This is a genomic window from Aeromonas sp. INTO2 (genome assembly GCF_049860605.1).
In the GTDB taxonomy this organism is placed as follows: domain Bacteria; phylum Pseudomonadota; class Gammaproteobacteria; order Enterobacterales; family Aeromonadaceae; genus Aeromonas; species Aeromonas caviae.
Genome location: NZ_CP187588.1, coordinates 4,756,971 through 4,812,519, shown reverse-complemented (window position 1 = coordinate 4,812,519; position 55,549 = coordinate 4,756,971). Strand labels below are relative to the sequence as shown.

58 protein-coding genes and 7 tRNA genes (2 of these 65 only partly in view) are annotated in these 55,549 nt (G+C 62.1%); 41 read left to right on the top strand and 24 right to left on the bottom strand.

Annotated elements, in window-relative coordinates:
* From ACPW74_RS22960 to ACPW74_RS22850, 23 genes are all read left to right on the top strand, one after another.
* Positions 1–347, top strand: the 3' portion of a protein-coding gene (locus tag ACPW74_RS22960; protein WP_425858503.1) for a phage major capsid protein, P2 family. Its footprint begins 730 nt before the window's first position; 347 of the gene's 1,077 nt are visible here — the last part of the coding sequence; its start codon lies beyond the left edge, outside the window; the stop codon is at positions 345–347.
* A gap of 3 nt (positions 348–350) precedes the next feature.
* Complete coding sequence (locus tag ACPW74_RS22955; protein WP_425858502.1) at positions 351–1,076, top strand: terminase endonuclease subunit; 726 nt, start codon at positions 351–353, stop codon at positions 1,074–1,076.
* Positions 1,077–1,191: 115 nt separating this feature from the next.
* On the top strand, positions 1,192–1,653 hold the full coding sequence (locus ACPW74_RS22950; RefSeq protein ID WP_425858501.1) for a head completion/stabilization protein: 462 nt from the start codon (positions 1,192–1,194) through the stop codon (positions 1,651–1,653).
* An 8-nt stretch (positions 1,654–1,661) separates the two neighbouring features.
* On the top strand, positions 1,662–2,174 hold the full coding sequence (locus ACPW74_RS22945; RefSeq protein WP_425858500.1) for a phage tail protein: 513 nt from the start codon (positions 1,662–1,664) through the stop codon (positions 2,172–2,174).
* Positions 2,171–2,857, top strand: a complete 687-nt coding sequence (locus tag ACPW74_RS22940) for a phage virion morphogenesis protein (protein ID WP_425858499.1) — start codon at positions 2,171–2,173, stop codon at positions 2,855–2,857. Before ACPW74_RS22945 ends, ACPW74_RS22940 begins: the two co-directional genes overlap by 4 nt.
* A 4-nt stretch (positions 2,858–2,861) precedes the next feature.
* Positions 2,862–3,986: a DUF2586 domain-containing protein gene (locus ACPW74_RS22935; RefSeq protein ID WP_425858498.1), complete on the top strand. Its 1,125-nt coding sequence runs from the start codon at positions 2,862–2,864 to the stop codon at positions 3,984–3,986.
* Between the two features lie 3 nt (positions 3,987–3,989).
* Positions 3,990–4,445, top strand: coding sequence for a phage protein (locus ACPW74_RS22930; RefSeq protein ID WP_425858497.1), 456 nt, complete (start codon positions 3,990–3,992; stop codon positions 4,443–4,445).
* A 9-nt stretch (positions 4,446–4,454) separates the two neighbouring features.
* Positions 4,455–4,664 (top strand): TraR/DksA family transcriptional regulator, encoded by a 210-nt coding sequence (locus ACPW74_RS22925; RefSeq protein WP_425858496.1) that lies wholly within the window; start codon positions 4,455–4,457, stop codon positions 4,662–4,664.
* 23 nt (positions 4,665–4,687) lie between these two features.
* Complete coding sequence (locus ACPW74_RS22920) at positions 4,688–4,999, top strand: phage holin, lambda family (RefSeq protein ID WP_095593433.1); 312 nt, start codon at positions 4,688–4,690, stop codon at positions 4,997–4,999.
* A 1-nt stretch (position 5,000) separates the two neighbouring features.
* On the top strand, positions 5,001–5,480 hold the full coding sequence (locus ACPW74_RS22915) for a TIGR02594 family protein (RefSeq protein ID WP_425858495.1): 480 nt from the start codon (positions 5,001–5,003) through the stop codon (positions 5,478–5,480).
* Positions 5,477–5,911 carry a hypothetical protein gene (locus ACPW74_RS22910; RefSeq protein WP_425858494.1) on the top strand — a complete coding sequence of 145 codons (435 nt, stop codon included), beginning with the start codon at positions 5,477–5,479 and terminating at the stop codon, positions 5,909–5,911. The genes ACPW74_RS22915 and ACPW74_RS22910 overlap by 4 nt, the downstream gene beginning before the upstream one ends.
* Complete coding sequence (gene lysC, locus ACPW74_RS22905) at positions 5,844–6,038, top strand: Rz1-like lysis system protein LysC (RefSeq protein WP_425858493.1); 195 nt, start codon at positions 5,844–5,846, stop codon at positions 6,036–6,038. Before ACPW74_RS22910 ends, lysC begins: the two co-directional genes overlap by 68 nt.
* The gene (locus ACPW74_RS22900; protein ID WP_411646741.1) at positions 6,035–6,301 is read left to right on the top strand and encodes a putative phage tail assembly chaperone; all 267 of its coding nucleotides are present in this window, start codon (positions 6,035–6,037) and stop codon (positions 6,299–6,301) included. The genes lysC and ACPW74_RS22900 overlap by 4 nt, the downstream gene beginning before the upstream one ends.
* 41 nt (positions 6,302–6,342) lie before the next feature.
* On the top strand, positions 6,343–6,486 hold the full coding sequence (locus tag ACPW74_RS22895; RefSeq protein ID WP_015985417.1) for a DUF6890 family protein: 144 nt from the start codon (positions 6,343–6,345) through the stop codon (positions 6,484–6,486).
* Positions 6,487–6,495: 9 nt separating this feature from the next.
* The gene (locus tag ACPW74_RS22890; RefSeq protein ID WP_425858492.1) at positions 6,496–8,526 is read left to right on the top strand and encodes a phage tail tape measure protein; all 2,031 of its coding nucleotides are present in this window, start codon (positions 6,496–6,498) and stop codon (positions 8,524–8,526) included.
* The gene (locus ACPW74_RS22885; protein ID WP_425858491.1) at positions 8,526–8,864 is read left to right on the top strand and encodes a DUF2590 family protein; all 339 of its coding nucleotides are present in this window, start codon (positions 8,526–8,528) and stop codon (positions 8,862–8,864) included. Before ACPW74_RS22890 ends, ACPW74_RS22885 begins: the two co-directional genes overlap by 1 nt.
* Positions 8,861–10,048 (top strand): baseplate J/gp47 family protein, encoded by a 1,188-nt coding sequence (locus ACPW74_RS22880; RefSeq protein WP_425858490.1) that lies wholly within the window; start codon positions 8,861–8,863, stop codon positions 10,046–10,048. Before ACPW74_RS22885 ends, ACPW74_RS22880 begins: the two co-directional genes overlap by 4 nt.
* A complete protein-coding gene (locus ACPW74_RS22875; RefSeq protein WP_425858489.1) occupies positions 10,041–10,643 on the top strand; it encodes a phage tail protein in 603 nt (200 codons plus the stop codon). Before ACPW74_RS22880 ends, ACPW74_RS22875 begins: the two co-directional genes overlap by 8 nt.
* Positions 10,640–12,730, top strand: a complete 2,091-nt coding sequence (locus ACPW74_RS22870) for a phage tail protein (protein ID WP_425858488.1) — start codon at positions 10,640–10,642, stop codon at positions 12,728–12,730. Before ACPW74_RS22875 ends, ACPW74_RS22870 begins: the two co-directional genes overlap by 4 nt.
* 15 nt (positions 12,731–12,745) lie before the next feature.
* Positions 12,746–13,171, top strand: a complete 426-nt coding sequence (locus ACPW74_RS22865; RefSeq protein WP_168967726.1) for a tail fiber assembly protein — start codon at positions 12,746–12,748, stop codon at positions 13,169–13,171.
* Positions 13,168–14,049, top strand: a complete 882-nt coding sequence (locus ACPW74_RS22860; protein ID WP_425858487.1) for a hypothetical protein — start codon at positions 13,168–13,170, stop codon at positions 14,047–14,049. Before ACPW74_RS22865 ends, ACPW74_RS22860 begins: the two co-directional genes overlap by 4 nt.
* On the top strand, positions 14,046–14,594 hold the full coding sequence (locus ACPW74_RS22855) for a hypothetical protein (protein ID WP_425858486.1): 549 nt from the start codon (positions 14,046–14,048) through the stop codon (positions 14,592–14,594). Before ACPW74_RS22860 ends, ACPW74_RS22855 begins: the two co-directional genes overlap by 4 nt.
* The gene (locus tag ACPW74_RS22850; RefSeq protein ID WP_425858485.1) at positions 14,591–16,204 is read left to right on the top strand and encodes a hypothetical protein; all 1,614 of its coding nucleotides are present in this window, start codon (positions 14,591–14,593) and stop codon (positions 16,202–16,204) included. Before ACPW74_RS22855 ends, ACPW74_RS22850 begins: the two co-directional genes overlap by 4 nt.
* Positions 16,205–16,959: 755 nt before the next feature.
* On the opposite strand, the gene ACPW74_RS22845 is transcribed toward ACPW74_RS22850, so the two are convergent.
* Positions 16,960–17,044 (bottom strand) — tRNA-Leu (locus ACPW74_RS22845).
* A gap of 143 nt (positions 17,045–17,187) precedes the next feature.
* Between ACPW74_RS22845 and ACPW74_RS22840 the strand changes: the two genes are divergently transcribed.
* Entirely contained in the window at positions 17,188–17,700 is a 513-nt protein-coding gene (locus ACPW74_RS22840) for an RDD family protein (RefSeq protein ID WP_161470421.1), read from the top strand.
* 142 nt (positions 17,701–17,842) lie between these two features.
* Here ACPW74_RS22840 and lptG read toward each other — a convergent pair whose 3' ends face one another.
* The gene (gene lptG, locus ACPW74_RS22835; protein WP_408805603.1) at positions 17,843–18,913 is read right to left on the bottom strand and encodes an LPS export ABC transporter permease LptG; all 1,071 of its coding nucleotides are present in this window, start codon (positions 18,911–18,913) and stop codon (positions 17,843–17,845) included.
* Between the two features lie 25 nt (positions 18,914–18,938).
* Entirely contained in the window at positions 18,939–20,051 is a 1,113-nt protein-coding gene (gene lptF, locus ACPW74_RS22830) for an LPS export ABC transporter permease LptF (RefSeq protein ID WP_029313726.1), read from the bottom strand.
* A gap of 172 nt (positions 20,052–20,223) precedes the next feature.
* Here lptF and pepA point away from each other — a divergent pair, with 172 nt between their 5' ends.
* The 6 genes from pepA to pbpG all read left to right on the top strand — a co-directional run bounded on the left by pepA (position 20,224) and on the right by pbpG (position 28,426).
* Positions 20,224–21,735: a leucyl aminopeptidase gene (gene pepA / locus ACPW74_RS22825; RefSeq protein ID WP_010672960.1), complete on the top strand. Its 1,512-nt coding sequence runs from the start codon at positions 20,224–20,226 to the stop codon at positions 21,733–21,735.
* A gap of 169 nt (positions 21,736–21,904) precedes the next feature.
* Entirely contained in the window at positions 21,905–22,360 is a 456-nt protein-coding gene (locus ACPW74_RS22820; RefSeq protein ID WP_010672959.1) for a DNA polymerase III subunit chi, read from the top strand.
* 65 nt (positions 22,361–22,425) lie between these two features.
* A complete protein-coding gene (locus tag ACPW74_RS22815) occupies positions 22,426–25,278 on the top strand; it encodes a valine--tRNA ligase (protein WP_425858484.1) in 2,853 nt (950 codons plus the stop codon).
* A 207-nt stretch (positions 25,279–25,485) separates the two neighbouring features.
* On the top strand, positions 25,486–26,778 hold the full coding sequence (locus ACPW74_RS22810) for a hemolysin family protein (RefSeq protein WP_103858828.1): 1,293 nt from the start codon (positions 25,486–25,488) through the stop codon (positions 26,776–26,778).
* Between the two features lie 18 nt (positions 26,779–26,796).
* Positions 26,797–27,462, top strand: a complete 666-nt coding sequence (locus ACPW74_RS22805) for a DedA family protein (RefSeq protein WP_103858829.1) — start codon at positions 26,797–26,799, stop codon at positions 27,460–27,462.
* Positions 27,463–27,640: 178 nt separating this feature from the next.
* Complete coding sequence (gene pbpG, locus ACPW74_RS22800) at positions 27,641–28,426, top strand: D-alanyl-D-alanine endopeptidase (protein WP_372587724.1); 786 nt, start codon at positions 27,641–27,643, stop codon at positions 28,424–28,426.
* 327 nt (positions 28,427–28,753) lie between these two features.
* On the opposite strand, the gene ACPW74_RS22795 is transcribed toward pbpG, so the two are convergent.
* The 12 genes from ACPW74_RS22795 to pncC all read right to left on the bottom strand — a co-directional run bounded on the left by ACPW74_RS22795 (position 28,754) and on the right by pncC (position 36,255).
* Positions 28,754–28,830, bottom strand: a tRNA-Arg gene (locus ACPW74_RS22795).
* Between the two features lie 27 nt (positions 28,831–28,857).
* Positions 28,858–28,934: transfer RNA gene (locus tag ACPW74_RS22790), tRNA-Arg, on the bottom strand.
* 27 nt (positions 28,935–28,961) lie between these two features.
* Positions 28,962–29,038: transfer RNA gene (locus ACPW74_RS22785), tRNA-Arg, on the bottom strand.
* Between the two features lie 25 nt (positions 29,039–29,063).
* Positions 29,064–29,140 (bottom strand) — tRNA-Arg (locus tag ACPW74_RS22780).
* Positions 29,141–29,234: 94 nt separating this feature from the next.
* A tRNA-Arg gene (locus tag ACPW74_RS22775) sits at positions 29,235–29,311 on the bottom strand.
* A 4-nt stretch (positions 29,312–29,315) separates the two neighbouring features.
* Positions 29,316–29,408 (bottom strand) — tRNA-Ser (locus ACPW74_RS22770).
* Positions 29,409–29,620: 212 nt separating this feature from the next.
* On the bottom strand, positions 29,621–29,809 hold the full coding sequence (gene csrA / locus ACPW74_RS22765) for a carbon storage regulator CsrA (protein WP_005315760.1): 189 nt from the start codon (positions 29,807–29,809) through the stop codon (positions 29,621–29,623).
* Positions 29,810–29,902: 93 nt separating this feature from the next.
* Positions 29,903–31,150 carry an aspartate kinase gene (locus ACPW74_RS22760; protein ID WP_244073045.1) on the bottom strand — a complete coding sequence of 416 codons (1,248 nt, stop codon included), beginning with the start codon at positions 31,148–31,150 and terminating at the stop codon, positions 29,903–29,905.
* Between the two features lie 16 nt (positions 31,151–31,166).
* Positions 31,167–33,791, bottom strand: a complete 2,625-nt coding sequence (alaS, locus tag ACPW74_RS22755; RefSeq protein WP_244073044.1) for an alanine--tRNA ligase — start codon at positions 33,789–33,791, stop codon at positions 31,167–31,169.
* A gap of 279 nt (positions 33,792–34,070) precedes the next feature.
* Positions 34,071–34,577: a regulatory protein RecX gene (locus ACPW74_RS22750; RefSeq protein WP_279981062.1), complete on the bottom strand. Its 507-nt coding sequence runs from the start codon at positions 34,575–34,577 to the stop codon at positions 34,071–34,073.
* A gap of 41 nt (positions 34,578–34,618) precedes the next feature.
* Entirely contained in the window at positions 34,619–35,683 is a 1,065-nt protein-coding gene (gene recA, locus ACPW74_RS22745; protein WP_010672819.1) for a recombinase RecA, read from the bottom strand.
* An 80-nt stretch (positions 35,684–35,763) separates the two neighbouring features.
* Positions 35,764–36,255, bottom strand: a complete 492-nt coding sequence (pncC, locus tag ACPW74_RS22740) for a nicotinamide-nucleotide amidase (protein WP_029313644.1) — start codon at positions 36,253–36,255, stop codon at positions 35,764–35,766.
* Positions 36,256–36,454: 199 nt separating this feature from the next.
* Here pncC and ACPW74_RS22735 point away from each other — a divergent pair, with 199 nt between their 5' ends.
* Positions 36,455–36,862: a Spy/CpxP family protein refolding chaperone gene (locus ACPW74_RS22735; protein WP_052815400.1), complete on the top strand. Its 408-nt coding sequence runs from the start codon at positions 36,455–36,457 to the stop codon at positions 36,860–36,862.
* Between the two features lie 263 nt (positions 36,863–37,125).
* Positions 37,126–39,696, top strand: coding sequence for a DNA mismatch repair protein MutS (mutS, locus tag ACPW74_RS22730; RefSeq protein WP_425858483.1), 2,571 nt, complete (start codon positions 37,126–37,128; stop codon positions 39,694–39,696).
* A 75-nt stretch (positions 39,697–39,771) separates the two neighbouring features.
* Here mutS and ACPW74_RS22725 read toward each other — a convergent pair whose 3' ends face one another.
* Both ACPW74_RS22725 and ACPW74_RS22720 read right to left on the bottom strand, forming a co-directional pair.
* Positions 39,772–41,370 carry a BCCT family transporter gene (locus ACPW74_RS22725; protein ID WP_010672815.1) on the bottom strand — a complete coding sequence of 533 codons (1,599 nt, stop codon included), beginning with the start codon at positions 41,368–41,370 and terminating at the stop codon, positions 39,772–39,774.
* Positions 41,371–41,379: 9 nt separating this feature from the next.
* Positions 41,380–41,907, bottom strand: a complete 528-nt coding sequence (locus ACPW74_RS22720; RefSeq protein ID WP_010672814.1) for a hypothetical protein — start codon at positions 41,905–41,907, stop codon at positions 41,380–41,382.
* Between the two features lie 163 nt (positions 41,908–42,070).
* On the opposite strand from ACPW74_RS22720, the gene ACPW74_RS22715 reads away from it, so the two are divergent.
* The gene (locus ACPW74_RS22715; RefSeq protein WP_010672813.1) at positions 42,071–42,550 is read left to right on the top strand and encodes a MarR family winged helix-turn-helix transcriptional regulator; all 480 of its coding nucleotides are present in this window, start codon (positions 42,071–42,073) and stop codon (positions 42,548–42,550) included.
* 61 nt (positions 42,551–42,611) lie between these two features.
* On the opposite strand, the gene ACPW74_RS22710 is transcribed toward ACPW74_RS22715, so the two are convergent.
* Entirely contained in the window at positions 42,612–43,193 is a 582-nt protein-coding gene (locus tag ACPW74_RS22710; RefSeq protein WP_219596481.1) for a YjaG family protein, read from the bottom strand.
* A gap of 161 nt (positions 43,194–43,354) precedes the next feature.
* Here ACPW74_RS22710 and ACPW74_RS22705 point away from each other — a divergent pair, with 161 nt between their 5' ends.
* Positions 43,355–44,299: a D-2-hydroxyacid dehydrogenase gene (locus tag ACPW74_RS22705; RefSeq protein ID WP_219596480.1), complete on the top strand. Its 945-nt coding sequence runs from the start codon at positions 43,355–43,357 to the stop codon at positions 44,297–44,299.
* A 63-nt stretch (positions 44,300–44,362) separates the two neighbouring features.
* Here ACPW74_RS22705 and mepM read toward each other — a convergent pair whose 3' ends face one another.
* Entirely contained in the window at positions 44,363–45,700 is a 1,338-nt protein-coding gene (gene mepM, locus ACPW74_RS22700) for a murein DD-endopeptidase MepM (protein ID WP_041212320.1), read from the bottom strand.
* Positions 45,701–45,970: 270 nt separating this feature from the next.
* Between mepM and ACPW74_RS22695 the strand changes: the two genes are divergently transcribed.
* Both ACPW74_RS22695 and ACPW74_RS22690 read left to right on the top strand, forming a co-directional pair.
* Positions 45,971–47,272: a LapD/MoxY N-terminal periplasmic domain-containing protein gene (locus tag ACPW74_RS22695; protein WP_425858482.1), complete on the top strand. Its 1,302-nt coding sequence runs from the start codon at positions 45,971–45,973 to the stop codon at positions 47,270–47,272.
* On the top strand, positions 47,269–48,210 hold the full coding sequence (locus tag ACPW74_RS22690) for a TAXI family TRAP transporter solute-binding subunit (protein WP_042014953.1): 942 nt from the start codon (positions 47,269–47,271) through the stop codon (positions 48,208–48,210). The genes ACPW74_RS22695 and ACPW74_RS22690 overlap by 4 nt, the downstream gene beginning before the upstream one ends.
* On the opposite strand, the gene ACPW74_RS22685 is transcribed toward ACPW74_RS22690, so the two are convergent.
* Complete coding sequence (locus ACPW74_RS22685; protein ID WP_041212317.1) at positions 48,205–48,879, bottom strand: transglutaminase-like cysteine peptidase; 675 nt, start codon at positions 48,877–48,879, stop codon at positions 48,205–48,207. The genes ACPW74_RS22690 and ACPW74_RS22685 overlap by 6 nt on opposite strands.
* Positions 48,880–48,955: 76 nt before the next feature.
* Positions 48,956–49,894 (bottom strand): zinc ABC transporter substrate-binding protein ZnuA, encoded by a 939-nt coding sequence (gene znuA / locus ACPW74_RS22680; protein WP_279981052.1) that lies wholly within the window; start codon positions 49,892–49,894, stop codon positions 48,956–48,958.
* Between the two features lie 94 nt (positions 49,895–49,988).
* Between znuA and znuC the strand changes: the two genes are divergently transcribed.
* Both znuC and znuB read left to right on the top strand, forming a co-directional pair.
* Positions 49,989–50,753, top strand: a complete 765-nt coding sequence (znuC, locus tag ACPW74_RS22675; protein WP_010672804.1) for a zinc ABC transporter ATP-binding protein ZnuC — start codon at positions 49,989–49,991, stop codon at positions 50,751–50,753.
* Positions 50,754–50,762: 9 nt separating this feature from the next.
* Positions 50,763–51,542 (top strand): zinc ABC transporter permease subunit ZnuB, encoded by a 780-nt coding sequence (gene znuB / locus ACPW74_RS22670; protein ID WP_010672803.1) that lies wholly within the window; start codon positions 50,763–50,765, stop codon positions 51,540–51,542.
* Between the two features lie 104 nt (positions 51,543–51,646).
* On the opposite strand, the gene ACPW74_RS22665 is transcribed toward znuB, so the two are convergent.
* Positions 51,647–52,564 carry a LysR substrate-binding domain-containing protein gene (locus tag ACPW74_RS22665; RefSeq protein ID WP_042864490.1) on the bottom strand — a complete coding sequence of 306 codons (918 nt, stop codon included), beginning with the start codon at positions 52,562–52,564 and terminating at the stop codon, positions 51,647–51,649.
* Positions 52,565–52,655: 91 nt separating this feature from the next.
* On the opposite strand from ACPW74_RS22665, the gene ACPW74_RS22660 reads away from it, so the two are divergent.
* A complete protein-coding gene (locus ACPW74_RS22660) occupies positions 52,656–53,513 on the top strand; it encodes a DMT family transporter (RefSeq protein WP_010672801.1) in 858 nt (285 codons plus the stop codon).
* Here the strand turns inward: ACPW74_RS22660 and ACPW74_RS22655 are convergent.
* Positions 53,510–54,100: a uracil-DNA glycosylase family protein gene (locus tag ACPW74_RS22655; protein ID WP_041214394.1), complete on the bottom strand. Its 591-nt coding sequence runs from the start codon at positions 54,098–54,100 to the stop codon at positions 53,510–53,512. The genes ACPW74_RS22660 and ACPW74_RS22655 overlap by 4 nt on opposite strands.
* Before the next feature lie 102 nt (positions 54,101–54,202).
* Here ACPW74_RS22655 and rarD point away from each other — a divergent pair, with 102 nt between their 5' ends.
* Together rarD and ACPW74_RS22645 are read left to right on the top strand one after the other, a co-directional pair.
* Positions 54,203–55,096 (top strand): EamA family transporter RarD, encoded by an 894-nt coding sequence (gene rarD, locus ACPW74_RS22650; RefSeq protein ID WP_425858481.1) that lies wholly within the window; start codon positions 54,203–54,205, stop codon positions 55,094–55,096.
* A complete protein-coding gene (locus tag ACPW74_RS22645; protein ID WP_279981051.1) occupies positions 55,093–55,428 on the top strand; it encodes a GIY-YIG nuclease family protein in 336 nt (111 codons plus the stop codon). Before rarD ends, ACPW74_RS22645 begins: the two co-directional genes overlap by 4 nt.
* Positions 55,429–55,478: 50 nt before the next feature.
* Here the strand turns inward: ACPW74_RS22645 and pspG are convergent, their stop codons facing one another.
* A protein-coding gene (gene pspG, locus ACPW74_RS22640; protein ID WP_010672797.1) for an envelope stress response protein PspG crosses the window boundary here: on the bottom strand, positions 55,479–55,549 show its final stretch. Its footprint extends 148 nt past the window's final position; the window shows 71 of its 219 coding nt (coding positions 149–219); its start codon lies beyond the right edge, outside the window; the stop codon is at positions 55,479–55,481.

Genomic DNA, 55,549 nt, shown 5'->3' with positions numbered 1-55,549 from the left:
CCAAGCTCTACAGCGAAGCCACCAAGCCGAGCGAGCAGATCGCCGCCCAGCAGCTGGCCAAGTCCATCGCTGGTCGCAAGGCCTATATCCCGCCCTTCTTCCCGGGCAAGCGGATGGTGGTCACCACCCTGGACAACCTGCACTGCTACACCCAGCGCGGCACCCGCAAGCGCAAGGCGGACGACAACCAGGACGGCAAGTGTTTCGACAACCAGTACTGGCGCATGGAGGGCTATGCCCTCGGCGAGCACAAGGCCTATGGCGGCTTTGAAGAGGCCGACATCGAGATCGGCGCTGATCCGGCTGTTGTCGCTGCCGAAGCCGCCGCTCAAGCGGCCCAAGGCTAACCCATGAGCTCACCCGGTCAACGCCACAAGCAGCGTGTACTCGCCATGCAGGGGGCCGAACAGACCGCCTGCTCTGGCATGGCCACTGGCGCAGTGGCAGACAGCCTGCACCTGCAACTGGTTGCCCTGGAACAGGACATTGCCCGCTTGCGCAAGCTGGCCCGCATCGGGGATCGGGTGAACATGAAACGCGATGAGCTGATGCCCAAGTACCGCCCCTATGTGGAGCGCTATCTGGCCGCCGTCAGCGAGTCGGGCCAGCCCTATCAGAACGAGCTGTTTCAGCGCCTCATCATCTGGGCTTTCGATGTGGGCGACTTCGACGCCGGCATCGCCTGGGCGGATCTCGCCATTGCCCAGGGCCAGCGCACCCCGGCCAACATCAAGCGGGACTGGGCCCACTTCGTGGCCGACACCGTGTTGGAGTGGGCCGAGAAGCAGGCGGCCGAGGGGCACGCCGTCGAGCCCTGGTTCTCCCGGGTGTTCGACAAGGTGCGCAACGAGTGGCGCCTCAACGAACGGCTAACCGCCAAGTGGTTCAAGGCTGCGGGTTGCCTGCTGCTGCGCGACCACGACGGCCAGCCCCGCCCCAGCGCCGTGGGGGATAGCGCCACCCTGGAGCAGGCAGACCACTGGCTGGCCCAGGCCGACAAACTGCACGGTAAGGTGGGCGTCGGCACCTTGCGCCAGAAGATTGCCATGCGCCTGCGGGCGCTGAATCCGGAGTAACCGACTCTCCGCGCCGTCGCACCCCGGCGGGGAGGATAGGCCAGCCGCAAGGCTCGCGCCGAATCCTGCGATCCGTGGCTACAGGGGTGCACCTTTTCAACCAGCGAGGCAAGCCATGTTTGCAGGCAAGGACATCGACTACAGCGCCGCCACTATCCGCAATGACGGGTTCTGGCCGGATGTGGCCGTCGCCGACTTCGAGCGCCGCCGCGCCCTGCCTGCCGATCTGGACCAACAGACCACCGGCGCCGCTCTGCTGGCTGCCGTCTCTGAAATCAACCTGCAACTGGCCATGCGTCAGGCCGCGCTGATGGCCGAGGGCTACGCCAGCGCCGCCGATGTGCCGGGGCCGAGCCTTGAGGGCGGCACCAATGCCCTGACAGAGCAGTACCTGGCCGCCGTCTTTGCCAGGGCAAAGGCCGCCTTGCTGCCGGAGTTCGCCAGCGTCACCGAGCGGGCCACCGCCAACAACCAGGTGGAGCGATCCCCGGACCAGCGCGCCCAACTGCTGGCCGAGAGTCAGCAACGGGTGCGCAGCATCAAGGGCAAACACCGAGCGGGGGTCTCGCTGATATGAGCGCTGCCATGAACGAGCAGCAGGCCCAGGGCTACTTCCTGCAGGCGCTCCACGCCGAGCTGTTGCGGGTGCTGCCGGCCAAGTGCCACAAGCGCCTGGATAGCTGGATGGAGAACGGCACCATCAAGCTCGAACCCAGGAACATGGGGCCCACCGGGGTGGATGTGGCCTGGCTCACCTACCAGGCGGTGTTCACCATCGAGCTACTGCCATTTCGCGAGCTAGATCCGGCCATTCTGCTGGCGGCCGTCGCCGCCTGGGTGCAGGAACACGACCCCTTTCGCGAGCAGTTCGAGCTGCCCGATCCAGAGTACGCCGTCACCCCAAACGACGAGCAGACCGCGGACCTCGAGATCCAGCTCCCCTTCGCCGAACCGCTGCGCCTTATCGAGCACCTGCAAGGGCCCATCAACTGGCTCGGCAAACACTGGAACGTGGCCCCCTATGACATCTGGGTGGCCGAGCACATCGACCTGAACGTGGGTGATACCGGCCAGCATCAGGTCGGGGGCCCAGCATGATCACCATCACCCTGGACACCCGTCGCGGCAAAGACCAGCTCAACCTGCTGGCCCTGCCGCCCAAGAAGCGACAGCGGCTGGTGTGGCGAGCCGCCAACGAGATGAAAAAGCTGGCGGCCCGCAACGTGCGCCAGCAGCAAGATCCCAATGGCAATGCCTGGGCACCGCGCAAGCGGGGCAAGCGCAAGATGTTGCGCGGCCTGCCCAAGCTGCTGCAGATCCGAGAGCCAAGTCAGGATATGGCTGAACTCGGGTTCAAAAAGGGGGCGATGAACGTTCACGCCGGGGTGATCGCCAACACCCACCAGAAGGGGCACACCTACAAGATGACGGCCGCCAGTCGGCGCCGCATTGCCCCCAGCGATGGGGGCAAGAACAAGCAGGCCAGCAAGGCACAGGCCCGCAAGCTGCGCGAGCTCGGGTTCAAGCGTCCAGGCAAGCGCAAGCGGGCATACCGCTCTGCCTCGCTGGGCTGGATCACCGCCAACCTCAACTATGCGCAAGCGGGGTTGCTGATCAAGAAGCTCAAGGACGAACCGGTGAAAGAAAGCTGGGAAATCGAACTCCCTGCCCGTCCGTTCCTGGGCGCCAACAACAAGCAACGAGAACAAGCCTTTGCCCGCGCCCTGCAGAGCATCAACTACGGCTGGGACGTCAACAAGCAAGAGATGAAGGGGAAATAACGCCATGTGGCCTTATGTACAGATCAACAACTTGAACCAGATGCAGGGGCCCGTGACCGAGGTCGAGAGTCACCTGCTGTTCATCGGCACAGCGCCGACCAACACCGGCAAGCTGCTTTCGCTCAACACCCAGAGCGACTTCGACACCCTGCTGGGTGAAGACAACAGCGAGCTGAAAGCCAACCTGCAAGCCGCCATGGTCAACGCTGGTCAGAACTGGACGGCAGCCGCCTTTGTGCTGCCCACCGATATGGACTGGAAAGAGGCGGTGCGCGAGGCACAGCAAACCCAGTCGTTCGAAGGGGTCGTGGTGCTGGGTCAGGAGTGGGACCAGGCAGGCATCAACGCCGCCCATGCGCTCAACCAGGAGCTGATCGCCACACTGGGGCGCTGGCAGTTCATGCTGCTGGCGGTACCGGGCATCGTCTCCACTGCCGAGGGAGGCCAAGACTGGAGCGAATACGAAGCCACACTGGCTGCCCTGCAAGACAGTATCGCCGCGAGCTCGGTTTCTCTGGTGCCGCAACTGTGGCCCAACCTCGCCGGTGTCTATGCCGGTCGCCTGTGCAACCGGGCGGTGAGTATCGCAGACAGCCCCTGCCGGGTGAAGACTGGTGCCGTGGTGGGCCTTGGCAACAAGCCGAAGGACAAGGCCGGGATCCCGCTGCCGCTCGCCACCCTGCAGACCCTGGAGCAGAACCGCTACTCGGTACCGATGTGGTACCCGGACTATGACGGCACCTATTGGGCAGATGGCCGTACCCTGGACGCCGAGGGCGGCGACTACCAGGTGATCGAAAACCTGCGGGTGGCCTACAAAGTAGCTCGCCGGATGCGCCTGCGGGCCATCGCCCGCATCGGGGACCGCTCGTTCAACTCCACCCCGGGCAGCACTGCCGCCGCCATCACGTACTTCGGTAAAGACCTGCGCGAGATGGCCAAGGCCACCACCATCAACGGCCAGCCGTTCCCGGGCGACATTGCCTCCCCTCAGGATGGCGACATCAAGATCCAGTGGATCGCCAAGAACCTGGTCTCCGTCTACGTAGTGGTGCGCACCGTGGACTGCCCCAAGGGGATCACCGTCAACATCATGCTCGATTTGAGCCTCAATAACGGGGAGGGCTAACCCATGACCAGACGCATTTCAGGCCAGAGCTTTGACACCACGCTGATGGGCACCATGGTCCATGTCGAGAAGGCCAGCCTCTCCATCACTGACAACAGTGCCGTGGCCCAGACCCGCGGCATCCCTGACGGCTATGTGGATGGTGACGTGGCGGCCGAGTGCGAGTTCGAGCTCGATGCCAAGAACTTTACCCTGCTGAGCGATGCAGCCAAACGGGCTGGTAGCTGGCGCGGCATGGCACCGGACGACGTGCTGTTCTACGCCGACACCGGCGACGAAACCATGAAGGTGGAGGCCTTCGGCGTGAAGCTGCAGATCTCTGACCTGCTCGACGTCGATCCCAAGGGCGGCAGCAAGGGGGTTCACAAGGTCAAGGGGTTCGTCACCTCCCCCGACTTCGTCCATATCAACGGCGTGCCTTACCTCTCCCAGGAAGACACCCGCCACCTGCTGGGTTAAGGGGGACGATTGGACGCTATCGACCGCGCCAACCATCACGCCGCCAGCATGCTGGCGGCCCAACTGGCCAATCAGGTGGGCAAGGGGCACTACCAGGGAGAGAGCCGGCATCAGTGCGAAGAGTGCGATGCAGATATCCCCGAGGGGCGACGCCGCCATGTACCGGGGGTGCGCCTGTGCGTCCCCTGTCAGACCCGCCTTGAACGGTTGGCCCGCTAACCAGAGCCACGGACATGAACCACATGCCTCATAAAGACCCAACCCTCGCCACGGCCTTGCTGGCCTGGCTGATGGACAACTGGCCCGCCGTCTATGGGGCCCTGCTGGCGCTTGCCATCGCTTTCCTGCGCATCACCTACGCCGGTGGGCGGGGTCGCCGTCGGCTGATCGAATCCCTACTGTGCGGCCTCATCACCCTGGCGGCCGCCACCGGGACCCACCTGCTCGGGATCCCCCAGGAGGCCACCCCGTTCCTGGGCGGCGTGGTGGGTCTGCTTGGGATCGACATCATCCGGGACCGAGCGGCCCTGATATTCAACAAGAAGGAGGGCTGATATGGCTCTGCGCTGGCTTGACGAGGCTCGAAAGCACTTGGGCCTGAAAGAGATTAAGGGGCCCAAACATGCCCAGGCCATTCTCGACATGTGGAAGGCGATCAAGCGGGGCGGCATCCGTGATGATGAGACCCCGTGGTGTGCCGCCTTTGTCGGCGCTTGTCTGGAACGGGTCGGCATTCTGTCTACCCGCTTCGAGAGTGCCAAAAGCTATCTGAGCTGGGGTGAGAAGCTGGATCGCCCCGTGCTGGGCTGTGTGGTGGTGTTCACCCGTGACGGTGGTGGTCATGTGGGGTTCGTGGTGGGCAAGTCCACCTCCGGCAACCTGTTAGTGCTGGGCGGCAACCAGGGGGATGAAGTGAATATCCGCGAGTTCCCGTTGACCCGTGTCACCGGGTACCGCTGGCCCCTCAATGAGCCGCTGCCGGTGGGCGATCTGCCTGTTGGTACTCCGGCCCAGCTGTCGATGGGGGAAGCATGAGCGTCTTCCTTCGGCTGCTGCCGACCCTGATCGGGTTGGTAATCGGCACCCTGCTGTTTGCTCAGGGGGAGCGACTCACCCAGCGCACCAAAGAGCTGGCCAGCGCCAACGAGACCATTGCAACCCTGAGAGAGGCCAACGACCAGATGGACAGTGAGCTCAAGACGCGGCGGCGAGACGATGCTGCCATGCGCCAATTGCTCGCCAACCAGAACGCCGCCTTGGCCGAGCTCGACAACCAAAACAGGAAAACAGCCGATGAACTGCAACAAGCTCTGGCCACGCCGCCGGCAGGCCGCCCGGACTGCGCTCGCGAGCCTCTGCCTGCTGGCGCTCTGCGCCTGCTCCAGCCAACCCACGACCGTGGTGCAAACCCGCGTGGTGAAGCGGCTGCCACCGCCGGGGCTGGTACCCAACTGCCCGGCGCCTGATTTCACGGGGAGCACCTACGGCGACGCCGTGCGGTTTATCCCCACCTTGCAGACGGCGTTGCGCCGCTGCCAAACCCAGATCACCACCCTGACCAACTGGATTGAACAAGAGGAAGCCACCCCATGAGCAAGAAAATCATCCTGACCATCGCCGGTACCGACATCAGCTTCGAACCGACCATGACCGCCTACAACGGCTTCATCAACGACATGATGCCGAACGACAAGGTGGCGCCGGCCCACAACTACCTGAAGAAAATCGTCAGCCAGGACGAGGTCAGCAAGGCCGCACTGGACGAGCTGCTCAAACAGCCGGGTGCAGCCCTGCAGCTGGCGGGGGCCATCAACGAGCAGTTCGCCCCCACCCTGGAAATCACCGTAAAAAACTGACGGCGCGCGCCGAGGCCATCGAGCGCAATCAACTGGAGCAGGTGCTGGCGCTGCGGCGTTACTACCTGCCCCACGAAGAGGACGACCTCGACAGCCTGGCACGCGCCATCTGGTTAGACAAACAGCACCGAGAGTCCAACGCCGCCGCCGTGGCCGAGGGCATTGCCAAAGCACTGAACGGATAAGAGACCCCTATGGCCTGGATGGAAAAGTTGATGATGCAGGTGGCATTGGTTGACCAGGTCACCAAGCCCCTTGCCGGCATCAATGCCCAGATGGACAAGGTCACCAAGTCAGGCCGCCAGGGCTGGAGCAACATGGCGATGGGGGCCACCACCGTGGCCGGCGGCGTCATGGCGATCCAGGGTGCCCTGGGCCCGGCCATCGAGATGGACCGGGCCTTGGCCGAGGTGGCCTCACTCGATGTGCAAAAGGAGGTGCTCGGCGCGCTCGGTCGCGAGGCCCTGAAACTCTCCATCCAGTATGGTGCGTCGGCCACTGAGATCGTGCGCTCCTCCTACGATATCCAATCCGCGATCGCCGGGCTGGAGGGCAACGAACTGCCCGCCTTCACCCGCGCATCCACCACCCTGGCCAAAGCCACCAAGGCCGACACCGCCACCATCACCAACTACATGGGCACCATGTACGGCATTTTCGAGCAGCAGGCCAAGCAGATGGGCAAGGCCAACTGGGTCGAGGATGTGGCCGGCAAGACAGCACTGGCGGTACAGCTGTTCAAAACTACCGGTCAGGGCATGGCTGATGCCTTTGGGGCGATCGGGGCCAACGCCACCGCCGCCGGGATCTCGATGGATGAGCAGTTCGCCGTGCTCGGCCAGCTGCAGGCCACCATGAGCGGCGGCGAGGCGGGCACCAAGTTCAAGGCCTTCCTGGCCGGAGTCGGGGGTGCCCAGAAGGCGCTCGGCCTCCAGTTCACCGACGCCGCGGGCAACATGCTGCCGGTGCTCACCATCATGGACAAGCTCAAGGCCAAGTATGGCGAGACCATGAGCGTGGCCGAGGGGGATGAGCTCAAGAAGGCCTTCGGCTCGGACGAAGCGGTGGCCATGATCAAGCTGTTGATGACCAACACCAAGGGACTGGCCACCAATATCAACGCGCTGGCCAACACCCACGGCATGGGCAAGGCCGAACAGATGGCCGCCGCCATGACCGACCAGTGGCAGCGGGTCGAACAAGCCTGGTTTGCCATCCGCGCCGCCGCGTTCGGGGTAGTGCTGCCCGCCATCAATGCCGTGGTGGGCGCCTTTGCCGATGGTGCCAACGATGTGCTGCGATGGACGCACCTGTTCCCGAACCTGACCAAGGTGATCAGCTATGCCGCGCTGGCCATCGTGGGTTTGAGCATGGTTACAGGAACATGGATGCTGGTTGCCGGGATCGCCCGTCTGGCCACGCTGGGGCTGGGTATTGCCTGGTCGGTGATCATGTCTCCTCTCAAGTTGTTAAGAGCAGGATTTATTGCCTTACGAACCAGCACCATCCTCAGCATGTTTGCCAATGCTGCATGGGTGGCAATTTGCATGGTTGCCAAGGTAGTCGCCTTTGCATTCGCTGCGTCTCTGTGGGTTGTGAAGGCTGCCGTTACGATCCTGGGCGGTGCCTTTACCGTGCTAAGGGCAATCATGGTGACGCTATTTGCTGTGATGTCTGCCAACCCCATTGTGTTGATTGTGGCAGGCATCATCGCCTTGGTTGGCGCTGTCATTTACTACTGGGATGAAATCAAAGCTGTGCTGGCTGACTTAGGGGTATTCGACGCCATCGATAAAGCTATCGCGATGATCTCTGCTGGGTGGGCCGACTTCATGGCATTCATGAGTAACCTCAGCCCATTTCAACTGCTTGGCAAAGCAGTGGATTGGCTGATCGATAAGCTCAATATGATCCCGGGCGTCAACATAGAGCTCGGTAGTATGCCGGACCTCACCATGCCGGCCATGCCGGGGGCAATGAACCTTCAGGCGCCTGAGCGGCAACAAGAGGTAATCAATGCGCCCCTCGCCCGCTATCGCCAGCAGGACCAGAGCAAGGTGCCATCCGGTGGCCTTGGCCAGCAGCTGATCCAGGCCAACGCGGCGGCGACCACGGCCAACCAGAAACCCGCCAAGTCCCTGCACATCGGCGAGGTACATATCACCAACCAGAACCCGATGAGCCCGGAGCAGTTGGCCGAGAACGCCTGGCTGGAGACCCCGTAATGAGCGAACCCATTACCCATGACCCCAAATACATCGATCTCCTGGTGGTGAACGGCGCCTGGCAACTCGATGCCGGCGGCCAGCCCCGTTACACCCAGGACCGCCACAGCATCGGTCAGGACATCAAGCACCGCATCATGGAGTCGGGGCTGGCCCGCAAGCTCATCGGCGAGCGCAGCCCTACCCTGCGCGCCGATGTGATGACCGAGATTGAACTGCTGGTAGAAGACGACGAGCGGCTGGTACCCGGCACCATCGTGATCCGTGAAGAGGCCCCCGACCGGGTGCTGGTCACCGCTCGCACCTATGAATTCGGCGATCTGGAGGTAACCCTGTGAACCTGCGCCCGAACGTAGACTTTATGGCCCTGCTGGCCGAGGCCGGTGTGCCGACCACCGAGCAGGCCATGGAGGCTGAGCTCAAAAAGGAGGTGGTCGCCGCCGGCTCCCTCATCACCAACGACAGCGATGTGAGCCCCTTCTGGCGGCTGGTGCGCGGGGTGGTCATTACCCCGGCGCTCTGGCTTATCCGCACCCTGCTGGCGGGCCATGTGCTGCCCAACACCTTTGCGGCCACCGCCACCGATGCCTATCTCGATCTCAAGGCCTGGGATGTGGACCTGACCCGCAAGGCCGCCCAGAAGACCCGAGGGGTGATCCACTTCGTCAAGGTGAACCCTGGCGAGGCGGTCACCATCCCGGCCGATATCTGGGTCACCACCGAGCGCATCAACGGCACCATCTACCGGGTGAGGCCGCTGCTGGCGGTGGTCAGTCCCGCCGGCGAGGCGGTGGCCAAGGTGGTCTGCGAGGCCGAGTTCGCCGGCAGCGCCTGGAATCTGGCCCCGGGTTATTACAACCTGCTGAGTGAACCGGTGACCGGTATTCTCTCGGCCCGCAACGATGACAAGGAGTGGATCACCACCCAGGGCGCCGATGCCGAGGGCAACGACGCGCTCGGCCTGCGCATCCAGAACCAGTTCTCGGCGGTGGGGCGCTACCATATCGACGCGATTTACCGCTCCATGCTGGCGAGCGTGGCGGGGATCCGGGCCGATCACATCTTCTTTGAGCATGAGGGGCCCCGCGGCCCGGGGACCGCCAACGCTTACATACTGCTGGAAGTGGGCGCCACCCCGGCCAGCCTCATCAACCAGCTTAATGACTACGTGGGCCGCCAGGGCAACCATGGCCACGGCGATGACCTGTTCGTGATGAGCATCCCCGAGACCCAGCACAGCCTGACGCTGACGATCTGGCCTCAACCCAACCTCACCGACGAGCAGAAAACCGCGCTCAAGGCGGGCGCCGAAAGTCTGGTCAAGGCGGCGTTTCGCCAGTCGGCGGATTTCCCAAACGTCACCCGCACCTGGCCGCGCTCGCGCTTCTCGCTCTCCCAGCTGGCCCGCGAGCTGCACAGCCAGTTCCCACAGCTGCAGAGCCTCAAGTTTGCGCAAGATGACATCGTGTCGGGGCTCGCCATCCCGCGCCTGAGCACGCTGGAGGTGACCCTGCATGACTGACCCGACCCCGCTTGAACACGACCTGCAGGCGCCGGTGCTACCCGATGCCAGCGCCCCCTGGTGGGAAGACGGTTACACCATCAGCTCGGCCCACGCCGAGCCCGGGTTTCTGGCCAAGGGGATCAATGCCTTCTGGCAACGGGTCAAAGGTTGGCTGTTGCTGCCGCTGGCCCAGCAAGACCCGCTGACCTGCTCGGAGTCCCTGCTGGCGCTGCTGGCTTGGGAACGGGAAATCAGCCGTTTCAACGGCGAGCCGCTGCCGCTCTTTCGCAAACGGGTCAAGTTCGCCTTTGTGAACGCCCGGGACGCCGGCGAGGTGGCCGGCTTTAAGCGCATCTTTGAGCGCCTGGGCATCGGCTGGTGTGACATCCACGAACGCCAGGCCGGCGCCCCCTGGGACGTCATCACCATCGAGGTGACCGATGGCGCCATCGCGGCCAACCAGAAACTGATGGAAACCTTGATTCAACACTATGGCCGCACCTGCCGCCGCTATCGCTTTCAGGTGGTTTATCCGGTCACCGGCATCCTGCAGTTCGGCCGCATCGACATGAGCCAGCAGGTGTTTGGCGCATCACTTAAGAGGAACGCATGAGCCAGATCATTACCAACGCTTTCTCCCGCTACTGGCAGGAGTGCCTGACCAACCAGACGCCGGTGGTGCTCGATGAGTTCGTGCTGGCCAACGTGCCGGGGCTCGATCCCGATGCGGCCATCAACCCGGACAGCGGGCTGCCGCCGGCGGGCCAGATTGTGCACCGCCACGCGGTCGACCAGCGTGGGCGCATCAACAACGATGCGGTGGCTTACACCATCGTGATGGACACCACGGTCGGCGATTTCAGCTTCAACGCCATGTACCTCATCAACAAGGCCACCGGCGTGGTGGGGATGATTGTGCACAAGGGGCTGGAAACCAAACTCAAGACCAATGAGGCCACCGGCCAGACCGGTAACAGCTTGGTCAAATCCATGCTGATGGAGTACGACCGGGCGGCAGAGGCCACTGCCACCCACGTGGACGCCAGCACCTGGCAGATTGACTATGCCGCCCGCCTGCGCGGGATGGACGACGACCTGCGCCTGCAGGCGCTGCAGTTCTTCGGGCCGGCCACCTTCTACGGCGACGGCTTCAAGCTGGTCAACGAGTCCGGGGTCTACAAGGTGCAGCCCGGGGTGGCCTACGTGGGCGGCCTGCGGGCGGAACTGAACGAGGTCAAGAAGGTAACCCCGAGCGCCAAGCCAGTGGGGCTCTGGCTCGATATCTACCGGGCGGGCTCCCTGCTTGATGCCTGGGTGAATCACTTCACCCTGACCTTAAGCGTGCCGGAGCTCACCGACTACCTGGACAGCAACGGCCATCAGCACCATGTGGCCAAGGTGGCCATCGTCAATGCGGACGGCAGCGTCACCGACGTGCGCCGCAAGCGCACCATCGAGCTGACCGGGGACGTGGCCGGCAAGGGCATCCTGGAAGACGCCCAGGGCGTCACCATCGCAGTGGAGATCAAAGATGGCAGCCACCGCCACCAGTGGGGGGAGCTTGACCAGGTGCCGGCCACCGCCAGCCGCTGGCCCAGCTACGCCGAGGTGACCAACAAACCGGATCTGGCGCCGGCCAACCACAGCCACCAGGGCACCATGACCAACGCGATCCCGCTATCCAAGGAAGACCTGAACACAATTATCAGCCCCGGCGTGTATCGCCAGGACTCCGACGCCAATGCGGCCTTGGTGCTCAACTACCCAGAAGCGAAATCAGGTTCCCTCATTGTGACCGGCGGCGCCGGGGTGCAGCAGCGTTACCACGTCTACAACACCAGCCGGATTTACACCCGCGCCCAGTACAACACCGGGGCCTTTACTCCTTGGGCCCGGGATTACAACACCCAAAACAAGCCAAGCGCAGATGACGTCGGTCTGGGATTAGTTGTCAACAAAGGCTGGAACACTCAGGCGGTAGCAGATACTTACGCTGTGCGAGACCAATCCGGTGACCTTTATGCTCGCACCTTGCGCAGCAACCTGGTCGATGAACAGCGCATGGTCGGCGCCGTGGCCTTTCGGGTCGACTACGGCAACGACAGCTATCTGCGCTACTGCAGTAGCCAAGCAGCGTTTCGTCAGTGGCTCAACCAGGCAGCCACTGGCTGGGAGGTGGGCTGGCGTTTAGGGATCTATGATCATAACTACGCAATGACCGAATACAACATCCCGGGCAAGTGGGCAGTGATGACCTACCTTGCTAGCGATGGCGCGTTTCGAATTGCTTCCTCGAACGGTGTCGGAGGCGCGACCTTCACCCGCATGACCATCGACACCGGGGCCAATGTCACCTTTGCAGGCACGGTGAATGATGGCTCTGGCCGCTGCTACAGCCCGGGCAACCAACCCCACTACACCCACAACCACACTGCCGCCCAGGGCAACCAGGACATCGTCGCCAGCGGCTGGGGGCAGATCGGCACCTACATGATGGCCGCCGTGATCCCGGGCCACTCTGGCGCCATGAACCCCACCGCCACCATCGCCGGTTCATCCCTGCGCCCCGCCAACTGCTCGGAGTGGGGCCAGAACCGCGACTGGGCACTGCCGGGGACTTGGAAATGCCTGGGATTCGTCACGGATAACAGCGATGACCGTTGGGAAGACCGCACCACCTTGTGGCTGCGCATCGCATAAGCACAGGAGAATCGGATGGAACGAATTGAAGTACTCAGCGCGGCCCGCCCGCGCCATTATGCTGGCGACCCCGACAGCATCACCCTGGATGTGCGCTTTGCCCATCTGCCCGACTCAGTGCAGTTTGCAGCCCGCAAAGATGACCTGGAAGCACACGGCCGCGAGCTCTACAGCCGGGCGGTGTTCGGTGAGTTTGGCGATATCGAGGTGATCCCGTTGCCACCACCGACCGAGGCCGAGCAGCAGGCCCGCCTCGATGCGCTGCTCAAGCAGGCCGCCAACGCCATGGCCCCGCTGCTCGACGCCGAGGCGCTTGGCATCATCAGCGAGGCCGAGCGCGAACAGCTCACCGCCTGGCAGCGCTACCGGGTTGCCCTCTACCGTCTCCCGCAAGACGATGGCTGGCCGACCGAGGTCAGCTGGCCGGAGGCGCCGCGATGAGCTGGACACAGGGACCACTGCGCTGGCCCGCCAGTGCCGGCAGCCTGCACACCCGCGCCCAGGGCGTACTGGGTCAGCTCCCGGCCACCCAGGACAGCGCCATGGCGTGCCTGCAGGGCCTGGCAGAGCGGGCCCAGTACCGGCCCCATCCGCTCAGCGAGGCCGCCGCCGCGCTGGCAGGTCTGCGCAGCGAGCTCGACCGCCTGCTGGTCACCGGCCGCGGCCTGACGGTCACCCCCTACCAGCACGGAGTCGGCCAACAGCAGGGCCAGCAGTTCAGCCTGGCCGCCCCCAATGCGGTGGCCACCCTGGCCGCCAAGCTGCAGGACGGGGCCGATCCCCTGCTGCCCACCGGGCAACTGCATGCCCTCGCCTGGCTGGTCACCGGCAACAGCGGCGACGCACTGGCCCGCCAGCTGGCTATCCTCTGCGCCCTGCTGCCGTTGCCGGAGTGGTGCGCCACCCTGCGCCGGCTCACTGCCAGCAACGACCCCATGAACCAACCCACCGCGGCCAAGGTGCCGCGCTGGCGCGCCGATGAGCCGCTGAGCTGGGCACCGCTACGCCCTGCCCGCCAGGCGCTGGGGGCAGAGCTGGCCCAGTTGGAGAGCCTGGCCCGGGACAGCCAGACCCCGATCGCCAAGCTGCAGGGGCTGGCGACACGTCGTGCCGATCGTCTGACCACCCTAGCCGAGGCCTTGGCCGCGCTGGGTACCCTCTCCGGCACCCTCTGGCACTGGCAAGGCCAGGGGGATGTGGCCAGCCTCGCCACCCAGCTCGGACAGAGCGCGCCACCCGACCACAGCCAGAGCATGACGGTCGGCGCCCTGCTGCTCTCCCCGTCCCCGCTCACCTTCTGGCAGGAGTTAACCCCATGAGCCAAGCCATGCTGACCCTTGATGGCGAGCCCATCATCATGAAGTCGATGCGGGTGTCCGCATCGATGCAGTTTCAGGACAAGGACCAGAGCGGCCAGACCAGCTCGACCAGCAGCGCCGAACAGGGCGCCAAGGCCAAGGAGCTCGATGTCTCCGGCCTTATCCCATTCAAGGATGAGCAGATGCTGAGTCGGCTGTTTGAGCTGGCCGATGCCAAGGGCAACGGCGGCAAGCGCCACGTCTACCGGGTCGGGTCGCTGCTCGCTAAGTCGGTAAAGGTGCGCCAGGCCAAGTTTGCCGGCCGCATCACCGCCAGCGAACAGGAGGGGCTGCTGGCCTGGCAGGTGCAGTTCACCTTGAAGGAATTCAACTCGGTACCGGAGAAGCGCGAACAACGCTTGCCAAAGAACGCCCCCACCGTGGGCCAGAGTACCGCCAACACCAGCGCCGCCAAGCCAGGCAACAAGGGGAGCGGTGAAGAAGAACAGGACCTGAGCAGCTTCGAGCGTTACGTGCTCAAACCGATGAATGACATGCTGGCATGAAACTCTCCACCTCACTGACCATCGCCGGCCAGCCGGTGCACCTCATCGATCACGACCTGGTGCTGGATCTCAATGCTGGCGGGCGCGCCGCGCTCACCATCGAGGGAAGCGCCAACAAGGGGCAGACCTTTACCCTGGACACTGGCTACAGCGGCAATCTGCGCCGCTGGTTCACCGGCTACGTGTACGACGTACAGCCCGCCGCCAATGGCGCCAGTAAGCTATTGTGCCGGGAACTGGCCGGCGCCTTGGGTACTCGCCTACCGGTCAGCCAACAACACGCAACCTTGCGCGGTCTGCTGGCCTGGCTGACAGACCAGACCGGGCTGACCTTTCTGCTACCCAAGGGGGCAGACTATACCGACCGGCCGATCCCCAACTTCACCAGCGCCGGTACCGGGTACCAGTTGCTCGATAACGCCGGCCGTGCCTTTCAGGTGCCCGACTTTGTCTGGTACCAGCAACCCAATGGCGCCATCTTCGTGGGCAGCCATGCCGACAGCCGCTGGCATGACAAGGAGGTGACACTTGATCCCGCCTGGTCAGGTCGCCAGGCAGGCGACACCCTGACCCTGTCGCCGGTGCCGTCCATCCGGCCCGGCGCCATCATCAACGGTAAGCGGGTGATGCGGGTCCGCCTCAAGGGGGACGAGATGACCCTGACCACGGCCACCCCTGGCAAGGTCACCAAGTCGCCAGAACGGCGCAAGATAGAGGGGGAGTTCCCGGAGCTCGCCGACAACATGCACCTGCCCAAGTTCGGACGGGTCGAGGCCATCAGCGACAGCGCGACCGCTGGCCAGCTCAATGATCCTTTTCGCCCACGCTATGCGGTGGACGTGCAGCTGCTCGGCGAGGATGGCCAACCGGACAAGGCGGCCCCGCTCTATCGGGCCGTGCCGTTGCCGGTGCAGTTCGGCGGGCCTGAACAGGGCCTGCTGCAGTTCCCTATCGAGGGAACGCTGGTTGAACTGGGGTTCGCTTTCGGGCGGGCTGACCGGCCCTTTATCCGCACCGTGCTCGGCAGTGGCTGGCCCCTGCCGGACATCGCCCCGGGCGAGCAGCTGCAGCAGCAACGGGCCGAAGTGTTTAGCCGCACCGACACCGTGGGCAACCTCTCCCGCCACACCGACCGGCGCCAGCACGACCGTGCCTTGCAGATGCACCACCAAAGTGACGACTACCAGGGAGAACATGGCCAGCATCGGCTGCAGGTGGCCCAGCACAGCATCGAGGAGGTCGGCGGGCTCAAGCTCATCGAGGCGCTGGGCGCCGTCGAGCTGCTGGCCGGGGATGATCTCACCCTAGCAAGTCTGGGCAACATGAGTCAGACCACGGCGGGAGATCTGATCGAGGTGGTGGGGCAACTGCGCCGGGCAGTTGCCGGCGAGCTGCAACACCTGGAGGCGCCGCGTTCGTGGATGGGGACAGAGGATGTGAACATCTTCCGGCTGCTGCTGCAGTTGATGAACGTGGTGGAGCAGCTGGCCGCTGCCACTGCCAGCCACACCCACGACAGTGGGCCAGTGCCAGGTAACAGCGCAGCCATGACAGGACATGGCCAACAGGCCAAGCAGTTGGCCGGCCAGCTATCCCCCATCATCGAGTAAACCACCAAGCGAAGAAGGCCCCACAGTGTGGGGCCTTCTTCTATCTGCCTGACAGCGCCTGAGCATGGCCAGGGAATGGCGCCGCATGAAGAGGCAGCCATCGGGCAGCGCTGCATCATACGTGAAGCCTACGCACGCTCACAGCCTCCCAGCGCATGGCGGCAACGCCCACCGCCGCGTCTGCGTCACGGAATCCGCGCTCATCCGCTCCCGCCTGCGCGCCGCACCAATAAAATTTTTTGCAAAAGTGGATTACCGCAAAACCATATGCCCAGACCGCACCAGATAAAGGATCCCGGGCGAGGTGAGGATCTGAAAGGATCGAAAGAAATTGCAGGGCTTTACAGTTTTAAAGGGGTCTGACTAGCGGCGTCGAAAACGTAAGTCGTTGAATATATTGGGATGGTTGTGCTTTCCGTGGGGATTTTAATAATCAGGAAGGATCCGGTTTGCCGCGAGAGAACAGCTAGAAGGCGTTTTGTTTCAATCGGTTAGGTGTAATGAGAGCCGATTTGATAACTGAAACTTTGAAACGGCGCTGCGACCTTGGTGCGCTAGCAGGCCTGCCCCACGGAAAATAGGTTTTCTGTGAAGTGTGTCCGGTCACACCAGCCATTTCATAGAGGGAAGTGGACACAGCATTGAGCCGATCACCTAAACCTTGGTGGACACGATATGGACGCATGGCCTTTGTCAGGAGCCAGATAAACTTAAGGCCACCCGCGTGGGTGGCCTTAAGTCATTGAATTAGTTAATGGTGCCCGGGGTCGGACTCGAACCGACACGTATTGCTACGGCGGATTTTGAATCCGCTGCGTCTACCGATTTCGCCACCCGGGCAGCTGCGAGGGATTATACGAATGGCGCTTGGCCATGCAAGGTGTTTTTCTTGCGCCCACCGTTGTTTGCTCATTTATTCAACGCCTTGCCGATGCCAGGCCAGTTACATAGAATGCCCGCATCATATTAATGGAATAATCATCATGGCCAAGCGCAAGACCCCCTCCCCTCTCCAGCCTGCTCCCCGGCATCCGTCCGCCGGTCTGCTGCGCCGTCTCGGCGCCCTGCTCTATGACTATCTGGTGGTGATTGCCCTGCTGATCATCGCCGGCTTCATCGGGATGGGTGTGGCCCACCTGCTGCTGGCCACCGGCATGGCGCACGTCCCCGAGGGCAAGGATGCCGCCTGGCTGCTCACCAGCCCCCTCTACAGCGCCTGGCTGGCCTTCGTCATCTGCGGTTTCTACACCTGGTTCTGGGTCCGCGCCGGCCAGACCATCGGCATGCGGGCCTGGCGCCTGCGCATCCAGAACCTGGACGGCAGCAACATTCGCGTCACCCAGGCCCTGATCCGGCTCGCTACCTCGGCCTTTGGCCTGGGCAACCTGCTGTGTGTGTTCAATCGCGCCCGCCCCCGCGCCTTCCAGGACATCTGGGCCGAGTGCGAGGTGGTGGTACTCGGCAAGGCAGAAAACCTGGAGCAGCTCAATCGCTGATCCCAGGCGGCAACGCAAAAGGGCACCCCGAGGTGCCCTTTTTGTTGACCAGAACTGAGTGCTTGCAGCCCAGAACCTTGACGGAAACGGTGCATCGAGAGCAATGGCCGCCTTTTGTCAGCAGCCCGCCTCCTTCAGGCCGCTACTGCTTGCGGCTCAGGATATAGAAGGAGATGCCGCCAAACAGCAGGCTGGGTGCGATGGCCGCGAGGATGGGCGGGACCGCATAGACCAGGCTGACCGGGCCGAACACCCTGTCGCTCACATAGACCGCGAAGCCGGTCATGATCCCCATCAGCATCCGCGCCCCCATGCTCACCGAACGCAGCGGGCCGAAGATGAAGGAGGAGGCGAGCAGTATCATGGCCACCACGGAGAGCGGTGAGAGCAGCTTGCGCCACATCTCCAGCTTGTAGCGTCCAGCATCCTGCTTGTTGGCATCCAGATAACCGATGTAGTCCCGCAGCCCCGAGATGGGCAGGTTCTCGGGATCGATGCTGACCACCCCGAGCTGCTTGGGGGTCAGCTCGGATTGCCAGGCTATCTGGGCATGCTGTTCGTCCTGGATCCGGGTGGGATCGTCAAACCGGGTGATGTGCACCTGTTTCAGCAGCCAGTGGTGATCCTCGAACACCCCCTCCTTCGCCTGCACCACGTCGATCAGGTTGCGGGACGGAGTGAAGCGGTAGAGGGTGATGCCGGTCAGGGCGCCATCGTTGCGCACCCCGTTGATGTTGACGAAGTTGTTGCCATCCCGTGCCCAGACCCCGTAGGCCGAGACCGTGAGCCGCCCTTCCGACATGGCCCCCGCCTTGATGTCATCCGCCATCCGCTTGGCGGCCGGTGCGACGTACTCGCCCATCAGCCCCACCAGCAGCATCAGGGGAATGGCGGTCTTGAGCGCCGCCATGACGATGCTGATCTTGGAGCGTCCCGCCGCCTGCATCACCACCAGCTCGGAGCTGGTCGCGAGCTGGCCCAGGCCGATGAGGCCACCGAGCAGGGCCGCCAGGGGGAAGAAGAGCACCGCCTCCTTGGGCATGGAGAGCAGCACGTAGTAGAGGGCGTTGAGCATGTCGTAGTTGCCTTCCCCGACCGCCTTCAACTGCTCCACGTACTTGATGAGCGCGGCGAGCCCGACCAGGGTCAGCTCGCACAGCAGGATCGACATGAAGATGACCCTGCCTATGTATCTATCGAGAATGCCGAACATCAGCAGAGACTCCCAGGTTGCAGCATCATGCTGACTTTCTCTTGAACAATTGCCCTTTGACCCCGTTCCACCAGCTGGTGCCCTGCAGGTTGAGAGGCAACCCTATCAGAAGCAGATAGACCAGGGGCACCAGGAACATCCCGGGCCAGTGGGGCAGACGCCCGCTGTCGATGGCCGACCGGGCGGCGCTGAGCAGCAGGAAATAGGAGAGATAGAGCAGGATGGCCGGCAGCAGCTTGGCGTAACGCCCCTGACGGGGATTGACCCGCGCCATCGGCACCACCAGGAAGGTGAGCACCAGGATGGAGAGGGGCAGCGACAGGCGCCACTGCAATTCGGCCATCAGCTGATTGTCCTGGGTGCCGAGCAATGCCAGGGTCGGCTTGGCCGCCGCCTTGCGGTTGGATCGCTCCATCTCCTGCTGGCGGATCACCAGGCTGTATTCACGGAACTCCGAGACCTGGAACTGCTTGCCGGTGAAATGCCCCTCGTAGCGCGAGCCATCCTTCAGGGTCAGCCACTGCAAGCCGTTGCTGTCGGCGGTCACCTGCCCCTCGTTGGCCACCACCACTGACGGGGGTGAGCCCCCCTCGGCCCGTTGCAGCACGAAGATTTTCTGCAACTCCGACCCCTTGTCGTTCAGATCCTGGATGTAAGCCACCAGGCGCCCCTTGTCGAGCTCCATGAAGCGGCCGGCCTGCAGGAAAGAGATACCGGGATCGGCCTTGAACTCGTCGATCACCTGGTACTCCCGCTCCTTGGCCTGGGGGGCGACCCAGCCGGTGTTGAACGCCGCGACGGCGGCTGTCAGCAGGGCCAGCACCAGGGCGCTGCCCATGATGAAACGGTGACTGAAACCCACCGCATGCATCACCGTCATCTCGCTTTCCGCGTACAAACGGCCGTGAGCAAACAGAATGGCTAAAAACAGACTGATAGGCAGCATCAACAACGCCATATTCGGCAGGTTGAGCAGCAGGAGGGTGGATACCAGGCGCGTCGGCACCTCACCATCGGCGGCATCGCCAATGATCTGGATAAATTGCTGGCTGACGAAGATAAGCAGCAGCACGAACAGCACCGCCAGCTGGGTTTTCAGGGTCTCCCTGAACAAATATCGGAAAACGATCACAGTCATTCCCAAGTAAACTTGTGTTTTTAGTCGAATGCCTGAAAAATAGGGCCCTATATTGGATTTTTACCAGTTTGAACTGCGGAGCCTGTGACTGTTCGCTCCGCCTCTGATACCCCAACAAGCACCGCATTATTCAATAAATGGTGCCTTTTGTCTTTAGGATGTAGGAGATTCCATGGAGTTCAGTGTAAAGAGTGGCAGTCCTGAGAAGCAACGCAGTGCCTGCGTCGTGGTCGGCGTTTTTGAGCCCCGCCGCCTCTCTCCGGTTGCCGAACAGCTGGACAAGATCAGCGACGGCTACCTCAGCTCGCTGCTGCGCCGTGGCGACCTGGAAGGGAAACCGGGCCAGATGCTGCTGCTGCATCAAGTACCGGGCGTGCTCAGCGAGCGCGTACTGCTGGTCGGGTGCGGCAAGGAGCGCGAACTCGACGAGCGCCAGTACAAGCAGATCATCAACAAGACCATCACCACCCTGAACGAGACCGGCTCCATGGAAGCGGTCTGCTTCCTGACCGAGCTGCACGTCAAGGGTCGAGATACCTACTGGAAGGTGCGTCAGGCGGTGGAAACCACCAAGGCGGGCCTCTACAGCTTCGATCAGTTCAAGACCAACAAGGCCGAACCGCGCCGTCCGTTGCGCAAGCTGGTCTTCAACGTGCCGACGCGTCGGGAACTGACCATAGGCGAGCGCGCCATCAACCACGGCCTGGCCGTGGCGAAAGGGGTGCGCATCTGCCGCGACGTGGCGAACATGCCGCCCAACGTCTGCAATCCCGCCTACCTCGCCTCCCAGGCCCGCCGTCTGGCGGATGCCTATGACAACATCACCACCAGGGTGGTGGGGGAGCAGGAGATGGCCGAGCTCGGTATGAACTCCTACCTGGCAGTGGCCCGCGGCTCCGAGAACGAAGCCATGATGGCCATCATCGAGTACAAGGGCAACGCCGACGCCAAGCCCATCGTGCTGGTGGGCAAGGGGCTGACCTTCGACTCCGGCGGCATCTCCATCAAGCCGGCAGACGGCATGGACGAGATGAAGTACGACATGGGTGGCGCCGCCTCCGTGCTCGGCACCATGCACGCCCTGGCCCAGTTGCAGCTGCCCATCAACGTCATCGGCGTGCTGGCGGGCTGCGAGAACATGCCGGGGGGCAACGCCTACCGCCCCGGTGACATCCTCACTACCATGTCCGGCCAGACCGTCGAGGTACTCAACACCGACGCCGAAGGCCGCCTGGTGCTGTGCGATGCCCTCACCTATGTGGACCGCTACGATCCCGAGACCGTGATCGATGTGGCGACCCTGACCGGTGCCTGCATCATCGCCCTGGGCCACCATACCTCTGGCCTCTTGGCGAACCACAACCCCCTGGCCCACGAGCTGCTCAACGCCTCCGAACAGGCCGGCGATCGCGCCTGGCGCCTGCCCCTGTTCGACGAGTATCAGGAGCAGCTGGAAAGCCCGTTCGCGGACATGGCCAACATCGGTGGCCGTCCGGCCGGTACCATCACCGCCGCCGCCTTCCTGTCGCGCTTCACCAAGAAGTACAACTGGGCCCACCTGGATATCGCAGGAACCGCCTGGAAGAGCGGCAAGGAGAAGGGCTCCACCGGCCGTCCTGTGCCCCTGCTGACCCAGTTCCTGCTCAACCGGGCCGGCGTGGCGGACGTCGAAGACAAGGAGTGATCCCCTTCCCCATCGACTCGAAGAGCGATGCGAGAAGGCGTTACCCTGTATCACAAGGAAGAGGCCTGCCTCTTCCTTGTTTCATTGAGAGAATCCGGGAAGTCCGTGCCAGACGCGGCTCCCGAAGACGGCCAATCGCTGTCCGTCACAGCCAAACGGGACCGACCTGATGAGCCAAGTGACCTTTTACCTGATGAGCCAGCCCGATGATGCGGATGCCTCCGCCGTCGAGCGCCTCGCCTGCCAGCTTGCGGCCGATGGCTGGAGCGCAGGCCACCTCTATCTGCTGTGCGAGGACGAGGCCCAGGCCCTGCGTCTGGACGAGCTGTTGTGGCAGTTGCCGCCCGATCGCTTCGTGCCGCACCAGTTGCAGGGGGAGAGCGGTCAGGCTCCGGTGGAGATAGGCCATCAGCCGCCACGGCGGCGCTATGCCTGCCTCATCAACCTGGCCCGGCAGACACCTTTGTTTGCAGGACACTTCGCTCAAGTGGTAGATTTTGTCCCCACTGACGAAACGCAAAAGCAGCAAGCCCGCGAGCGCTACAAGCACTATCGCCAGGCGGGCCATACCCTCGAGATGAGGGATCAGCCCGTCCTTGCCGCACCGGATCCGGCGCAGCCCTGACTGTGCCACCCTCGATCCACGACGAATCAACACCAGAATCCATCCATCCAGAATACGGCGAGACCATGGAAAAGACTTTTAATCACAACGCCATCGAACAGGCGCTCTACCAGCACTGGGAAGCCCAGGGCTACTTCAAGCCCCACGGCGACACCAGCAAAGACTCCTTCTGCATCATGATCCCGCCGCCGAACGTCACCGGCAGCCTGCACATGGGTCACGCCTTCCAGCAGACCCTGATGGACACCCTGATCCGCTACAACCGCATGCAGGGCAAGAACACCCTGTGGCAGGCGGGTACCGACCACGCCGGTATCGCCACCCAGATGGTGGTTGAGCGCAAGATCGCCGCAGAAGAGGGCAAGACCCGCCACGATTACGGCCGGGAAGCCTTCATCGACAAGATCTGGCAGTGGAAGGAAGAGTCCGGTGGCACCATCACCCGTCAAATGCGCCGTCTGGGTGACTCCGTGGATTGGGAGCGCGAGCGCTTCACCATGGATGAGGGCCTCTCCGCCGCCGTCCAGGAAGTGTTCGTGCGCCTGTACGAAGACGGCCTGATGTACCGCGGCAAGCGTCTGGTGAACTGGGATCCCAAGCTCAACACCGCCATCTCCGACCTGGAAGTGGAAAACCGCGAGATCAAGGGCCACATGTGGCACCTTCGCTACCCGCTGGCCAACGGCGCCAAGACCGCCGAAGGCCAGGATCACCTGATCGTCGCCACCACCCGTCCGGAAACCATGCTGGGTGATACCGCCGTGGCCGTGAACCCGGAAGACCCCCGCTACAAGGCGCTGATCGGCCAGCACATCCTGCTGCCGCTGGTGAACCGTCTGATACCCATCGTTGCCGACGAACACGCCGACATGGAGAAGGGCACCGGCTGCGTGAAAATCACCCCGGCCCACGACTTCAACGACAACGAAGTGGGCAAGCGCCACAACCTGCCGATGATCAACATCTTCACCCTGGACGCCCACGTGCGTGCCGAGGCCGAAGTGGTCGATACCAATGGCAACCCGAGCACCGCCTATGACGCCGCCCTGCCGACCGAGTTCGCCGGGATGGAGCGCTTCGCCGCCCGCAAGGCCATCGTCGCCAAGCTGGACGAGCTGGGCCTCCTGGCCGAGATCAAGGATCACGTGCTGCAACAGCCTTACGGCGATCGCGGCGGCGTGCCCATCGAGCCCATGCTGACCGACCAGTGGTACGTGCGCGTGGCCCCCATGGCCAAGACCGCCATCGAGGCGGTGGAAGATGGCCGCATCCAGTTCGTACCGAAGCAGTACGAAAACATGTACTTCTCCTGGATGCGGGACATTCAGGACTGGTGCGTCTCCCGTCAGCTGTGGTGGGGTCACCGCATCCCGGCCTGGTATGACGATGCCGGCAACGTCTACGTGGGCCGCAACGAAGAGGAAGTGCGCGCCAAGCACAGCATCCCGTCCGTGACCCTGCTGCGTCAGGACGAAGACGTGCTCGACACCTGGTTCAGCTCCGCCCTGTGGACCTTCTCCACCCTGGGCTGGCCGAACAACACCGAGGCGCTCAAGACCTTCCACCCGACCGACGTACTGATGAGCGGCTTCGACATCATCTTCTTCTGGATTGCCCGGATGATCATGATGACCATGCACTTCATCAAGGACGAGAACGGCCAGCCGCAAGTCCCGTTCAAGACCGTCTACATCACCGGCCTCATCCGTGACGAAGAAGGCCAGAAGATGTCCAAGTCCAAGGGCAACGTGCTGGACCCCCTCGACATGATCGACGGCATCTCCCTGGAAGACCTGCTGGAGAAGCGCACCGGCAACATGATGCGGCCGCAGATGGCCGAGAAGATCGCCAAGCGCACCGCCAAGCAGTTCCCGGAAGGGATCGAGGCCCACGGCACCGACGCCATGCGCTTCACCCTGGCGGCGCTCGCCTCCACCGGTCGTGACATCAACTGGGACATGAAGCGCCTGGATGGCTACAACAACTTCTGCAACAAGCTGTGGAACGCCTCCCGCTATGTGCTGATGAACACCGAAGATCAGGATTGCGGCTTTGCCGGTGGCGAGATGCAGTTCAGCCTGGCGGATCGCTGGATCCAGTCCCAGCTGCAAGTGGCCATCCGTGACTTCCGTACCGCCCTCGATACCTACCGCTTCGACATCGCGGCAGGCGTCTTGTACGAATTTATCTGGAACCAATTCTGTGACTGGTATCTGGAGCTGACCAAGCCGGTGCTGACCAAGGGTTCCGAGGCCGAGCAGCGCGCTGCCCGCCACACCCTGGTGACCGTGCTGGAAACCCTGCTGCGCCTGGCTCACCCGATCATCCCGTTCATCACCGAGACCATCTGGAAATCGGTCGCCCCGCTGGCCGGCGTACACGCCGACACCATCATGATTCAGGCTTTCCCGGAATTCGACGCCGCCAAGGTGGACGACGCCGCGATGGCGGATCAGGAGTGGGTGAAGGAGTTCATCGTCAGCATCCGCAACATCCGCGCCGAGATGAACGTGGCCCCGAGCGTGCCCCTCAACGTGCTGCTCCAGTGCGATGCCAAGGATGCCCAGCGCGCCGCTGACAACGAGGCCTTCCTCAAGTCGCTGGCCCGTCTGGAATCCATTCGCGTGCTTGGCGCAGGTGAAACCGCCCCGCTGTCGGTCAAGAAATTGATCGGTGCCACCGAGCTGATGATCCCCATGGCCGGTCTCATCGACAAGGAAGCCGAGCTGGCCCGTCTGGCCAAAGAGGTGGCCCGTCTGGTGGGCGAGTGCGGCCGCATCGAAGGCAAGCTCGGCAACGAAGCCTTCGTCGCCAAGGCGCCGGAAGCGGTCATCATCAAGGAGCGCGAGAAGCTGGAAGATTACCGCCTCCAGTTGACCAAGCTGGAAGCCCAGCAGGCCGAGATCGCCGCGCTCTAAGCCACAGCGCAACATGACAAGCCCCCGTTTATCGGGGGCTTTTTCATGTCAGGGGCTCAGTGCCCCCTTTCCTGCCCCGCGGTTTTATCCCTCCCGCCGGGGCGATATTCAAAAATTCACGAGCCAAATCACCTCCTTTCACAAGCGCAGAGCCCGCAAATTCATTACACTGCCAGCGGTCTTTTCTATCGGGAGTGCTGCTGCAGTATGGAAATATTGATCCTGTTTGGATTGATTTTGCTCAATGGCGTCTTCGCCATGTCGGAAATCGCCATCGTGACGGCACGCAAGGCACGTCTCGCCAAAATGGCGAGCGAAGGGAGCCGCTCCGCCACCATCGCCCTCAAGCTCGGGGAAGATCCGACCCATTTCCTCTCCGCCGTGCAGATCGGCATCACCAGCATCGGTCTGCTCAACGGTATCTATGGCGAGTCCCTGCTGGCCCAGCCCTTCGCCCTCTGGCTGCAGGAGTGGGGGCTCTCCCCCAAGAGCAGCAGCCTGCTCGCCACCGTCATCGTGGTCGTGCTGGTCACCTATCTCTCTATCGTGGTAGGGGAGCTCGTGCCCAAACGCCTCGGACAGCTCAGCGCCGAGCGCATCGCCTGTCTGGTAGCCCGCCCCATGCTCTGGCTGGCGACCCTGACCCGTCCCTTCGTCTGGTTGCTCTCCGCCTCCACCAACGCCAGCCTGCGGCTGCTGCGGGTCGATCAGCGCAGCAGCAACAACGTCACTCAGGAGGAGATCCACGCCATGCTGGTGGAGGGCTCCGAAGCGGGGGTGATCGAGGACCATGAGCACACTATGTTGCGCAACGTGTTCCGCCTCGACGAACGCAGCCTGGCCTCCCTGATGGTGCCGCGCAGCGACATCCGCTATCTGGACCTGTCACTGCCGCTGGAAGTGAACCTCCAACGTCTGGTGGAGTATCGCCACAGCTTCTTCCCTGTCTGTGACGGCAGCCTGTCGGATCTCGTCGGCATCCTCAACGTCAGCAAGGTGCTGCACGCCTACATCAAGGGAGAGCCCATCGATCTGGCGGCGCTGACCCAGGACGGCAGCCTGCTGCCGGAGACCCTCAATGGCCTGGAGCTGCTCAACCACTTCCGTACCCACTCCGAGCACATGGTGCTGGTGGTGGACGAATATGGCGAGCTGCAGGGGCTGGTCACCCAGCAGGATCTGCTGGAAACCCTAGCCGGCGACTTCCAGCAGGAAGATGGGGAGGACAACTGGGCCTTCCAGCGTGCCGACGGCAGCTGGCTGCTCGACGGCCTCATTCCGCTGCCAGAATTGAAGGACTGTCTGGAGCTGGTTCGTCTGCCGGAAGAAGAAAAACATCACTATCACACCCTTGGAGGGCTTATCATGCTGCTCCTTGGCCGCCTTCCCCAGACCGGAGACCTGGTCACCCTGGAACAGTGGCAACTGGAAATCGTGGATATGGACGGCCTGCGCATCGACAAGGTACTTGCCATGCCCTTGACCGACCAACCCAGCTAACCTGCGGAGTTTGCATGTATGGAGCAGTTTTACCACCTGGCTCACGCCTTTATGCATCAGGATCTGGCGACACTCTCTGATCCCAAGATGGTCTTCATGGTCTATGTCGTCCTGCTGACCTTCCTGGTGCTCGAGAATGGTTTTATCCCCACCGCCTTCCTGCCAGGGGATACCCTGCTGATCCTGACCGGCGTGCTGATCTATCAGGGGGTGTTGCCGATGGCGGTGGTCCCGCTGCTGATCATGGCGACCTTCGTCGGTACCTGGCTTGGCTACATGCAGGGGCGTTTCCTCGGCCACACCCGGATGTATCACAGGCTGATGTCCCACCTCGATGACAAGCACAAGGAGAAGGTACACTACCTGCTCAACAAGTACGGCATCATCACCCTGATCACCGCCCGCTACATCGCCTTCGTGCGTACCGCCTACCCCTATATCGTCGGCGCCAACGAGATCCCCCAGGGGCGCTTCCTGGTGGTCAACCTGATCAGCTCCATCATGTGGATCTGCCCCCTGGTCGGGCTGGGTTACTACCTGAGCCACACCAAGCTGGCCGCGCAGTATGAGTCCCAATTTCTCAGCGTCATTATCTACCTGCCGGTCGTGCTGCTGGTGGGCGGCCTCATCGCTCTGGTCTGGCGCTGGTGGAGCAGACGCAAGCCCCGCATCTCCAGAGAGTGAGACAAACCATAGGGTCGCCCACAGGCGGCCCTTTTTTATGGAAAATAGTGGCGAATTCCCCCAGCTCGCTCTTGTAAAGCAGGGACAAAAATGAGTGAATCTAGCGCCTTTTTTCGCTGTGGATGGAGTTGGTTGTATGGGGTGTTGGATTCGCGCAATCGCGCTGGTAGGTGGATTGATGGGACTGCTGGGTTCGCAGACAGCCCTGGCGACCCCCGACCCGGCCAAGCTGCAGCTCAAATCGGGCAGTGCCCTGGTGATGGACGTCAACACCGGCAAGACCCTGTATCAGAAAAACCCCACCCGGGTGCGCCCCATCGCCTCCCTCACCAAGCTGATGACGGCGCTGGTGGTGCTGGATGCCCGCCAGAACCTCAATCAGACCCTGACCATCGATCAGAACGACAGAGACAACATCAAGCACACCTATTCACGGGTGCGCATGGGCACCCAGGTCAGCCGCCGCGACGCCCTGCATCTGGCGCTGATGTCCTCCGAGAACCGCATGGCCTCGGCGCTTGCCCGCCACTACCCGGGGGGTCGCCAGGCCTTCATCCGCGCCATGAACAACAAGGCCAGACAGCTCGGCATGCGCAACACCCGCTACTATGACTCCACCGGTCTCTCCACCCGCAACGTCTCCACCGCCCAGGATCTGGCCAAGCTTCTCTCTGCGGCCTATCGACAGCCGCTGATCCGTGAATTCACCCAGGACACCAGCAGGGAGATGCGCTTTCGCAAGCCGGCCTACAGCCTGATGTTCAACAATACCAACCCGCTGGTGAAGAACCCGGACTGGGATGTACGCCTCTCCAAGACAGGCTATACCGACGAAGCGGGCCGCTGCCTGCTGATGCGTGCCAAACCGGATCGTCAGGAGCTCGCCATCGTACTGCTCAACTCGGTGGGCAAACGCACCCCTGTCGGGGATGCCAACCGCATCCGCAAGTGGCTGAAAAGCTGATTCTCTCAACGAAGACATGAAAGGATGCCGCGGCATCCTTTTTTATTGCCCGCCAAACGCCTCAGCAGGCCGCCAGAGGGCGCCAGCCCCGCACAGCATAGTGCGTTATGGTAAGGGCACCCAGGTCCACAGGCACGGCCACGGGATGTGTCAGCAGCCTGCCAGACAAGATACGTCGAGAGTGGTTACCCGGGGGCACGTGCAGCCGGGGGGAACCGTCCCCCGTGGGGGCGTCAGGGAGAAGGACACGAGAGAGACAACCCCATGATGGGGAGGAGGAAATCGCCCATAAAAAAACAGCCCCGACTGACGTCGAGGCTGTCTGTATGGTGCGCCCGAGAGGATTCGAACCTCTGACCACCTGGTTCGTAGCCAGGTACTCTATCCAGCTGAGCTACGGGCGCTCACAACTTGTTGCACTGCTTGAAATATGGTGCGCCCGAGAGGATTCGAACCTCTGACCACCTGGTTCGTAGCCAGGTACTCTATCCAGCTGAGCTACGGGCGCTCATAAATTGTTGCACTGCTTGAAACATGGTGCGCCCGAGAGGATTCGAACCTCTGACCACCTGGTTCGTAGCCAGGTACTCTATCCAGCTGAGCTACGGGCGCTCATAAATCATTGTATTGCTTGAAATGGTGCGCCCGAGAGGATTCGAACCTCTGACCACCTGGTTCGTAGCCAGGTACTCTATCCAGCTGAGCTACGGGCGCCCTGTTTTCAAACGATAAAAAAAGCTTACTCAACAGTAAGCCTTCTTTAGTGCCGACTTACTGATGGTCAACACATGAATCCAAGAGTCAAATATGGTGCGCCCGAGAGGATTCGAACCTCTGACCACCTGGTTCGTAGCCAGGTACTCTATCCAGCTGAGCTACGGGCGCAAAATGGCGGAGAAGGGGGGATTCGAACCCCCGATGCGGGTATAAGCCGCATACTCCCTTAGCAGGGGAGCGCCTTCAGCCTCTCGGCCACCTCTCCGTTTGCGGGGCTGATAATACTTCACAGGGATTTTTAGTCAAACACTTTTTTGGAGAAAACAGAGCGTTCGCTCAGCATTTGGCCAAAGAGTGGAATATTCAAGCAATATCGACACTTACCCAGTAGTTTCGCGCTCTGCAGGCCGATTTGCAGGCCCCTGAAAAACAAAAGGCGACATCCGGGATGTCGCCTTCAGGCAGCCATGAAATGGCTTAGAAATTCGGTTGGCCCGGGACTTTCTCGGCCTGTATCCGCATGTAGATCTCTTCGCGGTGTACGGAAACCTCTTTCGGTGCATTCACACCGATACGAACCTGGTTCCCTTTTACGCCCAGTACGGTAACGGTTACTTCGTCACCAATCATCAGGGTTTCCCCTACACGACGAGTCAAAATAAGCATTCGCTTGCTCCTGTATCCTGTTTTGTATTTATATCGATATGCGCCATTATCTTACAAAGATACCGATATGGTAAATGGTTGAAACTAAATCAATCAGGGATTGTTTCCCAAGGGCTGCTCATGAGGCTCTTGATCCAACCCGAACGCCGAGTGCAACGAACGCACGGCCAGCTCCAGGTACTTCTCGTCAATCACCACGGATATCTTGATTTCAGAGGTGGAGATCAGCTGCATGTTGATCCCTTCCTCACCCAATACCTTGAACATGGTGCGCGCTACACCAGGATGATTCCACATGCCGACCCCGACGATGGAGACCTTGGCGATCTCTCCGTTGCCCTGCACGCAGGCGGCCCCCAGCTCGCTGGCGGTCTCCTCCAGCAAGGCGCGGGCCCGGCGATAATCATCGCGATTCACCGTGAAGGTGAAATCGGCGGTGCCATCCCCCATGGTGTTCTGCACTATCATGTCGACATCTATGTTGGCGTCGCTGATCGGATTCAGGATCTGCGCGGCCACGGTCGGCCTGTCCGGCACACCCAGAATGGTCAGGCTGGCCTCGTTGCGGTTGAACGCAATGCCGGATACCAGGGGTGCTTCCATCCTCTCACCTCCATATGTGATTAAGGTTCCCTCTCCGTCGACGAAACTCGACAGCACCCTTAGCGGCACGCGGTACTTGCCCGCGAACTCGACCGAACGGATCTGCAACACCTTGGCTCCGAGACTCGCCATCTCGAGCATCTCCTCGAAGGTGATGGTATCGAGGCGACGCGCCTTGGGCTCGATGCGCGGATCCGTGGTATACACCCCGTCCACATCGGTAAAGATCTGGCACTCATCGGCCTTGATGGCCGCAGCCACGGCCACCGCGGTGGTATCCGAACCCCCTCGGCCCAAGGTCGTGATGGCATTGTGCTCATCGCGCCCCTGGAAACCGGCAATCACCACCACCCTGCCCGCACCCAGCTCGGCCTGAACCTGCTCGGTGTCGATGTGGGTGATGCGCGCCTTGCCATGGGCGGAATCGGTGTGGATGCGAACCTGATCACCGGTCATCGAGACCGCCGGACAACCCCGTTTGTTCAACGCGATGGCCAGCAGCGCTATGGTGACCTGCTCACCGGTGGAGATCAGCACATCCATCTCGCGCCGGTTGGCATCCTGGTCCAGCTGCTGGGCCATGCCCAGCAACCGGTTGGTTTCGCCCGACATGGCGGAGACCACCACCACCACGTCATGTCCCTGGGCACGGGTCAGTTGAACCCGCTCAGCAACTGCCTCGATCCGCTCCAGCGTGCCGACCGAGGTGCCACCGTACTTCTGTACATAGAGTGCCACAGATCACCTCGCCCGCTTACAGGCGCTCTTCCAGCCAGGAGTGAACGGATTGCAGCGCCGCCGGCACCGCCTCAGGCTGGGTACCACCCGCCTGTGCCATGTCGGGACGACCACCGCCCTTGCCACCCACCTGCTGGGCCACCAGATTGACCAGCTCACCAGCTTTGACCTTGCCGGTCAGGTCATTGGTCACGCCCGCGATCAGGTTGACCTTGCCATCACTGCTGGTTGCCAGCAGCACGACACCGGATTTCATCTGGTTCTTCAGCTCGTCCAGCATGCCGCGCAGGGATTTGGGGTCAACCCCTTCCAGGGCGGCAACCAGCACCTTCTGGCCATTGATGTTGATGACCTGACTCAGCAGGTCGTTACCCGCCTGCGCCGCCAGCTTCGCCTTGAGCTGTTCCAGCTCGCGCTCCATCATCTTGGCCTTGTCCAGTACCTGGCGAACCTTGTCGGCGATGGAGAACTGATCGCCCTTCACCAGCGCGGCGGCCTCTTCGATCTGTTCACCCAGCTGGTGCATCAGATCGATGGCGCTCTTGCCGGTGACCGCTTCGATACGACGCACGCCAGCCGCAATGCCGCTCTCGGCAATGATCTTGAAGAAGCCGATATCACCGGTGCGCTTGGCGTGAGTACCGCCGCACAGCTCGGTGGAGTAGTCGCCCATGCGTACCACGCGCACATCGTCTTCATATTTCTCGCCAAACAGCGCCATGGCACCGGCTGACTTGGCCTCTTCCAGCCCCATCAGCTGGGTGGCCACCTCGTGGTTGGCACGGATCTGGGCGTTGACGAGCTCCTCGATCCGGCGAATGGTCGCCATGGTCAGCCCTTCGAAGTGGGAGAAGTCGAAGCGCATGCGCTCGGCGCCCACCAGGGATCCTTTCTGGGTCACGTGCTCACCCAGCGCCTGGCGCAAGGCCGCGTGCAGCAGGTGAGTCACGGAGTGGTTAAGAGCGATGGCCTGACGACGGTCGCCATCGACCACGGCCTCGACCTCGGCTCCCTTCTCCAGGGTACCCAGTTCCAGATAGCCCTTGTGGATGATCGCCTTGCCCGCTTTCTGGGTGTCGGTGACGGCGAAGATGCCGTCATCCACCTTGAGGATTCCGCTGTCACCCACCTGACCGCCGGACTCCGCATAGAAGGGGGTTTCCGCCAGCACGATCACGGCCTCTTCACCGGCGATGAGGCCATTGACCTCAACACCATCCTTGTAGATACCGACCACCTGGGTGTTCTGGCTCAGTTGCTTGTAACCGGTAAAGGGAGTCTCGAAATCGAGCTTCAGCACGTCGTTGTAGTTCACGCCGAAACTGGAAGCCTCTTTCGCGCGGGCGCGCTGCTTCTCCATCTCGGCCTTGAAGCCCTCTTCGTCGATGCCGATCTCGCGCTCGCGCACCACGTCGGCGGTCAGGTCGGCCGGGAAGCCGTATGTGTCATAGAGCTTGAACACCACTTCACCCGGGATCACCTTGGCATCACCGAGGTTGGCCAGGGCGTCTTCCAGCAGCAGCAGACCTCTGTCCAGCGTGCGGACGAACTGCTCCTCCTCGATACGCAACACTCGCTCGACCAGCGGCAACTGGGCGATCAGTTCCGCCGCCACATCCTTCATCTGCACGGCCAGCTCGGCAGCCAGCTTGTAGAAGAAGACGTCGGTAGCACCCAGCTTGCGGCCGTGACGCACGGCGCGGCGGATGATGCGGCGCAGCACGTAGCCGCGACCTTCATTGGAGGGCATGACTCCGTCAGCCACCAGGAAAGCGCAGGAACGGATGTGGTCCGCGATGACGCGCAGGGACTGGTTGCTCAGATCCGTGGTGCCGACGATCTCGGCCGCCTTCTTGATCAACGCCTGGAAGATGTCGATCTCATAGTTGGAGTGCACCCCCTGCATGATGGCGGAGATACGCTCCAGACCCATGCCGGTATCCACGGACGGACGGGGCAGCGGCTCCATGGTGCCGTCAGCCTGACGGTTGAACTGCATGAAGACCACGTTCCAGATCTCGATGAAGCGGTCGCCATCCTCTTCCGGTGAACCGGGAGGGCCACCCCAGATGTGATCGCCGTGGTCGTAGAAGATCTCGGTGCAGGGACCGCATGGGCCGGTATCGCCCATGGCCCAGAAGTTGTCGGATGCATAAGGAGCACCCTTGTTGTCACCGATGCGCACGATGCGATCGGCCGGCACGCCGACCTCTTTTTCCCAGATGTCGAAGGCTTCGTCATCAGTCGCGTAGACGGTCACCAGCAGGCGCTCTTTGGGCAGCTTGAGGGTACCGGTCAGGAATTCCCATGCAAACCGGATGGCGTCCTGTTTGAAGTAGTCACCGAAGCTGAAGTTGCCCAGCATCTCGAAGAAGGTATGGTGACGGGCGGTATAGCCGACGTTTTCCAGGTCATTGTGCTTGCCGCCAGCCCGCACGCAACGCTGGGCCGTGGTGGCACGGTGATAGGCACGCTTGTCGGCGCCAAGGAACACGTCCTTGAACTGGTTCATCCCTGCGTTGGTGAACAGCAGGGTCGGATCGTTGTGCGGTACCAGCGAGCTGGAAGAGACAACCTGGTGTCCCTGAGTGCGGAAATACTCGAGAAACGCAGCGCGAATCTCTGACGTGGACATGTACATGGAAAATCCTGCTTGATTCGAATACGGACTTTTAACCGCATTAATGTAAGTTTTCTGCAGGGTAAAGTAAAACGTGGGGACCCTTGACGGGTGAAATAGCCCGCAAGGGGCCAGCGTTTGACAGCAGCACCCACAAGCACGTCGCAACAGGGGGGCTTCGGGATGCCTCGCTCGACCACAGGGCCGCCATCGACAGACCTGGCGAAGGGCTGATATTCCCCACCAGCCGCACCGCACACCAAGGGGAATCCTGCCCATAGGTCCAGCCTCGGCGCGCCACTATTGCTCACCTTGCATGGCTGAGAGGGCGTAACGGGCTTGTTCCTGGGTAAAACCACGCCCCATCAGATATTTGAGCCACTTCATGCGCAGTTTGAAGTCGGCAAGGTCGGTCGCCTCTGCCCGACGCGACAACAACGCAAGCGCCAGTTCGAACCAGTCGAGCTCGGGTTGATCCAGGGCAGCCTCGATCTGGGTGTCATCCAGCCCCTTGCGGCGCAGGTCGAAGCGGATCCTGAGCGGACCATGGCCTTTGGCCGCACCGGCCCGCACCGCCATGGCACCGTAACGATCGTCATTGACCCAGCCATAGCCACGGCAATGGTCGAGTACAACGGCGACCACCTCCTCCTCGAATCCCTTCTGACGCAGGCGTCTGGCCAGCTCCGACTCGGCACTCTCGCGACGGGCCAGACTGCGCATGGCGTAGGCACGGGCGGCCGCCAGCTGCTCTTCAAAGGTCAATTCGACGGGCTCACCCGTTCCGTTCACAGATTCATCCGCCATAAACAACAAGGCCGGGTATCAACCCGGCCTTTCCTCATTCCTTATTCGAACTCTTGTTCGTTTTCAGCTTCAAACTCGTCGTATTCGGCAGCCGTGGCCTTCTCCTCCACCGGCGCGGCGCCGGAGAGCAGCAGCTCGCGCAGCTTCACTTCCACCTCGGCAGCCAGTGCCTTGTTTTCGGAGAAGAGCTTCATCACGTTGGCTTTGCCCTGACCGATCTTCTCGCCGTTGTAGCTGTACCAGGCCCCCGCCTTGTCGATCAGCTTGTGCTTGACGCCGAGATCCACCAGCTCGCCCTCCTTGGAGATGCCGGCACCATAGAAGATCTGGAATTCAGCCTGCTTGAAGGGTGGCGCCACCTTGTTCTTGACGACCTTGACGCGGGTCTCGTTACCGACCACTTCGTCACCTTCCTTGATGGCGCCGGTACGACGGATGTCCAGGCGCACAGAGGCGTAGAACTTCAGAGCGTTACCACCGGTAGTGGTCTCCGGGCTGCCGAACATGACACCGATCTTCATCCGGATCTGGTTGATGAAGATGCACAGGCAGTTGGCGTTCTTGATGTTGGCGGTCAATTTACGCAGCGCCTGGGACATCAGTCGGGCCTGCAGGCCGACGTGGGAGTCACCCATCTCCCCTTCGATTTCCGCTTTCGGAGTCAGGGCAGCCACGGAGTCGACGATGATGACGTCGACGGCATTGGAGCGCACCAGCATGTCGCAAATCTCCAGTGCCTGTTCACCGGTATCCGGCTGGGAGATGAGCAGGTCGTCGACGTTGACGCCCAGCTTGGCGGCATAGATAGGATCCAGTGCGTGCTCCGCATCGACGAAGGCACAGGTCTTGCCCTTCTTCTGGGCTTCGGCGATCACCTGCAGGGTCAGCGTAGTTTTACCGGACGATTCCGGACCGTAGATCTCGACGATACGACCGCACGGCAGACCACCGATCCCCAGCGCCACGTCCAGAGAGAGAGAGCCGGTGGAGATGGCTTCGATATCCATGGTCTTGCTGTCGCCCAGACGCATGATGGAGCCTTTGCCAAACTGCTTTTCGATCTGGCCCAGCGCAGCCGCCAGTGCCTTCTGTTTGTTCTGATCCATGCCAATCTCCGCTGGGAATCGTGAGTAAGAAGTGAAGTTGGGCTAAGTATACTGTTTATGCATACAGTATCAAGCCCAATTTATTTGAGCAGTGCCAGGAGTCCGGACAAGGCCTGTCTGACCGCCTGCTGGCGCACCTGATGGCGATCCCCATCGAAACGGGCGAGCAGGGAGTGGTGACGACCGGTACGATCTGCCCAGGCAAACCAGACAGTGCCGACCGGTTTCTCCTCGCTGCCACCACCAGGCCCGGCGATACCGCTGATGGCCACGCAGATACCCGCATCGGAGCGAGCCAGGCAGCCCCGGGTCATCTCCAGCACCACGGGTTCGCTGACGGCGCCGTGGCGCAACAGGCTGTCGATGCTGACGCCGAGCATCTGCTGTTTGGCTTCGTTGGTGTAGGTCACGAAACCGCGATCGAACCAGGCAGAGCTGCCGGCAGTATCCGTGATGGCAGTGGCAACCCCGCCGCCGGTACAGGATTCCGCCGTGGCGGCCAGCCAGCCTCTGGCCAGCAGTGCCTCGCCCAGTTCCCGGGATAAGCGGGAGATCTCTGCTTCAAGTCCCATCATCGCGTCCTCTTCCGGCCTCTTCCAGGCGAAATATGGCGCTCATTATGCAGTTGCCCCGCTCCTCGGGCAACCGACCCCAGGGCCACTGCGTCAGCAAGTTGTCGTCGCTTAAGCTCCAGTACATGGCTGCTCGTTATCATGTTCCAACACCGCCATGCATGCGGTTTCCATCCCATCAGACCAAGGAGAAAGCCGGATGATGCATCCGTTCAACGTCGCCATGACAGCCCTCGCAATGTGTATCGCCACCCATGCCTTTGCCACCGAGGGCACCGCCGAGCTGCAGAGCGAGACCACCCTGGCCCAGGAGCTGAACCTCTCCAGCGCCCAGGTGGAGCAGATCAAGGGGCTGCGCGAGCAGGCCACCAGGGAGCTGGGCTCAATCAAGCTCGATGCCATCGGCCAGGACGTCATCGTCAACATGATCAAGTCCGGCAAATGGGATGAAGTGGCGGCGAGGAAGCAGTTGCAGACCATCAGCGACGTACAGGCCGAGGCCCGCTACCATCGCGCCCACTACCTCTTCGAGGTGAGCCGGGTGCTGACGCCCGAGCAGAAAGCCAAGCTGCACGAGATGCTGAGTGGCGGCGAGGCCATGTACTAAGGGCGACACTCTCCCCGTCTCTCCCATCCCCGCATCCGTGCGGGGATGCTATTTCTCCTCCCCCATGCCTCTTTTCGGCCAGGCTCCCCCCAGGCCACTCTGGTCAGCATCATCCGGATGCACAGATCCGCGACGGGATGCCGGCTTTGCCCCCAAGACGGAGATTCCTCCTCACCATCTTGCCTCGAGCATGTAGAATGGCCCCCAGATTCAGACCCATGACGGCAGACGTTTGCCCGCAAGAGCACCTTCTGGAATAGCACATGACAGCACAATACCAAGCGCCAGGCGCCAACTTGAGCGCCCACACCCCCATGATGCAGCAGTATCTGACTCTCAAGGCCGAAAACCCGGAGATCCTGCTGTTCTATCGCATGGGTGACTTCTACGAGCTCTTCTACGACGACGCCCGCAAGGCCTCCCAGCTGCTCGACATCTCCCTGACCAAGCGCGGCCAGTCGGCCGGCAGCCCCATCCCGATGGCCGGGGTGCCCTATCACGCCATCGAGGGGTATCTCGCCAAGCTGGTACAGCTCGGCGAATCGGCCGCCATCTGCGAGCAGGTGGGGGATCCCGCCACCAGCAAGGGGCCGGTGGAGCGCAAGGTTATTCGCATCATCACCCCGGGTACCGTCTCCGACGAGGCGCTGCTCAGCGAGCGGCAGGACAACCTGATCGCCGCCGTCTACCACGATGGCCGCCGCTTCGGTTACGGCACCATGGACATCGGCTCCGGTCGCTTCTTCATCAACCAGTTCGAGAAAGAAGAGACCCTGCTGGCGGAGCTGCAACGCACCAATCCGGCGGAGCTGCTCTACCCCGAATCGTTCGCCTTCCTGCACCATATCGAGGGTCGCCGCGGTCTGCGCCGCCGCCCGGAGTGGGAGTTCGAGCTCGGCACCGCCCGCAAGCTCTTGTGCCAGCAGTTCGGCACCCAGGATCTGGTGGGCTTTGGGGTCGAGCAGAGCGAGACCGCCCTGTGCGCCGCCGGCTGCCTGATGCAGTACGTGAAAGACACCCAGCGCACCGCCCTGCCCCACATTCGCAGCGTGCGCCTGGAGCAGCCCGATCATGCGGTCATCATGGATGCCGCCACCCGCCGCAATCTGGAGCTGACCCAGAATCTGGCCGGCGGTCACGACAACACCCTCTCCGCCGTGCTCGATTGCACCGCCACGCCGATGGGCAGCCGCCTGCTCAAGCGCTGGATCCACCAGCCGATCCGCGATCGGGTGATCCTCAAAGGTCGCCAGAGCACCATCAAGGAGCTCATCGAGCAGAACCTTTACGACGAGCTGGGCGGATTGCTGCGCCAGGTCGGCGATGTGGAGCGGGTGCTGGCGCGCCTCGCCCTGCGCTCGGCCCGCCCGCGCGATCTGACCCGGCTGCGGCAGGCTTTCGCTCAGCTGCCCGAGTTGCAGCGTCTGCTGGCGGAGAGCGAGCACGAGGCGGTGCAGCAGCTGCGCGAGCGGGCAAGTACCTTCCCCGAGCTCTTCGACCTGCTGGAGCGAGCCGTGATGGAGGTGCCGCCGGTGCTGATCCGCGATGGTGGCGTCATCCGCGAAGGGTTCAATCAGGAGCTGGACGAGCTGCGGGATCTGGCCAATGGCGCCACCGCCAGCCTGGCCCGCATCGAGGAGCGGGAGAAGGCGCTCACCGGCATCAACACCCTCAAGGTGGGCTACAACAAGGTGCACGGCTTCTACATCGAGGTGAGCCGCGCCAACAGCCACCTGGTGCCGGCCCACTACATCCGCCGCCAGACGCTGAAAAACAACGAGCGCTACATCATCGACGAGCTGAAGAAGTACGAGGACAAGGTGCTCACCGCCCAGGCCCAGGCGCTGGCGCTGGAAAAACGTCTCTACGAAGAGCTGCTCGACGCCCTGCTGCCGCACCTCGGCGATCTGCAGGAGTCTGCTGCCGCACTGGCGGAGCTGGACGTGCTGGCCAACCTGGCGGAGCGGGCAGAGACCCTCGACTACCGCTGCCCGACGCTTATCGATGAGGATCAGATCCTCATCGAGGCGGGCCGCCATCCGGTGGTGGAGCAGGTGATGACCGACCCCTTTATCGCCAACCCCATCCGGCTGGAGCGGGAGCGGCGGATGCTGATCATCACCGGCCCCAACATGGGTGGTAAATCCACTTACATGCGCCAGACCGCGCTCATCGTGCTGCTGGCCCATATCGGCGCCTTCGTGCCCGCCGACAGCGCCCGCATCGGCCCCATCGACCGCATCTTCACCCGCATCGGGGCGTCGGATGATCTCGCCTCCGGCCGCTCCACCTTTATGGTGGAGATGACCGAGACTGCCAACATCCTCAACAACGCCACCGCCCGCAGTCTGGTGCTGATGGACGAGATTGGCCGCGGCACCAGCACCTACGACGGCCTCTCGCTGGCCTGGGCCTGCGCCGAGCAGCTGGCAAGCAAGATTGGCGCCTACACCCTGTTCGCCACCCACTACTTCGAGCTGACCCGCCTGCCCGAGCTGATGAGCGGGCTGGCCAACGTCCACCTTGATGCGGTGGAGCACGGCGACACCATCGCCTTCATGCACGCAGTACAGGAAGGTGCGGCCAGCCGCTCCTACGGCCTGCAGGTAGCGGCGCTGGCCGGGGTGCCGAAATCGGTGATCCACCAGGCCCGCCACAAGCTGCATGAGCTGGAGAGTGCCACTCCGGTGGCCGCCGGCGAAAGCCGTCCGGCTCCGGTCACTCTCGCCCCGCAACCCCATCCTGTGGTGGAGGAGCTGGCAGCAGTACGCCCGGACGAGCTGACCCCGCGACAGGCCCTTGACCTGCTCTATCGACTCAAGCAGATGCTGTAGCTAACGACCGCCGAACAGGCATGAAAAAGGGGAACCGCGAGGTTCCCCTTTCGTTTGACCGAACCTGTCATGTCATCAGCCCGGACCGATGCGATCCATCAGGCTCAGATTGACCGACCCCGGATGGCGCTTGAGCTTCTGCCTGTATTCGAACTGGTGCTGGCTCTCCTGTTTGAGCCCCTGCATCAGGGAATAGCACATGGCCAGCATGATGACCGAGAAGGGCAGCGCGGCGATGATGCTGGCGGCCTGCAGGGCGGCAAGCCCGCCGGAGACCAGCAGAATGGCCGCGACCAGCCCCTGGCCCAGCCCCCAGATGGCGCGGTGCAGCACCGGGGGATCCTGATCGCCGATGGAGAGCAGCGTCGTAATCACGAGCGTGCCCGAATCGCTGGAGGTGATGAAGTAGGTGCAGATAAGCAGGGTCAGCACCCCCTTGGCAATCCAGCCGAAGGTCTCCCAGTGCAGCAGTTCCACCGTCTTGTAGAGCGCCATGGTGACATCCTGATTGACCGCTTCCACTACGCCGCCGCCACCGAACAGCTCCAGGTTCATGGCTGTCCCGCCGAACACGGTGAGCCAGAGCATGCCGAGCAGGGAGGGCACCAGCAGGACACCGAGCACGAATTCACGAATCGTGCGGCCCTTGGAGATGCGGGCGATGAACATGCCGACAAAGGGTGCCCACGCAATCCACCAGCCCCAGTAGAACGCGGTCCAGCTAGACTGCCAGGCCGAGGTACCGTTGGCTTCGGTATTGGTCCAGAAGCTCAGCTTGACGATGTTCTGCAGGTAATCACCGATGTTCTGCACATAGGCGTTGAGGATGTAGGTGGTCGGCCCCAGCACCAGGAAGAGGCCCAGCACGAACACGCTTAACCAGATATTGAGTTCGGAGAGGATCTTCACCCCGCGCCCGACACCGGAGATGGCCGACAGGGTGGCAATCAGGCTGATGCCACCGATGAGCCAGAGCTGGTTCGCTTGTGACACGCCCATGCCGAACATCTGGTTGAGGCCGGTGTTCATCTGGGAGACGCCCAGCCCAAGGGAGGTCGCCACCCCGAACACGGTACCGAACACCGCCAGCACATCGGCGGCATGGCCCCAGAATCCGTAGATGCGATCGCCAAGAATGGGATAGAGCACGGAGCGGATGGCCAGCGGCAACTTGCGCCGGTAGCTGAAGAAGGCCAGCGACAGGCCGACGATCACATAGATGGCCCAGGGGTGCAGACCCCAGTGGAAGAAGGTGAGGCGCATGGCGATCTGGGCCGCTTCCGGCGTCATGCCTTCGGTGATGAAGGGGTTGCCCTGCAGGTGATACATGGGCTCGGCGATGCTCCAGAACACCAGGCCTATGCCCATGCCTGCGCTGAACAGCATGGAGAACCATGCAAAGTAGCCAAACTCCGGTACCTGGTCGTCGTCGCCCAGCCGGATGCTGCCAAAGCGGCTGAACATCAGGTAGACGGCGAAGAACAGGAACAGGGCGACCACCAGGATGTAATACCACTTGAAGCCAGCAATGATGGTGTCCTTGGCCCCGGTAAACCAGGTGCCTGCGGTATCCGGATCAAAGACGCCGAACAGCAGGAAGAGGGTCACGACGGTGAGGGCCGTCATGGCCATGGTGGGATTGAGGCCTTTCAAAAGCCCTTTGGTTGCTCGCATCGGGCCTCCTTAGTCGTTGTTGAAAAAGTCTTCACCCACGTGATCGCCGGCACCGCCGATGGCGCGATAGGCCAGACGACCAGCCACCTGCTCACGGTGATCCACCAGGGTCACCGACGGCTGGCCGTTCACTGCGTGGCGTTTGCCGAGGAAGATAGCCATGGGCACCCCCAGATTGGAGACACCGCTGGTGATCCAGAGGCGGTTGAAGTCATAGGAGCCACCGATGAACTCCAACTGTGCCAGCCCATTGTCCAGACCCGCCAGATAAAAGTTCATGGCACTCTCGTCGGGGAAGAGGTGAACCAGCACATAGGCATAGCGCAGCTCATTGACCAACTCCTTTAGACTGAAAGAACCTGTGTTACTGCAAGAGAGCGGCAGCTCGCCATCGTAGTGGTGTACCTTGAGGTTGTTGGGGTCCTCGTCATAAGCAGGTTGATAACGCACAAATGCCGCGGTATCAGGCAGTTCATAGCGAACTCTGACCACGCGCAGATCGGCAACCAGGGACTTGATATCCAGGTCGTCATGCATGATTTCACTCCTCAAATATCGGGTTGGAATGGGGCAATTGTCCGATAACCTAACACAATATTCATTAGAGCTAAAACCATTACATCAAAAACCATATTGACCTTGTTATGGATTAGGCGGAGAATTTCGCGCCTCTCCACAGCCCTGCGATGACCCAGACCCCATGGAAAAACATGATGAAGTGCTGATCGCCCTGCGCCAGATCATCCGTGCCATCGACATGCACTCCAAGCGCTTGATCAAGGAGGCCGGCCTGACCTCGCCCCAGCTCCTGCTGCTCAAGGGGATCGACGAGCTTGGCCAGATCTCCATGCGCCAGCTGGCGGATCACACCAACATGAGCCAGGCCACCGCGACCACCATCATGGACCGGCTGGAGAGCCGCCAGCTGGTGCAGCGCATTCGCAGCGAAACCGACAAACGCAAGGTGCATGCGACGCTCACTGACGCGGGACGCGCCCTGCTTGCCCAGGCTCCGACCCCCTTGCAGGAGAGTTTCATTCAACGCTTTCAGGCACTGGAGAACTGGGAGCAGGGGTTGTTGCTCTCATCCCTGCAACGCATCTCCGCCATGATGAATGCCGACGGCATCGATGCCGCCCCCGTGCTGAGTGTCAGCCCCCTGACCGAAGAGCGGGCCTGAACCGCAGCCATAAAAAAAGCTCCCGACCGGGAGCTTTTTTTATGGGCAGTACGCGATGGCGTTACGCCTCCAGGCTGATGCCGATGTTGGAGACGCCGTCCTGGGCCGCGAAGGCGCGGATGGCAAGGATGCGGTCGCTGTCCCGTTCATGGGCCACCCGTTTGAGCAGTTCGACCTGGAACTCCAGCTCCGCCTCCATGTACTCGTGCTCATAGAGCTCATCATCGCTGAGATCCCGCTCTTCCAGCATCTCGATGAAGCCGGCGACCGTGCCGACAGACGCATGGCTGGCGTCGGTGGCCTCTTCCCCCACCCGGCAGATCACCGAGTTGTAGGCACAACCCAGCGCCACGCAAGCGTCCAGTGCCGGATAGGCGCCGTAGGATTCAAACTTGCGGGGATCGGGAATGTAGACTTCAAACGCTTCCAGAATGGCACCAAGATTGACGCGGGATCCCTTGACCGTCAGGTAGTTCCACATCTGATCCAGCGCGTGACGGAATGCCCTCGCATCCCCGAAACCGGAAGCCTGGGTAAAGAGCACATAGTTGGGGTACATGCGCTCTGCCAGCGCCAGGGTATAGACGGTTTGCTGCCAGGGCTGCAGCTCGGCCAGTCGCTTATAAAACTTGTCACCAAACACTGGAGTCGGATCCTTTGCAAAATGTGGGGCAGATTGTAGCCCACGAGGGCCCCGTCTAAAAATGAAAAAGCGCCCTGCTCGACTATCTTGCCCGATCAACTGGGGTAAGATGGAGACAGCATCCCTCTCGCCTTGCCATAAACACGATAAGGAACAAGAGTATGAGCCAACGTACCCTGCTGCTGTTGAGTCAGGACAACAGCCACTATGAACGCCTGCTCAAGGCGGCCCACCTTCCCCATCTGCACATTCTTCGGGCCGACAATCAGGCCGAGGCCGAACAGCTTATCGGTGACGCTCATATCCTGATGGCCGAGCCTGCCCGGGCCAAGCCGCTGCTGGCCAAGGCCGGCAAGCTAAGCTGGCTCCAGTCGACTTATGCCGGAGTCGACGTGCTGCTGGACGCCAGTTGCCGCCGCGACTACCTGCTCACCAATGTCCGCGGCATCTTCGGCCCCTTGATGAGCGAGTATGTGTTCGGCCATCTGCTCAGCCTGACCCGCCAGTTGCCACTCTATCGCGAGCAGCAGCAACAGGGCGTCTGGCAGAGCCATCCCTACCAGGGCTTGAAGGGAAAGACGCTGCTGCTGCTCGGCACCGGCAGCATAGGGCAGCATATCGCCCACACCGGCAAGCATTTTGGCATGAGGGTGCTCGGCATCAGCCACAGTGGCCGTGAGCGCGCCGGGTTCGATCAGGTGTACCAGTTGCCGGCACTCAACAAGATGCTGGCCCAGGCCGATGTCATCGTCAGCGTGCTGCCCGCCACCCGCGAGACACGCCATCTCTTCACCGCCGAACGCTTCAGCCACTGCAAATCGGGCGCCATCTTCTTCAACGTCGGCAGGGGCAATGCCGTCCATGAGGGGGAGCTGCTGGCGGCACTGCAAGCCGGCAAGCCCGCCATGGCGGTGCTCGATGTGTTCGAGCAGGAACCCCTGCCCGCTGACAGCCCGCTCTGGCACCAACCCAATCTCATCGTGACGCCCCACAACAGCGCCTACAGCTTCCCGGAAGATGTAGCCCAGATCTTCATCCGCAACTACATCCGCTTCATCGATGGTCAGCAGCTGGACGGCCGGATCGACTTTGACAAGGGTTATTGAAGCCGTTCTGCAATGAAAAGGCCCCGCCAGTTGGCGGGGCCTTTTTCGTCAGGAGGGAGCCGTTCAGCCCGCCTCCATCTCTTTGCGGTAGCTCTTCACCTTGGCGAGGAACTGACGCTTGTCCTTGCCGGAGAGCGGCTCCGCCATCGGCAGCTTGATCTTCATGGGATCCACCGGCCGGTTGTTGATGCGTACTTCGTAGTGCAGGTGAGCACCGGTGGAACGGCCCGTATTGCCGGAGAGGGCTATCTTGTCGCCCATTTTCACCTTCTGCCCGGGTTTCACCAGCAGCTTGCTCAGGTGCAGGTAACGGGTCATCAGGGTACGACCGTGCTTGATCACGACATAGGTGCCTGCCAGCGGGTGGCTGGTTGCCTTGAGGACCACACCGTCACCGGTCGCCATGATGGGCGTGCCTACCGGCAGGGCAAAGTCGGTCCCCTCATGGGGCCGGACCTGCCCGGTAATGGGATGACGGCGATTCGGGTTGAAACTGGAGCTGACCCGGTAACGGCTGTGAGTCGGATAACGGCGGAAGCCGCGCTCCAGGCTGTTTGCCTGACCGTCATAATAGTTGCCATCTTCCGACAACCAGGCTGACACGGCCTTGCCCTGGCTGAACACCTCGACCCCCAGCAACTGGGTATTGCCCGTACTCTTGCCGTCGACCGTCTCCTGGCGGACCAGCACCTTGAACTTGTCACCCTTTTTCAAATCCTTGGCGAAGTTGAGGCGCCACTGGAACAGGTTGGCAATTTTCTGGATGTGGTTGGCCGGGATCCCGGCATTGCGGGCGCTGACGTAGAAGCTGCCGTTGATGACACCGTCATAGCTCTTCTGCTGCCACTCCACCTCTTCATTGAGCATGTTGGCGCTATAGGTGTCGTCGGTACGCTCCAGCACCAGGGTCTGCTTGATGTTCAGGCGGATCTTCAGCTGCTGCAGAATGTTGTCCTGATCGATCAGCAACTCGATGGTCTGACCGGGTTTGAGACGCGCCAGGTTGTTCTTGGCATCCGCATCCAGCACCTTGTAGAGGGTGGTGGTGGACAGCCCCAGGTTGTTGAAGATGGTGGTCAGGTTCTCGCCGTTGCGCACCCGGTAATCCTGCCATTGAGGCGTGGCATCCGCCGGGATGTCGTCTTCGGGAGCAGCTGACTCGACCAGCTCGTGATCCGGAATGTCGTTGAAGTCGGTGTTGTCTTCGTTGGTTGCGGTGCCCGTGGTGGCGATCGGCAACTCCAGACGCAGTGGCCGCTCCAGGATGTCACCGGGAGCTGGCAATACGGCTACCGCTGACAGCGTCATGGCCGTGAGCAATAGCATGGCATAGAAATGCTTGCGGGGAACCGGGGGTTCCCAATTGGCAGCCTGGGCTACCAAGGGACGGAGACGTTTCATCCGCTATCCTGTTATTAGATCTAAGGGTGGTGGTTGTGGGTCTGTTTTTATGAGTTTTTATTATGAAAACCGAATATCTGGCTTTTAGACCTAAATACTTACAAAAAGTTCATAGCTCCATGCACGAAACTCACATTTTATGCATAACCTTCCAGCATGGGCAGAAATGATCGTCATTTTCAGCCATTTTTTTCTATTTTTAAGAACCAAGTCCGGTTGTGGTGCTCTCCGGCCCAGAAAATGTTGCAAAAACATCTCCATGGAGTGGGTATGTTATTGGCAAAATTGTTAAATATAATCATTCTGATCCTCTTCACCATCGGCGCCGCGCTGCTGCTCGTGCTGGAGATCACCACGGTACGACAGTCTATTCTCGACCAGATGTCGGCCAACCTTGAAACCGCCATCACCGCGCTGGGGCTGGTGCTGCAGGGTACCTTGCTCAACGATGACAAGGTCCTTGCCGAGACCATAGTGAACGCCATGTTCGACGGAGGTTTCGTCAACTCCGTCGTCCTGCTGGATCCGGATGGCCAGGTGCTGTTCCAGAAGGTGTTCCACACCGCACAGCAAAATGTTCCAGGCTGGCTCCCCTCAGTTATCGACATGCCACCGGTCAAGATTGAGCAGGAGTTGACCGACGGCTGGCGCATTCTCGGTACCCTCACGCTCGAGGGACACAAGGGTTACGCCTACCAGCATCTGTGGAACGCCATCAGTCGTACCGGACTTGCGCTGCTCGCCGGCCTGCTGGTGTTCAGCCTGGTGATCACCTGGGTGTGCCGCCGCCTGCTGCGCCCCCTCGAACAGATCAGTCTGCAACTGGCCCGGATCCGCAAACGCCAGTTCAGCGGCAACCTGCCAACCCCGTGGCTTCGCGAATTGCAGGAAGTCGTTGTCTCCATCAACCAGCTGGTCTCTGAACGCAAGCGGGACCTGCTGCAACAGCGGCTCAAGATCACCCAGCTTGGCAAGCACGACGCTCTCCCGACCCACCAGAAGCTCGTTGGGCTGGTCGACACCGATGGCAACACCTATCAGCAGCATTTCTTCTCCACTCAGGGGAGTATCAGGCTCTACAGCCGCCTGCTACCCAAGCCCCCCCCCACCACGGACAGTTCGCCGGATGAAATTCGGGGGCTGCTCAACGACTGGCTGACTCAGAAGGCGGAAGGGCTCCAGCTGCCTCTCAGCCTGCTCGGCCACCCAGACTGGGCGCAGTTTGCCCCCGTGCTGACCAGCGCTCGTGGCAAGACGCTGGACTGGCGCTGGGATCTGGCGATCTTCCCCCCCCTGGCCGAGGAACGACTGACCGCACTCCAGTCCCAGGGGATTGAGCTGGCATTCAGCAACATCCCGATGAACAACGACAATCTGGCCAGGCTCGACCCCATCAGACCTGTCTTCATCAGTTGCCAGCTCACCCAGTCCCCCCTTTATTGGAACCTGCTCTCCCAATGCCTCCATGCTTCCGGCTACACCTTGCTGGCGGAAGCCGGCGACGTAAGCGATGTGGACATGCTGCGCAGTTGGGGCATCGATGGTTATGCCACTCAGGAGAATGCATCATGAGGATCCCGCTGCTGCTGCTCGCCCTGCTGTGGCAACCGACCCTGCACGCGACCACCATGACCATAGGCACAGGGGGGGAGCAAGGCATCTATTACCAGGTCATCAAGGAGTTCTGCAGACTGGCCAAAAAAAGTGACCCCACGATGCCTTGCAAACTACAGGCCAGCTCCGGGTCCATCGAAAATCTCCGCCAGCTGAAAACGGGAGAGGTACCCTATGCGCTCGTCCAGTCCGACTGGCTCTATCAGGCCAGCCAGGGCACCGGGCCTTTCGCTGCCCAGCCACAACCCGAGCTGAGGGCGCTCTTTGCCACCCACGCCGAACCTTTCACCATAGTGGTGCGAGCCGATGGGGATATCACCACCCTGGAGCAGCTCAAGCTGGCCCCCATCGACATGGGCCTGAAGAGTTCAGGGACTCGTCAAACGGCATTGGCCCTGTTCAATGTTCTGGGCGCAAAGGAGCAGGATCTCGATTTGAAGAGCGTCGCCAATCTCTCCGAAGCGTTGTGCAATAAACAGATCGATGCCTATGGCCTTGTCATGGGTCATCCCAACCGCATCGTGCTGGACACCGCCAAGCGCTGCGCCGTGCGCTTCCTGGCGATCGAGGGGCCCGTAAGGGACCAGCTGCTCAAAGGGGTCAGGTATTACCAGCGCAGCCAGGTGCCGGCACGCATCTACCCGGGCAACCTCAAGGCAACCCCCACCTTCGCCATCGCCGCCACCCTGGTGACCAATGCCGCCACTCCCGATGACGAGGTCTATCGGCTGACCCGGGCCATGCTGAGCCAGCAAACCAGTTTCAACGAACAGACCTATGGCTATGCGAACCTGTTTCACAAGGCGCGCAACAAAATAGGCCCGGTGCTGAGTGTCGAACAGCATCCGGGCGCGGGAAAATATTTCGAGGAGTTGAAGGCGGCGGGCAAGTTATAGCTGGCGACGGGGGGAGCGCAGATGCTCGCTGGAGAACCGGCTCTGCATCGAGGTCCACTGGGCCAGGCGATCGGCACTCCCCGCCAGGGTTCCCTCGCGGCGGGATTTCATGATCCAGATGCTTTTGGCATCGAAACTGTAAACCGGCTGCAGATCATTGCGCTTGCTCCCCGGCAGGATGCGGCCATTGATGTTGTCCAGCACCAAGGGATCTGACTTGATGGTCGGGAAGTACAACGTCACCATGTGGAACTGGTTGTAACGAATTGCCTTCACATAGGCCAGCCGCAGCTTCTTCTCGTCGACCCCCAGCTCCATCAGGGTATAGTACTTGGCGATGCTGTAGTCCTCGCAATCCCCTCCTCTCGCCCCGATGAACTCCAGCGGATTGGCCCAATAATCATCATCCCCCCACAGTCTGGGATCCTCGCTATAGGTCAGGTTGTTGAAGTAGTTATTCACCAGCTCCAGCTTCTGCTGGTCCGTCGTTCCGGCCCTTGGCGTCAGCAGACGAGAGAAGGCCTCGGACCGCTGGATCGCTCTGGCGCCATAGACCGCCTGCATTTTTGCCCTGAGTTCCGGGCTGGCGATGTGTTCGGAAAGACCGGATGCCTGTATGCCGGATCCCAGCAGGGTCAGCGTGCAGGCAGAGACGAGCAACCATTTCATGACTGACACTCCATATCAGATGCTGGAGGTCAGTATAGTTGGCCGCGCCGCCTCTATCGTCAATGTCGGGCAAGGCCTAGCGGCACTGGGCGAAGGCGTCCGCCAATTGCTGCATGAATTGCGGATAACCGTCCGGACCGAGCGCCACCTGCTCGCCGACTTCGTCCAGCAGCAGCACCTTGGCCCCGGTATTGCGGGCAACCGACTCGATCACCGCCGGGGAGAACTGCGGCTCGGCGTAGATGCAGCTCGCCTTTTTCTCTTCCAGCGCCTTGCGGATATCAATCAGCGTCTTGGCTCCCGGGCGACGCTCCGGGCTCACGGTGAAGTGTCCCTTGGAGCTCATGCCGTAGTGACGCTCCCAGTATCCATAGGCTTCGTGGAACACGAAGTAGCCCTTCTGATCCACCGCCTCCATCTGCACGGCGATCACCTTGTCCAGGGCGTTCACCTTGCCCTCGAAGGCCGCGAGATTGGCGGCATAGCGCGCCTGGTTGGCAGGGTCCAGCTTGCCCAGTTCGGTTGCAATCGCCTTGGCAATCACCTTGGCCTGGGTTGGACCCAGCCAGATGTGGGGATCCACCCCTTCGTGGTGGTGCCCTTCATGGCCCTCGTCGTGCGAGCCGTGGTCATGGGCGGCATGGTCATGATCCTTGTCATCATGGTGATGATCGTCATGCTCCCCCTGGGTCGCATAGTTGTACAGCGACATGCCGGGAACCTGGGTCAGGGTCAAAACATGAGGATGCCGGGCAAGGGGTTTGGCCATGAAGCCTTCCAGCTCCGGACCGACCCACACCACCAGATCGGCCTCGTTGATGCTGCGAATATCGGAAGGGCGCAGGGAAAAATCGTGGGGCGACGCGCCGGTGGGCAGCAGCACCCCGGGCTCGCTCACGCCATCGGTGATCGCCGCCGCGATGAAGCCCAGGGGTTTGATGGTGGTCAGCACCTCAAGGGCACGGACAGGCAGACTCACCGCCATCAGGGCAGTGATCAGAGCAAGAATTCGCATAGAGGTCTCGTCAGGGAGTATGTGTGTGATAATATAACAAACCAACATCGCTGTTATATTATAACTCTCACAGGCTGTAAACCCCGGAGCTGTCATGACCCAACTGGTGGAGCTGAAAGAGGTCTGTCTCTCATTTGACGGACGACTCGTGCTCGACAAGGTCTCCTTTACCCTGAATAAAGGCAAAATCACCACCCTGGTCGGCCCCAACGGGGCGGGCAAGAGCACCCTGAGCAAGCTGGTGCTGGGTTTGCTCCGCCCAGATTCGGGGGACATCGTCCGCCGCCGCGATCTGCGGGTCGGCTATGTACCCCAGCGCCTCTATCTGGACCCCACCCTCCCCCTGACGGTGCGCCGCTTCCTGCAGCTTGGCAAGAACAGCCGCCTCTCCATCGAGGAGGCGCTCAATCGGGTCGGCGCCCAGGATCTGCTGGACAACCGGATGCAGAAGCTCTCCGGTGGCGAGATGCAGCGGGTACTGCTGGCCCGCGCCCTGCTGGTCAAGCCCGAGCTGCTGGTGCTGGACGAACCGGTGCAAGGGGTAGATATCACGGGCCAGATCGAGCTCTATGCCCTCATCAGCCAGCTGGCCGCCGAGTTCCACTGCGCCGTGCTGATGGTCTCCCACGATCTGCACCTGGTGATGGCCAGCACTCACGAGGTGATCTGCCTCAATCGCCACGTCTGCTGCCACGGCGAGCCACAGAGCGTGGCCCGCCACCCGGAATTTGCCCGCCTGTTCGGGCGACCGGAGCGGGAGGTGCTGGCGGTCTATACCCACCATCACCACTGCGATGGCGAACACCATCATCATGAACCGCAGGCTCCCGTCATCCGCCTGCCCTCTCGCAACAACTAGGATCTTCACGTGGACAGCTTTCTGTTATACGCCCTCGCGGCCGGACTCGGCATCGCCCTGCTGGCCGGGCCGCTTGGCAGCTTCGTGGTGTGGCGCAAGATGGCCTATTTTGGCGACACCCTCTCCCATGCCTGCCTCTTCGGCATCGCCCTCGGCATCCTGCTGCAGGTGGACCTCACCCTGGCGGTCGTGGTCTGCTGCCTCGCCATGGCGATGCTGCTGGTCATCATGAGCCGCAACCAGCAGGTGGCCACCGACACCCTGCTCGGCATTCTGGCCCACAGCGCCCTGTCGCTGGGTCTGGTCACCCTGAGCTTCATGGACAACGTGCGGGTGGATCTGATGGCCTACCTGTTTGGAGACCTGCTCTCGGTGCAGCCCATGGACCTGCTCTGGATCTACGGCGGCGGCGCCCTGGTGCTGCTCACCCTGTGGCGGCTCTGGGATCCCCTGCTCTCCATGACCATCTCGGAAGAGCTGGCCCGGGTGGAAGGGGTGCGGGTGGATGTGCTGCGCTGCGTGCTGATGCTGCTGATAGGCCTGGTCATCGCCGTGGCCATGAAGTTCGTCGGGGCGCTCATCATCACCTCCTTGCTGATCATTCCCGCCGCCACCGCCCGCCGCTTCAGCCAGACCCCGGAGCAGATGGCCGGCTTTGCCGCCCTGACAGGCTGTCTCGCCGTGCTGGGGGGCCTTGCCCTCTCCTGGTATCAAGACACCCCGGCCGGTCCCTCGGTCGTAGTCTGCGCCACCACCCTCTTTGTACTGAGCCAGTTCAAGCGCACCTGACCCGCTCCTGATGGCCCTGGTCTCGCCAGTGCCATCAGGCCTCTCGAATCAGACTCCTCCGTCGTGGGCTGCGCCATCCATTCTGCATAGGGCATCCAGCCCGTTCAGACGCGCCTGAGAGGCTCGTTTTCCCCGGGTCTCAGGCTCGCCTGCGACTCCTGCCACAGCCACTGACGCAACCGGCTGATGGCGGGTTCATGGGCGCGCGAGCGCTTGAAGACGAAATAGAAGTTGTCGCCGGTCTCGAGGGCGTGCAGGGGCAACCGCACCAGACGCGGATCCTCCGGCTGCAACATGTAGTCATTGATGAGCGCCATTCCCTGATCCCAGTTCGCCGCCTCCAGCGCGAGCAGAATATGGCTGAAATGGTGCACCCTCGCCTCGGGGGGAATGGTCAGCCCCCCCATTTCGGCCCAGCGCCGCCAATCTTCCCCCTTCTCGCGGTAGATAGCCTGGATGGAGAGCAGCGGCAGCTGCCACAGGGTGGCGGGCCACTCCCCTTCCACCTGCTGCCACATCCGGCGACTGCACACCGGCATCAGCCGCTCCCGATAGAGCAGATCGTGCATGTAACCCGGCCCTTCGGGGGAGACGGTGATGAAACCGTCCGCCACCCTGTCGGAGAGCTCGGGATCTTCCGCCACCATCTCCAGGCTGAGATCCAGCTCGGGATAGAGCTGGCGCAGCCCGGCCAGGCGCGGGATCAGCCACTTCACCGCAAAGGAGCTGTAGACCGCGAGCCGCACCCGCAGCTCGCCGCCGCCGCGCAACTGCTCGCTGCTCTGGGCAATCTGGACCAGCCCGGCGGCGATCCCCTCGAAATAGATCTCCCCCTGGGGCGTCAGGGAGAGCAGCCGCCCCTGGCGCAGCAGCAGCCGCTCCCCCAGAAAATCCTCCAGCAGACGGATCTGGTGACTGACCGCACTCTGGCTGACATTGAGCTCCAGGGCGGCGCGGGAAAAACTCAGCAGGCGGGCAACCACCTCGAAATATTGAACGGCGCGCAGGGGGGGTAGCTTCATTATCCAAATTTCTCATGCGTGATGATTTTTTATCATTTTACTGGATAACAGACCGCGGGCTACCCTCCCCTCATCTGAATCTGGAGGTGGTATGAATGCAGTCGGGATAGGCATCCTCTATCTGGTGCTCGGCAACATGGTGGCGGTCTTCTCCGATGCCCTGGTCAAGGTGCTGGAGCCGGACCAGCCCATTTTCCAGTTTGTCTTTTTCCGCCAGCTCTCCGCGGCCCTGCTGCTCGCCCCCTGGCTGCTCTGGTCCTGGCGGCGCAACCCGCCGGTAGCCCTCAAGTGGCACCTGCTGCGGGCCCACATCTGGGCCGTCGGCGTCTGCCTGATGGTGGTCGCCCTCACCCGGCTGCCGCTCGCCACCGCCAACGCCCTCTTCTATGCCGCCCCGCTGCTGATGGTGCCGCTCGCGGTCTGGCTGGCGGGGGAGGCACTCTCGCGCCAGAAGGTGCTGACGGCGCTGCTCGGCTTCGTCGGGGTGCTCATCGTGCTGCGCCCGACCGAGGTAAACTGGGCCGCCCTGGCGGCGCTCGGGGTGGCGCTCTCCCTGGCGGTCAACAACCTGCTGATCAAGCGCATCCCGCTCCAGCAGCCCATCGCCCAGACCCTGTTTTTCACCAATGTGCTGAGCATGCCCTTCATCCTGGCGCTGGCCTGGTGGGAAGGGGGCGAGTGGCAATGGCAGATGTGGTGGCCCGCCTTCGGCTCCTCGGCGCTCATCATGGTCTACGCGGGGCTGTGCGTGATGGCCTATCGCAAGGCGGAGGCGAGCAAGATCGCCTCGGCGGAGTACACCGGGCTGCTGATGGCGGTCGCCATCGGGGTCTGGCTGTTTGACGAACAGCCGGGGCTGCCGCTGCTGCTGGGGTGCCTGTGCATCATACTGCCGCTGGTCGCCATGGCCCGCAGCAAGCCCAAACCCCAGGCCGAGCCGGCGCTCTAGCCTGCCGGGTCAAGCAGGGGGGCGACCCGCTGCTGCAGATGGGGGATCACCCCCTGCTCGAACCAGGGGTTCTTCCTGAGCCAGAGGGTGTTGCGCGGGGACGGATGCGGAAGCGGCAACCAGGCCGGGCCATAGTCCGCCCAGTGTCGCACCGTCTCGGTGAGCGATCCTTTCGCCGCCGCCCTCAGGTAGTAAGCCTGCGCATACTGGCCGATGAGCAGGGTCAGCTCGATGTTGGGCAGCAGCATCAGAACCTTGTCGTGCCAGGTGGGGGCACATTCCGGGCGCGGCGGCAGATCCCCCGACTTGCCCCTGCCGGGGTAACAGAGCCCCATGGGCATGATGGCGATGCGGGATTCATCGTAAAAGGTGGCCTTGTCCACCCCGAGCCACAAGCGCAGCCGATCGCCGGAGGGATCGTCCCAGGGGATGCCGCTGGCGTGTACCCGGGTGCCGGGGGCCTGGCCGATGATGAGCAGACGGGCGCGCTCGTTGCCGCGGATCACCGGCCTTGGGCCGAGCGGCAGGTGGGCCTCGCACAGGCGGCAGGCCCGGATCTGTTCAAACAGGGGATCGAGTCGGTTCATGGGCCCGATAGTACCAGAGTTTTCTCCCCGCTCCCGCTTGTGAAAGGAGCGGCGGATACTTATCATGCAGCCGCCATTGTTTAGTTTAATAAACGGAGAGAGATGAAGAACTGGATGGGCACCGGCAGCGCGGCCCTCTCATTCGTGCTGTGGGGCATGCTGCCCCTCTATTACCAGTTCATGCCCGAGATCAACATGTGGGAACTGCTCTCCCACCGGGTGCTCTGGTCCGTGGTGCTGCTGGGAGGCCTGCTTCTGCTCCTCGGCCATCGGGTACCCTGGGGGGCCCTGCGCGGCGATCCCCGGCAGCTCGGCCTTGTGCTGCTGGCGGGCCCCGTGATGTCCATCAGCTGGTGCATGTTCACCTGGTGCCTGACCACGGGCCAGGTGCTGGCCACCAGCCTCGCCTTCTTCATGACCCCGCTGTTCAACATCGCCTTTGCGGTGCTCTTCCTCAAAGAGAAGCTCACCCCGCAAAAACACCTGGCGGTGGCGCTCGCCCTGGCGGGGCTCGCCTATATGCTCTTCTCCTACGGCCAGCTGCCCTGGTTCTCCCTCGTGATGGGGGCCAACTTCGCCCTCTACGGCCTCATCAAGAAAAAGGTGAGACTGGACGCCGGAACCAGCCTCTATCTGGAGTCCCTGGTGCAGTTGCCCGTCGCCCTTCTCATCATCGGCTGGCTGACCTTGCAGGGCACCAGCCAGTTTATGGCCGGTGACTGGACCGATCGCCTGCTGCTGATGGGCAGTGCCCCCGCCACCCTGCTGCCGGTGGGGCTGTTCTGCTATGCGGTGGCGCGCACGCCCATGAGCACGGTGGGGCTGTTGCAATACATAGAGCCGAGCCTCGCCTTCCTGCTCGCCCTCTTCTGGTTTGGCGAGATCCCGGATCCGGTGAAATCCGTGGGCTTTGCTTTCGTCTGGGCCGGCCTGCTGGTGAGCCTGCTGCCCCTGCTCCGGCTTGGGCGCCAGCGGGCCAGGTGGCGAACCTCGTGACCCTCGCCACCACCACTCCCTCCCGCTGGTTTGTCTATCTGGTGCGCACCAGAACCGGGGCACTCTATGCGGGGATCAGCACGGATCCCGAGCGGCGACTGCGTCAGCACCAGAGCGGCAAGGGGGCCAGAGCCCTGCGCGGCAAGGGGCTCCTCTCCCTGGTATGGCAGCAGGAGGTCCCCGGCAAACGCGAGGCGCTGCGCCTCGAGTACCGCCTCAAGCAGCAGAGCAAGGCGTTCAAGGAGCGCCTGGTGCACGAGCCGGCGCTGTGGCACGGCTGGAGCCTTTCCTGGCTTGCCACCCCGCACACCGACCCAGTGTCGCCCCCATAAAAAGGGCCACTGCAAGCAGTGGCCAAGGAAGGATGCGAAATCAGGGAGGCTTAACGGTAGGTGTTCGACTGCTTGCGCCTGTTGCTGAGTAGCCAGCACACCACCAACACCACCAGCAACC

Bases quoted from the DNA above. Each gene is read 5' to 3' on its own strand.
- ACPW74_RS22945 (WP_425858500.1), top strand. From the start codon at position 1,662: ATGAACGAGCAGCAGGCCCAGGGCTACTTCCTGCAGGCGCTCCACGCC.
- ACPW74_RS22885 (WP_425858491.1), top strand. From the start codon at position 8,526: ATGAGCGAACCCATTACCCATGACCCCAAATACATCGATCTCCTGGTG.
- ACPW74_RS22920 (WP_095593433.1), top strand. From the start codon at position 4,688: ATGCCTCATAAAGACCCAACCCTCGCCACGGCCTTGCTGGCCTGGCTG.
- recA (WP_010672819.1), bottom strand. From the start codon at position 35,683: ATGGATCAGAACAAACAGAAGGCACTGGCGGCTGCGCTGGGCCAGATC.
- pbpG (WP_372587724.1), top strand. From the start codon at position 27,641: ATGGGACTGCTGGGTTCGCAGACAGCCCTGGCGACCCCCGACCCGGCC.
- ACPW74_RS22870 (WP_425858488.1), top strand. From the start codon at position 10,640: ATGAGCCAGATCATTACCAACGCTTTCTCCCGCTACTGGCAGGAGTGC.
- ACPW74_RS22930 (WP_425858497.1), top strand. From the start codon at position 3,990: ATGACCAGACGCATTTCAGGCCAGAGCTTTGACACCACGCTGATGGGC.
- lptF (WP_029313726.1), bottom strand. From the start codon at position 20,051: ATGACTGTGATCGTTTTCCGATATTTGTTCAGGGAGACCCTGAAAACC.
- ACPW74_RS22715 (WP_010672813.1), top strand. From the start codon at position 42,071: ATGGAAAAACATGATGAAGTGCTGATCGCCCTGCGCCAGATCATCCGT.
- ACPW74_RS22900 (WP_411646741.1), top strand. From the start codon at position 6,035: ATGAGCAAGAAAATCATCCTGACCATCGCCGGTACCGACATCAGCTTC.
- alaS (WP_244073044.1), bottom strand. From the start codon at position 33,791: ATGTACATGTCCACGTCAGAGATTCGCGCTGCGTTTCTCGAGTATTTC.
- ACPW74_RS22695 (WP_425858482.1), top strand. From the start codon at position 45,971: ATGTTATTGGCAAAATTGTTAAATATAATCATTCTGATCCTCTTCACC.
- ACPW74_RS22850 (WP_425858485.1), top strand. From the start codon at position 14,591: ATGAAACTCTCCACCTCACTGACCATCGCCGGCCAGCCGGTGCACCTC.
- ACPW74_RS22950 (WP_425858501.1), top strand. From the start codon at position 1,192: ATGTTTGCAGGCAAGGACATCGACTACAGCGCCGCCACTATCCGCAAT.
- znuA (WP_279981052.1), bottom strand. From the start codon at position 49,894: ATGCGAATTCTTGCTCTGATCACTGCCCTGATGGCGGTGAGTCTGCCT.
- ACPW74_RS22890 (WP_425858492.1), top strand. From the start codon at position 6,496: ATGGCCTGGATGGAAAAGTTGATGATGCAGGTGGCATTGGTTGACCAG.
- ACPW74_RS22685 (WP_041212317.1), bottom strand. From the start codon at position 48,879: ATGAAATGGTTGCTCGTCTCTGCCTGCACGCTGACCCTGCTGGGATCC.
- ACPW74_RS22910 (WP_425858494.1), top strand. From the start codon at position 5,477: ATGAGCGTCTTCCTTCGGCTGCTGCCGACCCTGATCGGGTTGGTAATC.
- lptG (WP_408805603.1), bottom strand. From the start codon at position 18,913: ATGTTCGGCATTCTCGATAGATACATAGGCAGGGTCATCTTCATGTCG.
- ACPW74_RS22915 (WP_425858495.1), top strand. From the start codon at position 5,001: ATGGCTCTGCGCTGGCTTGACGAGGCTCGAAAGCACTTGGGCCTGAAA.
- ACPW74_RS22940 (WP_425858499.1), top strand. From the start codon at position 2,171: ATGATCACCATCACCCTGGACACCCGTCGCGGCAAAGACCAGCTCAAC.
- mepM (WP_041212320.1), bottom strand. From the start codon at position 45,700: ATGAAACGTCTCCGTCCCTTGGTAGCCCAGGCTGCCAATTGGGAACCC.
- pncC (WP_029313644.1), bottom strand. From the start codon at position 36,255: ATGGGACTTGAAGCAGAGATCTCCCGCTTATCCCGGGAACTGGGCGAG.
- ACPW74_RS22815 (WP_425858484.1), top strand. From the start codon at position 22,426: ATGGAAAAGACTTTTAATCACAACGCCATCGAACAGGCGCTCTACCAG.
- ACPW74_RS22820 (WP_010672959.1), top strand. From the start codon at position 21,905: ATGAGCCAAGTGACCTTTTACCTGATGAGCCAGCCCGATGATGCGGAT.
- ACPW74_RS22955 (WP_425858502.1), top strand. From the start codon at position 351: ATGAGCTCACCCGGTCAACGCCACAAGCAGCGTGTACTCGCCATGCAG.
- ACPW74_RS22725 (WP_010672815.1), bottom strand. From the start codon at position 41,370: ATGCGAGCAACCAAAGGGCTTTTGAAAGGCCTCAATCCCACCATGGCC.
- ACPW74_RS22750 (WP_279981062.1), bottom strand. From the start codon at position 34,577: ATGGCGGATGAATCTGTGAACGGAACGGGTGAGCCCGTCGAATTGACC.
- ACPW74_RS22865 (WP_168967726.1), top strand. From the start codon at position 12,746: ATGGAACGAATTGAAGTACTCAGCGCGGCCCGCCCGCGCCATTATGCT.
- ACPW74_RS22875 (WP_425858489.1), top strand. From the start codon at position 10,041: ATGACTGACCCGACCCCGCTTGAACACGACCTGCAGGCGCCGGTGCTA.
- ACPW74_RS22840 (WP_161470421.1), top strand. From the start codon at position 17,188: ATGGCCAAGCGCAAGACCCCCTCCCCTCTCCAGCCTGCTCCCCGGCAT.
- ACPW74_RS22665 (WP_042864490.1), bottom strand. From the start codon at position 52,564: ATGAAGCTACCCCCCCTGCGCGCCGTTCAATATTTCGAGGTGGTTGCC.
- ACPW74_RS22935 (WP_425858498.1), top strand. From the start codon at position 2,862: ATGTGGCCTTATGTACAGATCAACAACTTGAACCAGATGCAGGGGCCC.
- ACPW74_RS22855 (WP_425858486.1), top strand. From the start codon at position 14,046: ATGAGCCAAGCCATGCTGACCCTTGATGGCGAGCCCATCATCATGAAG.
- ACPW74_RS22720 (WP_010672814.1), bottom strand. From the start codon at position 41,907: ATGCATGACGACCTGGATATCAAGTCCCTGGTTGCCGATCTGCGCGTG.
- ACPW74_RS22860 (WP_425858487.1), top strand. From the start codon at position 13,168: ATGAGCTGGACACAGGGACCACTGCGCTGGCCCGCCAGTGCCGGCAGC.
- ACPW74_RS22655 (WP_041214394.1), bottom strand. From the start codon at position 54,100: ATGAACCGACTCGATCCCCTGTTTGAACAGATCCGGGCCTGCCGCCTG.
- mutS (WP_425858483.1), top strand. From the start codon at position 37,126: ATGACAGCACAATACCAAGCGCCAGGCGCCAACTTGAGCGCCCACACC.
- rarD (WP_425858481.1), top strand. From the start codon at position 54,203: ATGAAGAACTGGATGGGCACCGGCAGCGCGGCCCTCTCATTCGTGCTG.
- pepA (WP_010672960.1), top strand. From the start codon at position 20,224: ATGGAGTTCAGTGTAAAGAGTGGCAGTCCTGAGAAGCAACGCAGTGCC.
- znuC (WP_010672804.1), top strand. From the start codon at position 49,989: ATGACCCAACTGGTGGAGCTGAAAGAGGTCTGTCTCTCATTTGACGGA.
- ACPW74_RS22805 (WP_103858829.1), top strand. From the start codon at position 26,797: ATGGAGCAGTTTTACCACCTGGCTCACGCCTTTATGCATCAGGATCTG.
- ACPW74_RS22735 (WP_052815400.1), top strand. From the start codon at position 36,455: ATGATGCATCCGTTCAACGTCGCCATGACAGCCCTCGCAATGTGTATC.
- ACPW74_RS22690 (WP_042014953.1), top strand. From the start codon at position 47,269: ATGAGGATCCCGCTGCTGCTGCTCGCCCTGCTGTGGCAACCGACCCTG.
- ACPW74_RS22705 (WP_219596480.1), top strand. From the start codon at position 43,355: ATGAGCCAACGTACCCTGCTGCTGTTGAGTCAGGACAACAGCCACTAT.
- ACPW74_RS22660 (WP_010672801.1), top strand. From the start codon at position 52,656: ATGAATGCAGTCGGGATAGGCATCCTCTATCTGGTGCTCGGCAACATG.
- csrA (WP_005315760.1), bottom strand. From the start codon at position 29,809: ATGCTTATTTTGACTCGTCGTGTAGGGGAAACCCTGATGATTGGTGAC.
- ACPW74_RS22810 (WP_103858828.1), top strand. From the start codon at position 25,486: ATGGAAATATTGATCCTGTTTGGATTGATTTTGCTCAATGGCGTCTTC.